Source organism: Flammeovirga sp. AWQ4_249 (genome assembly GCF_056161045.1).
The window spans coordinates 1-57671 of record NZ_JBSWYJ010000028.1; the positions used below are offsets into that span (position 1 = coordinate 1).

30 protein-coding genes and 2 tRNA genes are annotated in these 57671 nt (G+C 33.0%); 14 read left to right on the forward strand and 18 right to left on the reverse strand.

The genetic code is table 11. The annotated features are described in order from the left end of the window. Positions 1-12: 12 nt before the first annotated feature. The 14 genes from ACXAHM_RS18190 (at position 13) to ACXAHM_RS18255 (ending at position 35673) form a co-directional block, all read left to right on the forward strand. Positions 13-90: transfer RNA gene (locus ACXAHM_RS18190), tRNA-Val, on the forward strand. Positions 91-114: 24 nt separating this feature from the next. After that, positions 115-189: transfer RNA gene (locus tag ACXAHM_RS18195), tRNA-Val, on the forward strand. A 153-nt stretch (positions 190-342) separates the two neighbouring features. Beyond that, positions 343-1818, forward strand: a complete 1476-nt coding sequence (guaB, locus tag ACXAHM_RS18200) for an IMP dehydrogenase (RefSeq protein ID WP_474962790.1) — start codon at positions 343-345, stop codon at positions 1816-1818. Between the two features lie 102 nt (positions 1819-1920). Continuing rightward, a complete protein-coding gene (locus ACXAHM_RS18205; RefSeq protein WP_474962793.1) occupies positions 1921-3219 on the forward strand; it encodes a replication-associated recombination protein A in 1299 nt (432 codons plus the stop codon). 361 nt (positions 3220-3580) lie between these two features. Beyond that, entirely contained in the window at positions 3581-4930 is a 1350-nt protein-coding gene (locus tag ACXAHM_RS18210; protein ID WP_474962795.1) for a hypothetical protein, read from the forward strand. Between the two features lie 44 nt (positions 4931-4974). After that, positions 4975-8127: an nSTAND1 domain-containing NTPase gene (locus ACXAHM_RS18215; protein WP_474962797.1), complete on the forward strand. Its 3153-nt coding sequence runs from the start codon at positions 4975-4977 to the stop codon at positions 8125-8127. 113 nt (positions 8128-8240) lie between these two features. Further along, the gene (locus ACXAHM_RS18220; RefSeq protein ID WP_474962799.1) at positions 8241-9212 is read left to right on the forward strand and encodes an outer membrane beta-barrel protein; all 972 of its coding nucleotides are present in this window, start codon (positions 8241-8243) and stop codon (positions 9210-9212) included. Between the two features lie 19 nt (positions 9213-9231). Beyond that, positions 9232-10428: a hypothetical protein gene (locus ACXAHM_RS18225; protein ID WP_474962801.1), complete on the forward strand. Its 1197-nt coding sequence runs from the start codon at positions 9232-9234 to the stop codon at positions 10426-10428. A gap of 174 nt (positions 10429-10602) precedes the next feature. Next, complete coding sequence (locus tag ACXAHM_RS18230; RefSeq protein ID WP_474962804.1) at positions 10603-19329, forward strand: Ig-like domain-containing protein; 8727 nt, start codon at positions 10603-10605, stop codon at positions 19327-19329. A 283-nt stretch (positions 19330-19612) separates the two neighbouring features. Next, on the forward strand, positions 19613-27760 hold the full coding sequence (locus tag ACXAHM_RS18235) for an Ig-like domain-containing protein (RefSeq protein WP_474962806.1): 8148 nt from the start codon (positions 19613-19615) through the stop codon (positions 27758-27760). A 97-nt stretch (positions 27761-27857) separates the two neighbouring features. Next, complete coding sequence (gene ttcA, locus ACXAHM_RS18240; protein WP_474962809.1) at positions 27858-28664, forward strand: tRNA 2-thiocytidine(32) synthetase TtcA; 807 nt, start codon at positions 27858-27860, stop codon at positions 28662-28664. A gap of 85 nt (positions 28665-28749) precedes the next feature. Beyond that, positions 28750-29433: a Crp/Fnr family transcriptional regulator gene (locus ACXAHM_RS18245; protein WP_474962812.1), complete on the forward strand. Its 684-nt coding sequence runs from the start codon at positions 28750-28752 to the stop codon at positions 29431-29433. A gap of 331 nt (positions 29434-29764) precedes the next feature. Then, entirely contained in the window at positions 29765-34198 is a 4434-nt protein-coding gene (gene gltB / locus ACXAHM_RS18250; RefSeq protein WP_474962816.1) for a glutamate synthase large subunit, read from the forward strand. Between the two features lie 59 nt (positions 34199-34257). Beyond that, positions 34258-35673, forward strand: a complete 1416-nt coding sequence (locus ACXAHM_RS18255) for a glutamate synthase subunit beta (RefSeq protein WP_474962818.1) — start codon at positions 34258-34260, stop codon at positions 35671-35673. Positions 35674-35819: 146 nt separating this feature from the next. Here the strand turns inward: ACXAHM_RS18255 and ACXAHM_RS18260 are convergent, their stop codons facing one another. The 18 genes from ACXAHM_RS18260 to ACXAHM_RS18345 all read right to left on the reverse strand — a co-directional run bounded on the left by ACXAHM_RS18260 (position 35820) and on the right by ACXAHM_RS18345 (position 57521). Next, a complete protein-coding gene (locus tag ACXAHM_RS18260; RefSeq protein ID WP_474962820.1) occupies positions 35820-36857 on the reverse strand; it encodes a DUF3667 domain-containing protein in 1038 nt (345 codons plus the stop codon). 125 nt (positions 36858-36982) lie between these two features. Further along, on the reverse strand, positions 36983-38062 hold the full coding sequence (locus tag ACXAHM_RS18265; RefSeq protein WP_474962822.1) for an iron-containing alcohol dehydrogenase family protein: 1080 nt from the start codon (positions 38060-38062) through the stop codon (positions 36983-36985). Further along, positions 38055-39251, reverse strand: a complete 1197-nt coding sequence (locus ACXAHM_RS18270; RefSeq protein ID WP_474962824.1) for a DegT/DnrJ/EryC1/StrS family aminotransferase — start codon at positions 39249-39251, stop codon at positions 38055-38057. The genes ACXAHM_RS18265 and ACXAHM_RS18270 overlap by 8 nt, the downstream gene beginning before the upstream one ends. A 173-nt stretch (positions 39252-39424) precedes the next feature. After that, on the reverse strand, positions 39425-41338 hold the full coding sequence (locus tag ACXAHM_RS18275) for a LysM peptidoglycan-binding domain-containing protein (RefSeq protein ID WP_474962826.1): 1914 nt from the start codon (positions 41336-41338) through the stop codon (positions 39425-39427). Between the two features lie 88 nt (positions 41339-41426). After that, positions 41427-42068, reverse strand: coding sequence for an O-methyltransferase (locus ACXAHM_RS18280; RefSeq protein WP_474962828.1), 642 nt, complete (start codon positions 42066-42068; stop codon positions 41427-41429). Positions 42069-42080: 12 nt separating this feature from the next. After that, a complete protein-coding gene (locus ACXAHM_RS18285; protein WP_474962830.1) occupies positions 42081-42566 on the reverse strand; it encodes a PaaI family thioesterase in 486 nt (161 codons plus the stop codon). Between the two features lie 3 nt (positions 42567-42569). After that, positions 42570-43286, reverse strand: coding sequence for an RluA family pseudouridine synthase (locus ACXAHM_RS18290; protein ID WP_474962832.1), 717 nt, complete (start codon positions 43284-43286; stop codon positions 42570-42572). Beyond that, positions 43267-44334 (reverse strand): sensor histidine kinase, encoded by a 1068-nt coding sequence (locus ACXAHM_RS18295; protein ID WP_474962834.1) that lies wholly within the window; start codon positions 44332-44334, stop codon positions 43267-43269. Before ACXAHM_RS18295 ends, ACXAHM_RS18290 begins: the two co-directional genes overlap by 20 nt. A 76-nt stretch (positions 44335-44410) precedes the next feature. After that, a complete protein-coding gene (locus tag ACXAHM_RS18300) occupies positions 44411-45100 on the reverse strand; it encodes a response regulator transcription factor (protein ID WP_474962838.1) in 690 nt (229 codons plus the stop codon). Between the two features lie 150 nt (positions 45101-45250). Further along, positions 45251-47548 carry a peptidylprolyl isomerase gene (locus tag ACXAHM_RS18305; RefSeq protein WP_474962841.1) on the reverse strand — a complete coding sequence of 766 codons (2298 nt, stop codon included), beginning with the start codon at positions 47546-47548 and terminating at the stop codon, positions 45251-45253. A 174-nt stretch (positions 47549-47722) separates the two neighbouring features. Next, on the reverse strand, positions 47723-51568 hold the full coding sequence (locus tag ACXAHM_RS18310) for a PKD domain-containing protein (RefSeq protein WP_474962844.1): 3846 nt from the start codon (positions 51566-51568) through the stop codon (positions 47723-47725). A gap of 175 nt (positions 51569-51743) precedes the next feature. Next, the gene (locus ACXAHM_RS18315; protein ID WP_474962846.1) at positions 51744-52724 is read right to left on the reverse strand and encodes an outer membrane protein assembly factor BamD; all 981 of its coding nucleotides are present in this window, start codon (positions 52722-52724) and stop codon (positions 51744-51746) included. 259 nt (positions 52725-52983) lie between these two features. Then, complete coding sequence (locus ACXAHM_RS18320) at positions 52984-54000, reverse strand: DUF4097 family beta strand repeat-containing protein (RefSeq protein WP_474962848.1); 1017 nt, start codon at positions 53998-54000, stop codon at positions 52984-52986. Continuing rightward, the gene (locus tag ACXAHM_RS18325) at positions 53972-54757 is read right to left on the reverse strand and encodes a hypothetical protein (RefSeq protein WP_474962852.1); all 786 of its coding nucleotides are present in this window, start codon (positions 54755-54757) and stop codon (positions 53972-53974) included. The genes ACXAHM_RS18320 and ACXAHM_RS18325 overlap by 29 nt, the downstream gene beginning before the upstream one ends. Positions 54758-54769: 12 nt before the next feature. Continuing rightward, positions 54770-55294 carry an RNA polymerase sigma factor gene (locus tag ACXAHM_RS18330; RefSeq protein WP_474962855.1) on the reverse strand — a complete coding sequence of 175 codons (525 nt, stop codon included), beginning with the start codon at positions 55292-55294 and terminating at the stop codon, positions 54770-54772. Between the two features lie 68 nt (positions 55295-55362). Next, positions 55363-55785 carry a Fur family transcriptional regulator gene (locus ACXAHM_RS18335; RefSeq protein WP_474962858.1) on the reverse strand — a complete coding sequence of 141 codons (423 nt, stop codon included), beginning with the start codon at positions 55783-55785 and terminating at the stop codon, positions 55363-55365. A gap of 128 nt (positions 55786-55913) precedes the next feature. Then, on the reverse strand, positions 55914-56543 hold the full coding sequence (locus ACXAHM_RS18340; protein ID WP_474962861.1) for a hypothetical protein: 630 nt from the start codon (positions 56541-56543) through the stop codon (positions 55914-55916). Positions 56544-56573: 30 nt separating this feature from the next. Next, the gene (locus ACXAHM_RS18345) at positions 56574-57521 is read right to left on the reverse strand and encodes an MlaD family protein (RefSeq protein WP_474962863.1); all 948 of its coding nucleotides are present in this window, start codon (positions 57519-57521) and stop codon (positions 56574-56576) included. Between the last annotated feature and the right edge of the window lie 150 nt (positions 57522-57671).

Here is a 57671-nt window from a genome sequence, read left to right on the forward strand (position 1 = left end):
AATATTGAAAATGGGATGTTAGCTCAGTTGGTTTAGAGCACCTGCCTTACAAGCAGGGGGTCATTGGTTCGAATCCAATACGTCCCACCAAATTCACTTTAAATAGTGATATTTGGGATGTTAGCTCAGTTGGTTTAGAGCACCTGCCTTACAAGCAGGGGGTCACTGGTTCGAATCCAGTACGTCCCACGAAAAGGACATATCGATAAGATGTGTCCTTTTTTTTGTTTCAAAATTTTATTAATTGTTATTTCTAAAAAAAATAGTCCATTTTTTGTTGAATAATCAGTAATAGTTATAACTTTGCTCGGCAAATAATAACAGTTAAATTATTTGCTTCAAATGGCTATCGATCCAAGTAAAGTTTTGTATGAAGCACTCACATATGATGATGTGCTATTAAGACCAGGTTTCTCAGAAATCCTTCCAAGAGAAACTACTACAAAAACCATGTTAACAAAAAACATTGCGTTGAACATTCCTTTAGTTTCAGCAGCAATGGATACTGTGACAGAAGCTGATTTAGCAATTGCAATGGCACTTGAAGGAGGCTTAGGCTTCATTCATAAAAACATGACCATTCAACAGCAAGCTTCCCAAGTACGAAAAGTCAAGCGTTCGCAATCAGGAATGATTTTGGACCCAGTTACCTTAACTGCGAACAAAACATTATTTGAAGCAAACGAGTTAATGAGAGAGTACAGAATTGGTGGTATTCCCGTTGTTGACGAAGAAGGGTTATTAATTGGTATTTTAACCAACAGAGACCTTCGCTTCCAGAAAGACTTAAGCATCGCTGTAAAAGATGTAATGACAAAAGAAAATCTTATTACAGCTGATGATGGTATCACATTAGATGAAGCTCAAGATATCCTTCAAGAGCATAAAATCGAAAAACTTCCAATCGTAAGTAAATCAAATAAACTAGTAGGTTTAGTTACGTATCGTGATATCTTAAAAAACAAGAATAGACCAAACGCTTGTAAGGACCAGTATGGTCGTTTAAGAGTAGGAGCAGCTGTAGGTGTTACAGCTGATCTTATGGAAAGAGTATCTGAATTGAAAGCAGCAGGAGTGGATGTTGTTGGTTTAGATACGGCACATGGTCATTCAAAAGGTGTTATTGATGCCTTAAAGAAAATCAAAAAAGAATTTCCTGACTTAGATGTTATCGTTGGTAATATTGCTACTGCTGAAGCTGCAGAAGCTTTGGCGGACGCTGGTGCTGACGGTATTAAAGTAGGTGTGGGTCCTGGTTCGATCTGTACAACTCGTATTATTGCGGGTGTTGGGGTGCCTCAATTGTCTGCAGTATTCGAAGCAGCTTCAGTATTAAGAGAAAGAGGTATTCCTTTCATTGCTGATGGTGGTATTCGTTTCTCAGGTGATTTAGTGAAAGCACTTGCAGGTGGAGCTGATGTTGTAATGATTGGTTCACTTTTAGCAGGTACTGATGAAGCTCCTGGTGATATGATTATCTTTGAAGGCCGTAAATTCAAAGCCTATAGAGGTATGGGTTCTGTTGAAGCTATGAATAAAGGTTCAAAAGATCGTTATTTTCAAGATGCTGAAGATGATGTGAAAAAGTTAGTTCCAGAAGGAATTGCAGGTAGAGTTCCTTATAAAGGACGTGTAGAAGAAGTATTATATCAATTAGTTGGTGGATTAAAAGCAGGTATGGGTTACTGTGGTGCTGGCTCTATTGAACAATTGAAAAATGCTAAATTCGTGAAAATTACAGGTGCAGGTGTGAAAGAATCTCATCCTCATGATGTAACAATTACTAGAGAAGCTCCAAACTACTCTTCTAAAGGGTAAGTTTTGTTTGCATGATATTTTAAGAGGTTAAGTTTATTCTTAACCTCTTTTTTTTATCTTTGTTTTATTATTGAGCATTTATTGTTTAATAATTATACTTTAATGTTAATTGCTAAAATATATTTAGTTATGATGGGAGCGGCACCTTTATCGGAAAGAATGAGACCAAAAACTATTTTTGATGTAGTGGGTCAAAAACACCTTTTAGGTAATGACGGTGTATTTAAAAGGATGGTTGAAAGTAAGACTATTCCTTCAATGATCTTATGGGGTCCTCCTGGCGTAGGAAAAACAACTTTAGCAAGATTATTAGCAGAAGCAACAGGAAGACCTTTTAAGACACTAAGTGCAGTTAGTGCAGGTGTCAAAGAAGTAAGAGAGGTAATTAAGGAAGCTGGATATTCATATGGGACTATTCTATTTATTGATGAAATACATAGATTTAGTAAATCCCAACAAGACGCTTTATTAAATGCTGTAGAAAAAGGCATCATTGTTTTAGTCGGAGCGACAACTGAAAACCCATCTTTTGAAGTTAATTCAGCTTTAATTTCAAGAAGTCAAGTATATGTACTTGAGTCTTTGTCTAAAGAAGACCTTTTGCAATTAGTAGATAAAGCTTTAAAGGAAGATACATATCTAAAAAAGAAAAATATTTCTTTAAAAGATACTTATAACCTATTAAGATATTCTGGAGGTGACGCTCGAAGATTATTAAATCTATTAGAGCTTTCTGTTAATGCTGGAAAAGAAGAAGAGGGAAAGATTGTTATTACTGATGAACAAGTAGCATTAGTTGCTCAACAAAGAGCAGCAAGATATGACAAAAAAGGGGAGGCTCATTATGATATAATTTCTGCATTCATAAAGTCAATTAGAGGGTCAGACCCAAATGCAGCAGTTTATTGGTTAGCAAGAATGATTGAAGGAGGTGAAGATCCTAAGTTTATTGCCAGACGATTAATAATTTCTGCAGCGGAAGATGTTGGTAACGCTAATCCAACTGCTTTAGTTATAGCAAATAACTGTATGCAGTCGATTCAATACATTGGTATGCCTGAAGGTAGGATAGTTCTCGCACAAGCAACAACCTATTTAGCCTGTTCTCCTAAGAGTAATGCAGCATACTTGTCAATCAAAGAAGCTCAAAAAGTAGTCAAAAAAACAGGAGATTTACCTGTTCCATTACATTTAAGAAATGCTTCTACTATGTTAAGGAAAGAATTAGGTTATGCTGATTCTTATATATATCCACATGATGATCCCCAAGGTTTCATTCCTCAAGAATATATGCCTGAAGGACTAGAGGGGCAAACTTTATATACTCCTAAGGTCAATAGTAGAGAAAAGGAGATGATGAATCGTTTGCAACTTATGTGGAATAAGAAATACAAATACTAATCAATTATATTAGTGAAATATCAAAATATAAATTGTATTAATATGAATATTACAATAGGGGATGATTACTCTGTCATCGGATGAATTTAAGCGAACATTAAATTCGTATTTCTACTCCATTATTTTTTTGAATTAAAAGAATATAAAATTGATATAAATGATAATTTTAATGAAACAGAGGCGGTGTAAAATGTAACTTATCTAATATTCTGTATAAAAAAGCAATTGAATTTTAAATTTGATTGCTTTTTTGTTTTTATTCATGGAATGTTAATGTATGTTAGTGGACATTTTATAACTTTTTATAGAAGAAAGGAAGTCTAATACTCTACTTTTTAATTACAAACTTTTAAGCTAACCTATGCATATTCATATCATCTGTGTGATTGCTGAACAAGATAATTTGGATGAATTTCAAGAACTTGGTTACATGGTGTCTGACGCACTTCAAGTGGCTCTTAAAGAAATGAAATCCCAAAGTGTTCAAATTCAAGTTTCTGTTGGAGATTCTTCAATTGATACTGCTGATGTTGTAATATGGTTAATTTGTGAAGAAATAGATGTAGATGTTCAATTAAATCCAATTCAGAAGAATTACAAATTGTTACTTTCTGAAATTCAAGAAGAGGCACAGCCTGAATCATTAAGACTTTTAAGAACATATCATCTATCAAGATTTGACAATAGAATAGGAAAAGAAACAACGTTATCTATCCCTATTGAAGAAGGTTATAGAGTATACTTTTGGCTTGTTATCTCTGATTTAGCATTAGATATTTTTGAAGATATAAATTTAACAACCTATTCTAAAAAGGTTTTCCTAGGAGATACGTCTGATGATCTTAGAATGGAAAGGTTATTGTTAAAGAGAGACCTTAAAGCTCATGGTTTTGATATACTTCCCAAAAAAGATTATCCAAGTCATACAGAATTAATGTCTCAATATCAATGGTCTGATCTGAATGATGTAGAGATTGCAATTCATTTGGCTGGAGGAAGAGAAGGTTTGGAAATTGATCATGATGCTTATTCATATTTAGAATGGCAAGAGAAAGTCACAGAGACATTCGTCTTACAAAATCAGAATGCAATAAAAAAGTATGTATGGGTGCCACCAGCAATACGCATTGCTTCTGATAAACGTAAGTTTTATATTGAAAAGCTTTTAAAAAATGTTGATGAACATGAAGCTACCTATACATTTAGGACTGATTTGGAGAAGTTTAAAACAATTCTTCACGGAGAATTAAGTGCTTACAATATTGGAGATGATTTAACGTTAGCGGATGAATTTGCTGCTAAAAAAGTATATATAATGACTGATGTTGTAGATTTGGAATCTTCTAAAGCTCTTGAAAATAGATTGTCAACATTAGGGTTTGGTATATTAAAACTAGGGACCGGTCAAGGGGCAAAACTCATGAGAAGACAACATCAAAGACATTTACAAGTTTGTAATAGTACTTTGATATTTGTAGATCAAGCTCCAGATGAATGGGTATTTGCCAAACTCCAAGATAATTTGAGAGCTTCTGGATTAGGCCGAAAAGAACCATTGAATACAAAAGCTCTCGTTGTTTCAAATTATGGTACAGCGTCAAGACTTTCTAATATTTTGGATGAAAATCCTCTCTATAAATCTGTTGGTATATTCGTCTTTGATGATGTAATGATTTCAGATGAATTACTCAGTTTTTTATCAGCATTTTAAAATTTATATCGTAATTTAACGTTTACTATACAGATACTTTTTACATGAATTCATTCTCATCTACAAATACGGACGCACAGAAGCTGATTTTAGGAAGTCAGTTTAACCCTTTTCCAGGGTTAAGACCATTCCGTACTGATGAGACTTTCTTATTTTTTGGACGAGACGGTCAAACTGAAGAAGTCTTATGGAGGCTTGAAAAAAATAGATTTGTTGCAGCGTTAGGGGCTTCTGGCTCAGGTAAATCATCCTTAATTTATTGTGGATTAATTCCTGCCCTTCAAGGTGGTTTTATGGAGAAACAAGGCTCATCTTGGAATGTGTCTTCTTCAAGACCAGGAACTGATCCTATTAAAAATTTAGCACTTGCTGTTTTACAATCAACGAATACATATAAAAATAAATCTGAAGAGGATCAAGAACTATTACTTAATGTAGCAATTACAATGCTGTTAAGTAGTTCTAAAGGATTAGTCAATCTAATTGAAAGACTCCAAAAGGATGAAGGAAATAATTTCTTAATTTTAATTGATCAATTTGAAGAACTTTTTAGATTCTCTAGATTAGAATCAGAAGATTTATCTATGGGTATGGCTTCCGCTTTTGTTAAACTTTTGGTAGAAGCAACAAAGCAAAAGGATGTGCCAATTTATGTAGTAATGACAATGCGTTCCGACTATATTGGAGATTGTGCTAGATTTCCAGAGTTGACGTATCTTATTAATGAGAGTCATTACTTGATTCCTCAAATGACGAGGGAACAAAAGAAAGAAGCTGTTCTAGGGCCTATTTCAGTTGGTGGAGCCAAAATTACACCTCGATTATTACAAAGATTACTTAATGATTTAGGAGATACTCAAGATCAGTTGCCTATTATGCAACATGCCCTTATGAGGACATGGGAATATTGGAGTTCACATTCAGATGATAATGATGAAGTAGATGTTTATCATTATGAGGCTATTGGTGGTATGGGAGAGGCTTTGTCTCAACATGCAGATGAAGCCTACAGAGATTTATCAGAAGAAGAAAAAGTAATCTGTGAAAAAGTATTTAAAGCTTTAACAGAGAAAGGTGATGATGGCCGTGGAATTAGACGACCAACAAAATTAAAAAACTTAGCCGAAATTGCTGAGACAACTGAAGGTCTAGTAACTAATGTAGTTGATAGTTTTAGAACATCAGGTAGGACCTTATTAATGCCCGACCAAAGCGTAGAAGTAATTGGTGAGACGGTGGTTGATATTTCTCATGAATCTCTAATGCGTGTTTGGATTAGATGTAGAGATTGGGTAGACGAAGAATATGAAGCTGTGAAAATCTATAAAAGATTGGCAGAAGCAGCATTAATGTATCAACAAGGCAAAGCGAGTTTATGGCGTCCACCTGATTTATATATCGCTATACAATGGAAAGAAAGATTTAGTCCAAACTTAGCGTGGGCTGTTCAATATGAACCTTCTTATGAAAGAGCTGTTACTTTCTTGAAATCAAGTCAAGAAGAGTACGAGGAAGAACAAAGAGTAAAAGAAAGGTTACAAAAAAGAATTGTTAAACGTACAAAAGTAATTGCTTTAGTTCTTGCAGGAGCAACTATAGGAGCAATTATGCTTGTAATTTATGCCAACTTAAAGGCTGAAGATGCAAAAAGGGCAGCAGCAGAAGCTCTTGATGCTGGAAAAAAAGCAGAACAAAGTGCATTAGTAGCTGAAGAACAAAGAAAGAAAGCAGAGGCTCAAACAGAATTAGCTCAAAAAGCTGCTGATGAAGCTCGTAAGCAAACAGAAATTGCACAAGCTGCAAAAGACTCAGCTGATTATCAGAAGAATGAAGCATTAAAACAATCTGAAAGAGCACGATTAGCATTAGTGGAAGCAGAGCGTCAAAAACAATTGGCCAATATTGAAAAAGATAAAGCTACTAAGAATGCAAATATTGCCAACGAAAAAACAAAAGAAGCTCAATTACAAGAAGAAGCCGCAACTTTAGCAAAAGCAAATGCAGATACATTACGTTTTTTATCTATTGCTCAAGCTTTAGCCGTGAAATCTTTACAATTAAAAGACCCTGAGCAAAAAGCATTGTTAGCTTCACAAGCCCATTCTTTTAATCAACAATACAAAGGACTTGATCCAAATCCAGATGTATATCAAGGTTTATATCAGGCTGTTAAAGGATTTAAAGGTGATGATTTCAACTTAATGAAAGGTCATAATGATTACGTTAGAACATTATATTTTGATGTGGATCAAAATGTTTTGTATTCAGCAGGATCAGATGGATCAATAAGAGTTTGGGGGAATGGAGACTTAGAGTCTGAATTAGTTTCCGATAAACATGGGGTTATTAGAGGTTTATTGATTTCAAAAGAAAAACAAAAAGCTGCAATATATACTGAAGATGGTGTTGTTACAATCTTTAGTTATCCTGAGTTTAAAACTTTGAAAAAAGTCAAAGTATCTAAAGGACAAATTTGGACGGGATCTTTTGATAAACTTGGTGATAGAATTTTTATAGCTGGACAAAGCAAGAAGATTTATACCGTTGATGTTGAGAGTTTTGCAGTTTCTCAATTAGTTGAAACTTCAGCAAGAATAACTAATCTTAAAGTATCTAATTTAGATGGTAGTATTTGGGGTATGTTAGAATCAGGATCTGTATTAAAATGGTGTCCTGATAATAATTGTTCTGAAACTTTAATTTATGGAGAACAAAAAGTGACCGGAACATCATTGGCATTTTCAGACGATGGAAAAACTGTAGCTCTCGGCTTTGAAGATGGTAAATTAATTTTATGGGATAGATTAACTGGGACAGAAATAGATAATCTTCAAGGTCATGATGCAAGAGTTACATCTCTAAAATTTGATAATGAAAGAAAACGACTTGTAAGTACTAGTTTAGATGGTTCCGCACGTATTTGGAATATTGAGGAAGGTAGAACAAATGAATCGCCAATCGTGTTGAATGATTTAGGTGCTTGGGCCTCTGAAGCAGCTTTTGCTGATCATGGTAGAACTTTGTTTGTAGGTACTTCCGGCCACGATCTAAAACGTTATGAGCTAGATATTCCTACTTTATCTGATAAGGTTTGTCAACTGATGCCTAGAAATGAAATGACTCAAAAAGAGTGGGACCGATATGTAGGAGAAGGAATTGATAATCGAAATGTTTGTAGTAATACAGATATTAATTAAAAGAAAATACTTTGTTTAATACTAAATCTTCAATCAAATTTTTTTTACTACTGCCTTTTATAATTATTTTTTTAAACTTCAGTAGTTTTGCACAAAGTTGTGAAGAATCCTTTGTGCGTGCAAATTCAATATATGCAGAAGGAAAACTTCTTCAGGTATCAATTGAGTTGGAAAGTTGTATTCAATCCGGTTTTGAAACTGAAGCAAAACAAACTGCAGCTAGAAGATTAGTAATTCTTTCATATGTTTATTCTGATAAGCAATCTGAAGCAGAGGAAGAAATGCTTGCCTTATTAAAAGAGTACCCAGAATATAAACCTTCAACTTCTGATCCTGCGGAATTAAAAACTTTATATAAAAAGTTTAGAACACGACCTATAATGTCTTTTGGTATAATAGCAGGGGTTACTTATAACCAGGCTTTTGTAAATCAAACATATGGTGTTGGTCCTCAGACGTTACATGAAAAAGTAGAATATCTTCCTAAAGTAAATTTTAAAGTAGGTGTATCCTATTCCTATTTAATTAGTAAGAGCTTCCAAATAAATCTTAGCCCAACTTATGAAAATATTTCTTTCGAAACATCTGAAAAACCTTTAGAATTCTCAAATTCTGTAATGCGTGAAAATCAATCATGGTTGCATATTCCATTACATTTAAGGTGGGTTATTGCTCCTAGTTCAAAATTAAAACCATTTTTAGGTATTGGTGGAGCAATGCGTTTTTTATTAACATCTACAATTGAAGGTACACAAACTTTTAGTACGGAAGGAGAAGGAATTGCACCGATTGAACCGTCACCAATTGAAATTAAAGAACAAAGAAAAGAAACTTTATATGAGGCATCAGCTCAGCTAGGTTTTCAAATTAAGTCCAGAATGACTCATTGGGAGATATTTGCTTCTTATACCTATGCCCTTGATACATTTAATAAACCTAATACTAGATTTGATAATCGTGAATTAATATTTAATTATGGTTTTATTGACAATGATACTAAGCTGAATATTATTGCTTTAAATATCTCATTTTCATATGATTTTTATAAGCCTAAATTATTCAGAAAATATAAAAAGTTAGACTAACTCTGATCTATCACACAAAATGCGAAATATATTTATTCTTTTATTTTTTTGGTTAATTACTGGTTGTGAACAAGTTGAAACTTACGAACCAGGAGAAACCTTTATAAAATTTTTTGGTACAGAATACAAAGAAACTGGAGTTGACCTAATAGTCTTAGAAGATAGTTATATGTTGTTAGGTAATACTGAAGCCTCTCAAACGCAATCATCAATTATGCTTGTGAAAACCGATAAGAAAGGGAATGAATTATGGCAAAAAGAATATCCAACTAGTGATATAGATAGAGCGGTGGGAATGATTCAGTTAGAAAATAATGAAATTGTAATTCTAGGTAATAGAAATGATACAACTGGCATATTATGTTATACTAATGTTGATGGTGATGAATTTGAAAATACAACTCCCATTATTTTAACGCCTCAAGAAGAAAACTCTGCAGTTAGATATAATTCAATAGAAAATTTAGATGAAGGAGGCTTTCTCATTGTTGGTGAGATTAGAAGTACTCAGAATCAAAGTGAGGAATGGGACATGATAAGTTTAAAATTAAATGATGATGGTACTATTATATGGGAGAAAGTAGAAGGTTACCAAGGTGGTGGTGATGATTTAGGTAATTCTTCTTCAGAAGATTTAAGTCAAAATTATTATCTATTTGGATCTGTAGATATTACAAAAGTAAACTCTGATAATAATGAAGTTACAGTTTCAGATATGAGAACTGTTAGAGTTAACTTTCTAGGTAATATTGTATGGGATAAACAAATATCTACTTTTGAAAATGATTTTGGTGTGAAAATTTACAACTATAATAACGATTTTTATGTTATTGGTCGGAGAGAGACATCTAATTCACAACAAAGTATCATTTTCTCTAAACTTTCCGATAATGGTGATTTTGAAGCATTAGTAGAATATGGAACTGGAATTACTGTCGGTAATGATATGGTTGCTGATCAATCTGGTATTTATATTACTGGAACCACAAATACAGGCGAGGGAGCCACAGATCGAGATATATTAATCTTAAAATTAGATTTCCAAGGTAATAAGTTGTGGGAAACTATAGTAGGTTATGAAGGTGTTGATTATGGAAGTAAAATTTACATCGAAAATGATAACTCGATTCTAATTGTAGGTACAGGTTTCTTTGGGAATAATGAAAAAATAAGTCTAATAAAAGTAGATTCTCAAGGAAATTTATCAAAAGAATAACCTTTTAATCTTAACAAACGTTTACATTATAGTCTAAATTATTTAACTTGGGGTGATAATTGGATTATTTCCATGTCAAATTGCTGTTTATATTCCTAATAACATACTTACTATAAAGGTCTATTTAGAATTTTATCTACCCTGACTAGTACAGACTTAACTTAAGCTACTACTATGAATAAAACATTACTTTTTTTATGTAAAATAGTACTTTTAAATGTCTTTTTACTTTTTACTTATTCTGTAAACGCTCAAATTACAATCACACATAATAACAGTGGTTATATAAATTCAGAACAAGTTATAGAATGGAGAATTAATGGGGGAACAATTGATCCTACTGATAGTAATTTTGATCTTTTAAGAGATGGTAGTTCCAAAGGGCATAATGATTTAGAAATTATTGAAATTACTCCAAATCAAGATTATATCGTTAGAGTTGATTTAAATGATATTGGAGGGAATAATGAAGGTGATGTTTTCACCTTAGAGTATGATAATGGCTCTACTTACTTGTCTGTTAAAAGTTATATATTGGATTATACAGATCCTAACTTTACCTCATTAGAACTATCAAGTTCATCTGAATCTGGATTAGATCTTAATGATAGGATAACAAATATAGAAAATGTTTCTTTTGATTTAGTAGCAGAAGTAGGAGTTACTTATCTTTTGAAAGATGCATTTGATAACGAGATAGCATCAGGTGTTAGTACAGGTTCAAATACAATTGTAACATCGTTAACTGAAGGAGTTCATGATCTAACTTTAGTATTATCAGATTTAGCTGAGAATACTTTTACTCAAGCTATTTCAATTACTATAGATACTACTGATCCATTATTAATACCAAATGAACCTGTAATTGAACTTGTTGATAAATCAGGGGTTTATACCACAATTTTTACGAATATTGGTGACCCTACTTTTAATATAAGTAACCTTGATTTAACAGCAGGAAATAGATTAATTCTTGTGAGTGATTTGGAGGGTGGTGAAATTGGATCTATTGATTTAACATCAAATGACCCTGAACAAGTAACGTCAAACTTAACAGTTGAAGGAAAGCATTTGATTACTGCAATTGTGACAGATATAGCTGGTAATGAAGTTTCATCAACAGCATTAGAAGTTAATTTTGATAACACTGCGCCTGATACACCGATAATCTCATTACAAAGTGCTTCGAATAGTGGAAGAGATGATACAGATATTTATTCTAATGTAGATCAACCTATTTTTGATATATCTAACATCGAAACAGGGGTAAAATTAGAATTGTTAAAAGAAAGTGGTACGAATCCACCAACAGTCGTAGACTTTACATCTGAAATAATGACAATGACTGATACATCAATAATATCTTCATTACTAACTGTAGATGATATTTTTTATTATCAGATTAAATTGACTGATAAAGCAGGAAATAGTGATGTTACAAGTTTGTCTAATATTATCGAATATGATTATAAACAATCTCATACTTTAACACAAACTGTTAGCAACTTATCGATTAATAATAATCCATCAAGCCCAACATCAAATTATATTTCAAATAAAGATGTTGATTTATTATTTGAAGGTTTGATTGATAATGTGAATAACGAATTAATAATTACAGACAATTTAGATAATGAGATAACAAGAATTGTTGTTGATGAAACTGAAGAATTAATAACTTTAGTTGATTTAGTAGATGATAACTACACTATAAAATATTACATAGAGGATATTTATGGAAATCAAAATGCAACAGCTTCTTTTAACTTTACTGTAGATACTGAAGCTCCTGTAATCTCTAATTTATCTTTTTCTTCAAATAACATAACAAATACTAAGTTATTAACAGAATCATTTAATGAATTTACAATTCAATTTGAGGTAAATGAAACCCTAATTGATACTGAAGACCCAAGTGTTAAAGTTGATAATAATACTCAAATTGTTAATGAAGATTCTCCAAATTCATATTCAAGTACTGATAATTTTACAGTTGTAAATTTCAAAGAAGTAATTTTAGAAGTTATTGTAAAAGATTTTGCAGGTAACTCAACTACCATTACTTCTCCTAATGATGTCGAATCATTATTTACATATCCAGAATTAGTAAATACAATAAAACCACAAACTGATATAGAGTTTTGTGATACAAATAACCAAATAGAATTGGTAAGTGATCAAACAGTTCAAGGAGGAAATGGATCTTATGAATATAATTGGTATTTAGATAATGTTGAATTAGGAATAGTAAATGAAAATTTAAGTTATTATCAAAATCTTTCAATTGGGACACATGAATTTAAGAGAGTTATTACTTCTTTTGGTGAAGAAGTGTCTTCAAATGTAATTCAAGTAGAGATAAATCCTCCGTATGTTAATACAATAGACAATTTAAGCACAGACGTCTACTTTGGACAGATTGATAACAGTGATATTTCTTTTAGTTCTAATCCTTCAACTGGAGGTGATGGTACTTTTAAATATCAATGGCAATTTTATAATGGATCTATTTGGATAGATAAAGATGCAACTGATGCTTATATTCATGATGAGATAATTAATGTTCCAGGTAATTATAAGTTTAGAAGAATTGTTACTTCATTAACTGATAAATGTGAAACAATTTCTAATGAGGTTTCAGTTACATTATTGCCTCAAGTAATTAATAATATAACTGTTACAGCAAGCCCTAATCCTGAAAGTTTTTGTATAGGAGATACTAATTTTGAAATTGAATCAGTAGCATTGTCTGGAGGAGATGATGTTTACAATATTACATGGGAAAGAGAAAGAAATAATGAAGGATTCATTGAAATAACAGGGGAAACGAATCCAAATTATATCGAAACAGAAGAATTATTAAGCGGGACATATAAATATAAACGATTAGTTACCTCGGGTGGAAGTAATGTTGTTCAATCCAATATTTATACTATTCAAGTAAATGACAATATTTCCGGTAATGAGATTGAATTAGCTTCAACATCTGAATATTTTGGTTCTATTTCAATTTCTGATATTACTATTAATGAAAAAACTTCTCCATCCGGAGGTGGTGGAAATTATTCTTATAAGTGGGAAATGTTTGATGGTACAAATTGGGTAAATACCTCCGTGACTAATAGTAATTTTTCTAACTTATCATCAATAACAACAAAAGGGACTTATTTATTCAGAAGAGTTGTCACATCAACGACATGCTCTAATCATATTTCTAATGAAATTACAATTAATTTATATGAAGAAATAAATAATAATAATTTGAGCTTAATTGATGGTAATGAGTTCTGTATCAATAATGATTTATTTATTTTAGGATCAAACCCTACTGGTGGAACAGGAAGTTATACATATCAGTGGTTTAGAAAACTTTCTTCTGAAACTGATGTTGATTACATAAATATTGGAGAAACTGATCCTTATTTATATATTTCAAATTTATCGACTGCTGGCAATTACGATTTCAAACGAAAAGTTATATCCGGGAGTTCTTTCAACGAAGAAGTGATATCAATTAAAGTTATACCAAAGCCATCTGTAAGTTTATCTCCAACTACAGGTTCCAACTTTAGTAATTCTTCTTCAATTGGAATCACATTAGATATTGGTTTATCAAATGACTTTTATTGTACGGGAACAGGAGTTGTCAGTAATGGGTCTGGATCTGTCAATAACAAGTTTTATCCAAATTTAGCAGGTATTGGTACTCATGAAATAGAATATCATGTTACTACTGGATCTTGTGAATATACTTTCACAAATTCAATAATTGTATACGACGGTCAAAAGCCTTTTATTAGTATAAATGAAACATATTGTGAAGAATCATCTAATATTAATGTGAAGTTTGACCCATTAAACAAAGCTTCGGATGATATTAATGAACCAACTACTTATATGAATTCATATACTTTTGATAGGTTTGAAGTGTATGATTCTAAGAATAATTTTATAAGTGGATTCTTAGATAAAAATTTAAGTTTAGATTTATCTACTGTTTTACAAAGAACTGGAACAACTTCTGAAAATTTAATATTTAAGGCAAGATATATTTCTCAAGTTAGCCCTTTGAAGTATGCATATTTACAGCAAGAGCTAACAATCACATATACTCCAGAAATACCAGAGGTTATAAATGAAAATCCAAATTATTGTAATGATTTGAATGGTCTTAGTCCTTTGAGAGTTACAAATAATATAGGTACAGTAAAATGGTATGATTCAAACAATGATTTAGTGTATACTGGTAGGGATTATCAACCGATAATTGATCCAATAGATGTGCTTACAGATTCGGATAATAAATTTATTTACTATGTAACACAAACAGTAAACGGTTGCGAAAGTGATACTAAAGAAGTAGTTATTGATGTTTTTAAAGAAACACCTATTCCAACATTCGATAATAACTTAGTGACCTTATGTGAAGGTGATGAAATTCCTGAATTATCTGTATTAACAGGAAGTAATGTTATCTGGTACGATAAGGATGGAAATGAGCTTTCTAACTCTGATACTTTTAAACCCAATATTTCTACTACTGGTTTTGCATTGAATGAAAATATTAAAAAATATACATTCAAAGTGACGTCAACCGAAAATTTTTGTGAAAGTGATTTTGCAACTATAGAAATTGAAGTTTTAAAGAGACCAAATATTCCTGAACAGTTAGGGTCAAATTTATTGTATTGTAATGGAGAAACTAATTTTCAACCTTTAAAAATAAAGCCTGCCGCTCCTGGAAATACTTTTGAGTGGTATAGTGATGTTAATTTAACTTCTAGTCTTAGTGAGACATCAGATGAATTTGAAATAACATCAATACCTGAAGCTACAACAAATGAAGTTGTGGTTAATTATTGGGTAGTACAAATTAATTCTAATGGTTGTACAAGTGAACCTTTACAAATAAATTATACTGTATATCCATTGCCTTCTGAGCCAGAACTTTCGACATCTGATAATTTATCTATCTGTTCTGGTGATAATGAGTTATGGATGACAGCAATTAATTTTGATGGAAGTATTTTTTGGTACAATGACCGACCAGAAGATAACGGGTATACTCAAGTAGATATGTATGAAGGTGCAAGTTATCAACCTACTTATAATACTAATGTCGCTGTAGATACTGAAATAGATTTTTATGTTGCTGAAAAAAGTATAAACAATTGTTTTGGTCCTTCAAAAAAGGTTACAATTAAAATAAATGCTCTTCCAGAAATCCCAACTTTGGTGACTGATAATTCAAACTTAACGATATGTTCTGGAGAAATATTTCCTGAAGTTGAAGTATCAGGACTGAATGTGAAATGGTATGAAGATAGTAATCTGACATCTCTTTTGTTTACGGGTAATATTTATGATCCTAAAGTGAATTATGATGTAGCTAATGATTCCATGGTAACTTATTATGCAGTTGCAACAACGATTGAAGGTTGCGTCAGTGAAAAATTAGAAGTAAACATTAATATCAAAGCTCTACCAGATTTACCTATTGCAGAGACAGTTCCAGATTATTGTGAAGATGCACCAATTTCACCTTTAGTTGTAAATGGTGAAGCAGGATCTACTTTTACATGGTATTCCAATGAGCAACTTACAAAAGTAGTAAGTAGTCAACAAACATTTGATCCTGGTATTAATGCCCCTTCTTTTGCTCAAATTGATTCTCTATTTTATTGGGTAACTCAAACAAGTATAGACGGCTGTATTAGTGATCCTCAGAAAGTAAGTATTCCTGTTCATCCTACACCAGTAGGTCCAGATTTAACGCAAACAGTTTTTGAATATTGTAATGGTCAAACAATTATGCCTATAGATGCTATTGGAAATAAAGTTGAATGGTATCTTGATAGTGATTTAAAGAATCAGTTCTCAACAGGTAAAACGTTAAACCCAGTACAGCCAAATAATACGAATGAAGATTATCATGCAACATATTATGTTATTCAAAAAAACAGTATTGATTGTTTTAGTGATCCTGTTGAGGTAAATATTACCGTGTATAAAAAAACCTTAGCTCCAATTATTCCTCAAACTCAATTTGAATATTGTAAAAATGATGTTTTACAACCTATATCAGTAGTGGGTGGTAAGCAGATTACATGGTATTCAGATAGTGGTTTACAAGATACTGTTGCAACAGGTAATAGTTTTTTACCTACTGATAATACGGATGTAGATAGTGATGTAATTATTAATTATTATTATACTGAGAATGTCAATAATTGTCCAAGTGATCCAGTTACAATTTCAATTATAATAAATAAAACACCATCACAACCTCTAATAAATGGAGGTACAGAATTAGATTTGTGTTCAGGTGAAGAGATACAGACCTTAATTGTAGTTAATCAAACAGAAAACCTTAGATGGTACAGTGATGAGCGTTTAACGGATTTGATATATGAAGGGAATAATTTTACACCTAATATTAATACCAATACGACTTCAGAAATAAATATAGATTACTATGTAACAAGTACTCATAATGATTGTGAAAGTGAGGCAACTAATTTTACTATTAGATTACATGCATTACCAATTATTGAATTGGTTGGTATTGAAGAAAATGAAATTTTTTGTAAAAGTGAATTAATCAATCCAAGAGTCGTTGTGAATCAAACTAATGGAACATTAGTTTCACCTACTGGAGCAATTTTGAACGGTGAAAATCAGATTTTACTTGGAACTTCACCTGTCGGTGATCATTTACTAAAGTATACTTATACTAATGAATATGGTTGTGTAGATTCTGTATCTAGAGCATTTACGATTGTAGATGTTCCTAAGGTTGGCTTTACACATAGTGTAAATTGTAATGAAAAAATTATAACTGTTAATGACACGACTAAGATCTTAGATACAGATAATTTTACAGAGATCTTGGAATGGAGATATGACTTTGGAGATGGAACGCTTGTGACATTATATTCTGCGGCAGAAGCTGTATCCTATAGTCACACTTACGAAACAAGAGGGTTTAAAACTATAAAACTTACTATTGTAACTAATCAAAATTGTAATGAAATTGATTTTGAAAAAACAATTTTCATTAACAACCCTCCAGAAGCTGATTTTAATTGGAAAATATCAGAATTAGGAAAAGCAATGATCTTTGAATCTATTACAGAAGAAGAAGATGGAGATATGATCGTAGGGCATTATTGGGATTTTGGAGATGGAACCAATTCAACAGAATTAAATCCACAAAAAATATTTGATAATGTAGGTGAAAAAACGGTGACATATAAAATAATAACTGATAAAGGGTGCGAAAGCTCAATAGTGAAAAAAGTATTTGTCATTCCACACCCAGTTATAACAGAGTTCAACCCTTATCAAGAAAATTTTGACATTTCAGGTGGGGATTGGATAGCAACATCAATAGATTCAACAAAAAATAGTTGGGAAAGAGGTATTGCTACCACAAGTAATTTTAATGTAAATAATAATGCTTGGGTAACAAGATTAGATTCGATGTATTTTGAAAGTGAAGAATCTTATTTAAACCTTCCTTCTTTTGATATCTCAAATTTGAGTAAACCAATGCTATCTTTTGATATGTTAATTGATTTAGAAGAAGGTATTGATGGATTAATCCTTCAGTATACAACTGACTATGGAGAAACATGGAAATTATTAGGAACAGTTAATGATCCAATTAACTGGTATAACAATCGTAATATTCTTTCTGATCCTGGAACTCAAATTGTTGGTAATGTCACTGAATCTCTAGGATGGACAGGTACATTTAAAACTTTTGAAAGTGATTCTCTTGAATATATCTCTGTTCGACATCAATTAGATGAATTTATAGGTGAGGAACATTTTAGGTTAAGGTTTGCCTTTAAGTCAAATTCAGCTATTGAAAGAGAGGGAGTATTGATAGATAATTTCTTTATAGGTAATCGAGAAAAAGTGGTTTTGATTGAATCTATGACTAATACTGATATTGAAGGGAGTAATAGATCAATGTCAACTCTCGATGATCATTTATTAACAATGACTTCAGATGTATTAGCGATTAATTATCATATTCAATTAGAAGGAGTTTTTGATCCTTTTAATTCTGACAATCCAGAACCTGCGTCTGGAAGAAAGTTTTACTATGGCATAACTAATGCTCCTAGAACTGTTATTGATGGAAATTCATTTCAAGGTCATACTGATGATTTTGTTGATGATTTTCAAAACAATGTTTACAGTAGAACATTACTAGATTCGAAATTTGATATTGACATAGATTTATCTGAAACAATTGAAACCGGGATGTTAGGGGTAACCATTACTTCTAATGATATATTTAATAGAGATAGTTCTGAAATTGTAATTCATGCGGTGACCATTGAAAAAGAAATTAATGATATGGTAACAAATGAATTTATTTCTCGACACATTAATGTAATGAAATCTATGAGTCCTGCTCCAGGATCTGAGGGGACAAGTTATTTTGGAAGATCTTGGTCAGTAAATAGTTCTGAGACTGCATTTATTGAATGGGCTAATACCAGTGTTTATGATATGAATGAAGTTGAATTGATTGTCTTTGTTCAGGATAATGTTTCAAAAGAAATATATCAGGCAAAAAGTATAAATGTTACACCAGAATTGTTACAAAGAGATATAGTTAATTCTATTGAGAATGAAGATGTAAGGTCTTGGAATTTATATCCGAATCCTGCTACTAATAATATAAATATTACAACCAATTTTTATATATTAAATGGTAGTTATGAGATTTCAAATATCAATGGTCAAAAATTAAAAGAAGGGAAATTTATAGGAAATAAATATTCAATTGACACTAGTAATCTTCCTTCAGGTGTTTATATATTAAGAAATGCTGAAAATGGAAAATATTTTAATGAAATTATCCGATTTGTAGTTGCAAAGTAATATATCATTTTATTTACCGATAGAAAGTCAGTCAAGCAGTTTTGTTTGACTGACTTTTTTATATAACCCTATTAATTAATTTACGTATATTAACATAAATCCAAAAACTACTTATTACTAAATATAATTAAGTCATATAACATTAAACACATAATAGTAATCTTTTAATATTTTTCATTTATATTCCTTTTATTGTCCTGATATTAAGAGTGTTATATGTTGATTTTCTTTTTGACTATCTAATTTTTTTGTTTATTGATAGTATGACTGTTGAACCTGAGTTATGAATAAACACAAAAACCCATTACAACTATACTTTTGTATTTTATTATTATCATTAATAGTTAATAATATTAATGCTCAATCTATTACAACATTCACAAGAGTTGGAAATGCATCAACTCAGAGTGTAGTGTTAGCTTGGGATTTTGAGGGTACTACATTATCACCCCTAAATACTCAATTTACAGTTGAGGAAGTTGGTTCTAGTACCGATATTACGAGTTCTGTGGAGATCACTGTTATTGAAAATACAGCAGGTACTGATTATTCTATTTATGTAAACTTAGGAGATAATTATAATCATACTGATGAGTTTTCATTGACTTATACTCCTTTGACAACTACATCAGCAGATACCTATACTATAGATACGAGTGCTTCTTTAGAAAGTAATGTTACAAGATTATCCTTAAATACAATATCTGATACTGGAGAATCAGACAGTGATGGTGTGACCAGTTCAGATGTTTTATTATTTACTACTAATTCAACAGCATCTAATGTTATTTATTTAAAGTCAGGGTTTACAACATTAGGCACTACTGTAGGGACAGGTTCTAACAGTCTAATAGTTTCATCAAGTTTAACTGATGGAGATTATTCAATTTATGCATATGGAGTTGATGTAAATGGTCATATAACATTTACCACTCTTCCAGTTGATGTTACAATCGATACAACTGACCCAACAAATCCAGGCACTCCAACATTTAAGGCAACTGCTATAAATGATACAGGTTCATCTTCTTCAGATAGAATTACTTCTAATACAACGCCCATTGTTTCGATTTCCTCACTTCCTTTAGAGATTGGTAATGAAATAGTTATAGAAAGTGATATTGATGGTGAAGTAGGTAGAGCTAATTATTCTACAGCAACAACAGAATTTACTTTAAGTACGTTGTCAGAGGGTGTTCATAATTTGATATGTTTTATTGAGGATTCAGCTGGTAATGAAAGTGGGAATTCATCAGCATTACAATTTACGATTGATACAACTTCTCCATCTGCTCCAACGTTATCTTTAAAATCTACTTCTGATACAGGTAGAAGTGATTCAGATTTAAAAACTAATGATACAACACCAACTTTTAATATTATTTCTGAGTCAGGAACTTCACTTGAATTATCAGAAGGAGGAAATTCAAAAGGAACAGCAACAAGTACAGGTGATGATGACATTACTTCATCTTTGGTTTCATCAGGTAGTATTTATGGTTATAGTGTTAAAGCAACAGATGTAGCAGGTAATATTTCATCTATCTCAAACACGGTCAATGTTAATGTAAAAGTAAATACAATTTCTGCTTTAACATCTCCAACTTTAACGTCTGGATCAGATTCAGGAGATTCTGGTGATAATAAAACAAATGATATTACACCTACTTATTCATTTACAAGTTTAAATACTTCAGATTCAAAAGAATTAATCATCTCTAGTAGTATTGATGGAGAAGTCGCTAGGGTTGCCATAAGTTCATCCAATCAAAATGTAACCCTAGGTACTTTATCAGAAGGTAATCATACATTGACTTATAATGCTGAAGATATTTATGGTAATGTTGGAACAACAGCTACAAAATCTTTAGTGATAGATACGACAGCACCTACCTTAACTTCTGTAACTATTACATCTAATAATGGATCAAATTCTTCAATGATAGCTAATGGTAATCAAAGTACAATTACTTTTGTTGCTAGTGAGACATTAAAATCATCATTTAATGTTACATTTAATGGATCATCTGTAACACCATCGAAATCAGGGTTAACTTACACTGCTAATAGAACTTTTACATCACCAGGTTCATTTTCTCAAATTACCTTTTCTATTCCAGTAGAAGATCAAGCTGGTAATAGTTCTTCAGCTGTAACTTATACTACAAATAGCTCTTCTAATTACTTATTCCCTGCATTATCAAATGCTATAACCGCTCCAGGTACAGTGAATTATTGTGCATCTGGATCTAAGAATTTCACTGTAAATGGATCTTCAGCTACCGGAGGTTCTGGTGTATATACTTACTCATGGGAAAGAAAGAAAAATTCTGGTTCGTTTTCAAGTTTAGGAAGTTATGGAGAAGATTTTGTAGAAACATCTAGCTTAACAAATGGTACTTATAAATACAGAAGAATTACTACTAGTGAAGGAATAAATCATACTTCAAATGAAGTAACAGTATATATTAATTCAGATATCTCATCAAATACTATCAGTTCTTCTAGTGCTTCGGGTTATTGTGGATCGATTGCAGCAAATTCATTAATTTTTACTGCTTCAACACCAACAGGAGGTAATTCTTCCTACACTTACCAATGGCAGAAAAGTACAGATGGTGGAGTTTCATGGTCCAATACTTCTGGTACATCAGCCACATATACACATAATGTCACAGAATCTACAGCTGGAACATTTATGTTTAGAAGAAGGGTTACTTCAGGAGGTTGTACTTCTTTTTCTAATACTCTTTCATATACATTGACAAACTCAATTTCAAGTAATACTGTAACAAATACATCTGGTACTTTGGTCTGTATTAATGATGGAATTGTCTTAGTTGGTTCAACACCGTCTGGCGGTAATTCTACTTACAGTTACCAATGGCAACAGAGTTTTAATAGTGGATCTTACACAAATATTGGAGGTGCGACATCTCAGACTTATATAATAAGTAGTGTTTCAACAGCTGGTACTTATCGATTTAGAAGAGTTGTGACTTCAGGTAACTGTACCTCAACTTCGACTGCTACAGCTTTAATTACAGTTCCTGCTCATGCAACAGGTTATAGCTTATCTCCTACAACGACTAACTATAGTGATCAACAAATGACAGGTGTTGCATTAAATGTTACTGGTTTAGGAGCAGGTGAAGATTTTTATTGTTCAGGAACAGGAGTTGTAAGCACAGATGATGGTGCAGGAAATAATACTTTTTATCCAAATTTAGCTGGACAAGGAACTCACATTGTAAATTATCATATTACAAAAGGAGGGTGTGAAAAAGTTGAGCAAGTTTCTTTTACCGTATATGATGGTGCTAGTGTAATTAACTTAAATCCTTTGTATTGCGAAGATGATGCAGCGGTATCTTTATCAATCCCAGGAGGTACTCCTTCTTTTGTTGGAGGAACGCCACCATACACTTTAGTACGATTTGAAGGTACAGGTACATCTGGGTCTGGTGTCCCTTCAGGAGCTACTTTTACACCATCTACAGTTGTGACTTCAACTTCTGATGGTCAAAATGAAACAGTAACAATTACAGCTGTTTATGAGGATTCTAACCCAACTCCTGTTGAATTTAGCGTTTCACAAGCAGTAACTGTTACTAAAAATCATGTTGTAGATATCAATTTGACGCAATTAAATTATTGTACAGATGATGGTGATTTTAATGTAACAGCAAATCTAAATGGTAGTTTAACTACGGATGGTACATTTACATTAAATTCGGATCCACCAACAACAAACCCAATTACAATTTCTCCAACAAGTTTAACAGTAGGTAATCATACTTTAACTTATAATTATACTGATGGTAATGGTTGTGCAGCTTCTGACATTGTTACAATCTCTATTAATTCATTACCAACAGTCAGTTTTGATTATGTTGACAGTGGTGATGATGGAGATTTCTGTTTTGATGCAGATACTGTTTTTCTCCAAGGAAAGTCAGGTGGGTCAAATGTGTCTTCTGGAACATTCTCTTCTTCAGATGCTTTATCAGGAGCGATAATTAGTTATGGAGATGGTACAGGAGCTTTTATTCCAGCTTTGGCCAATATGGATGAGTTCGAATTGAATGAAGATTTTACTATTACATTTACATATACAGATGGAAATTCTTGTTTAAACTCAGTTGATTCTACTGTAACAGTTTTTGGATATGATGAAGTAACTTTAGCGAGAAGTTCAGCTTCTGACTCTGTTTGTTATAGTGAAGGAGATGTTACAATAACGCCAATGGAAGGAGGTGCGGCATACACAGGAACGGGTGTAACTTGGTCAATTGATACAGGTAGTTCAGGTATTACAACCCAAATGGATGGAACTATATTATTTCATCCTTCGGTTGCAGCAACTAATGCAGGAGAAACAAGTACAAGTGACTATTCCATGCATATTATTACATATTCATATGAAAATACTGAAGGATGTACTAGAGAAGTTCATGATACATTATATGTAAAACCACTTCCTGTGGCTCCTACATTAGTATCTACAGTGCCAGATTATTGTTCACAAGATACTGGTTTGCAAGATTTAGAAGTGTCAGGTGTTACAGGGGCTCAATTTGCATGGTCTTCTGATGCAACTTTTACGACTATCTTAAGTACTTCAAATACATTGACACCAAATGACGCTCCAACAGTTTCTGTAGTGACAACTGTAAGTTATTGGGTAAGACAAACGAATACAGAATCGTGTACTTCAGCTCCTTTACAAGTAGATATTACTGTTTATCCAAAGGCAGTAGCGCCTACTTTGTCATTGAGTAACCAAACTTCTTATTGTAGTGGTGAAACTGTATCTGCATTATCCGTTGCAACGCCTGGTAATAGCATAAAATGGTATTCTGATTCTGGACTTTCTTCACAAGTTGGTTTTGGTGATTCTTATACTCCAGCAATAAATACAAATGTATCAGCTGATTCAACAGTAACTTATTATGTGACTGAAACTAAGAATGGTTGTGAGGGCTTGCCTACTCCAATTACTATTACCATCTATAAAACACCAGATGCACCTACATTTAATCCTGTAGCTTTGGTTTGTTCAGGTGGAGCTCTTTCTAGTATTAGTATTGCAAGTGGTTCCAATGTCAAATGGTATTCTGATGCAGCAGGTACAATGTTATTAGGTAGTGGTAATAACTATCTACCTTCTTTTAGTACTAATGTACTCAATGATTCTGTTGTTTCTATTTATGCAACTAGTATGTTGAGTGGTTGTGAAAGTAATACTAGTCAAGTTGATATTAATATAAATGCCTTACCGACATCATTGTCTGTAAATGCAATATCTCCATATTGTGAGGGGGAGGTATTACAATCCATAACTGCAACAGGTGAGGTTGGTGCATCTTTTGAATGGTTTTCTGATGCAGCTTTAACAATGAGAGTAGGAACGTCTGATGTTTTTGACCCTATGATGAATGCACCAAGTTATCCAACACTAGATACATTAAATTATTGGGTGGTTCAAACGGCGGCAGATGGCTGTGTTGGACCTGCATTAAAAGTAGATATTCCTGTTTATCCAACACCGAGTAAGCCAACAGTTGATTCAACGAACCCTTTATATTGTTCTGGAGATGTTATTAATGCCATTAATGTAACTTCAGGTAGTAATATTAAATGGTATGATGATGCTTTATTATCAAGTATTGTATCTACAAATACCTCATTTACGCCTCCAGACCCAAATAGTTTGACGGATTATACCCAAACGTATTATGTGACACAAACGGTAAATGGTTGTGAAAGTGATACTACACAAGTAACAATAACTATTAATAAAAGGTCTGAGATTCCAACCGTAGCAGCTACTTTAAGTTATTGTTCCGGGGATATGTTACAACCAATGATTGTATCTAGTATAGTGGAAAATGTGAGATGGTATAATGATGCTTCTCTTACGACACTAGTAGGAACTGGTAATACTTTTACACCAACAGATCCAACAATTGTTACAGCAACAACTACATATACTTATTATGTAACCGATACTCACCTAGGTTGTGAAGGGCAGGCATTACAATTAGATATTAATGTCCATCCATTACCTCAATTTGATTTGTTCGGTATAACTGAAGGTCAAATTTTCTGTCAAAGTGATGATAATCCATTAATTATTACTACAGTTACTGGTGGTGTTCTAACTTCATCAACTGGAGCATTAATTCGTACTAATAATGAAATTGTATTAGAAAATTCCCCATTGGGAGACCATACAATTCGATATACATACACAAATGTTAATGGTTGTGTAAACTTTGTTGAAAGAAATTTTACAATTGTAGATGTGCCTGAAGTAGAATTTGAATATGATATTTTTTGTGATACAAAAACAGTTCAATTTAGAGATTTAACCACATTAGATGACTCCACACAAATAGTGAGTTGGTTCTATAATTTTGGAGTAGGAGAAGGTTCAAAATTTATTACTGATGTTGATTCAGCTGCTTCTTATGAGCATACTTTTACTTCCAGTGGTTTTAAAAATGTAACCTTAACTGTTCAGACAGATCAAGGTTGTACCAATATTTCAACAACAAAAAGTATTTTTATTGGGGACCCACCAGATATTGACTTTGATTGGTTTATATCTGAACATGGTGCTGAAATGCAATTTACAGAAATGTCTACTCCAGATGCCTTAGATACTTTAGATACTTGGCAATGGGATTTTGGAGATGGAACTGTAATGACTTTAGATGCAGATTTATTACCTAATGGAGCAATATCTCACGAATATCAGAATATTGGTGTCTATGATGTAACATTAATGGTGACAACCAAAAGGGGCTGTTCTAGAAGATTAGTCAAGTCAGTATATGTTATACCGAGAGTTTACCTTACAAATGAGGAAGATGAATATTTTGAAGATTTTAATTCTTCTGATGGAGGATGGGTACATAGAGGTATTTCATCAAGTTGGGAACATGGTATTGCACAAGGAGAAAACATTATAAGTAATACAAATGTATGGGTGACAAATCTGACCACAGATTATAATGTCAGTGAAGATTCTTATTTAAATACACCTTCTTTTGATTTATCAGGATTAAGTAGGCCAATGATCATCTTTGATATGCAATTGGATGCTGAGGCCCATATTGATGGTGTGACATTACAGTATTCTTTGGATTCTGGGCAGAATTGGTATGCTTTAGGCGATGTTCAAGATCCAATTAATTGGTTCAATAGCTCGGATATTCTTGCCGACCCAGGACATCAAGTAAAAGAAAGTATTACGGAATCAAAAGGTTGGACAGGTAACACTGAAGAGTCAGGAGGTATTTTCAGAGAATTTAGATCAATTCGACATAACTTAGACCAGTTTATTGGTGAAGAACATCTTCGATTACGATTTGCTTTTAAATCTAATTCAGATCTTGAAGATGAAGGGGTTGCCATTGATAATATTTTTATTGGTAACCGTAAAAAAGTAGTTGTTGTTGAAACGATGACTAATGCAGGGCAATTGGATGATAGTAGAGAATTACCTGATTTAGATTCTGTTTTAAATCATATTGATTTAGATGTATTTGCCATAAATTATCATATTCGAGTAGATGGCAAAAGTGATTCTTTAAATTTAGATAACCCAGAACCTTCTAGTGGTCGACAATTTTATTATGGAATTAATTATGCACCTAGTACAATTGTAGATGGTAATCGATTTAAAGATCATACTGAAGATTTCATCAATAATTATGAAAATATTGTAGCTTCAAGAGCATTATTAGATCCAAAATTTGATATAGATATTTCATTACCAAATCCAGGAGACCCTGATTCTATTCAAGTTACTTTAACTTCTAATGATACCTTCTTACCGGATTCATCAGAAATAGTTGTACATATAGTAACAGTGGAGAAAGAGATTTTTGGCGTTGAAGTTAGTATGGGACAACAAAGGCATTATGATGTAATGAAATCAATGAGTCCAGCTCCAGGTTCTGAAGGTACAAGTTTCTTTGGTAGAACATGGTCAAATGGTAGTCAAGAAGTATTTACGGTAGCTTGGGATAATCCTCAAGTATATGATACTGACCACGCAGAAGTAATTGTTTTTGTTCAGGATAATGTCACTAAAGAGATTTATCAAGCTATAAAAAAAGATGTTTCAGCATTGGTTTCTACAGAACCTAGAAATGTAACGAGTATAGAAGATAATTACTTACAGTGGGAGATTTATCCTAATCCTACCTCTGATATTGTAAATATAGAGAGCCCAAATTTCTTCTATGATTGTACTTGGATACTTTCATCAACTTCTGGTCAAGAAGTATTAAGAGGAGAATTTACAGGCAATACCTATTCTATCAGTTTAAAGGATCTGCCAATGGGTATTTATTATATCAGACATTTTAATGAGGGTGAACAAGTAGGGAAACCTCAGAAAATTGTGGTTGTCAAGTAGTTTATCTTTGTCTATTTAAATTGATTAATAATTTTCTAGTGTTGATTAAGATTAGTTTAAGAATCTTTATTTTAACTTTGTGGAAAATTTGAATTAAATGACAGCAGAATTTACTCCAGAACAGGTTAAGCTTCAAAAGCGCCTGCATAGAAATGTTTGGAAAGCCATTGATGATTATAACTTGATCGAAGATGGTGATAAAGTGATGGTATGTTTATCTGGAGGAAAGGATAGCTATACAATGTTGGATATTTTAATGCATATTCAAAGTACTAAAAAATATAACTTTGAGATTATTGCCGTTAATTTAGATCAAAAACAGCCAGGTTTTCCAGAACATATATTACCTGAATACCTTGATAAAGTAGGTGTGAATTATAAAATTTTGAATAAAGATACTTACTCTATTGTAACAGAAAAATTAGGAGAGGGGAAAACCATGTGTAGTCTTTGTTCACGATTAAGAAGAGGAACATTGTATACTGCAGCAGAGGAATTAGGTGTTACTAAAATTGCATTAGGTCATCATAGGGATGATATCGTTGAAACATTTTTATTAAATATGTTTTTTAGCGGTAAGTTAGAAGCAATGCCTCCAATTTATAAAACAGATGATCAGAAGCATATTGTCATTCGTCCATTGGCATATTGTAAAGAAAAAGACATTGAAGTTTTTTCAGAAATTAGACAATATCCAATTATACCTTGTAATCTTTGTGGTTCACAACCAAAGTTACAACGTAAGATGGTGAAGAGTATGTTGAGAGATTGGGAAGAGAATTACCCAGATAGAACCGAAATTATCTTTAATTCTATTAAAAATGTATCCCCTTCACATCTTATGGATAAAGATTTGTATGATTATAGTTTGTTCAAAATGTTAGAACCACCTATCAAAACATAATATATAAAAGTAGCATATTAAAAGGTAGTCAGTTAAATTTGAAACGGACTACCTTTTTTTGTACTTTAATAAATAAATTAACACTATGGAGGAATTTTGGGAAATGCATAACTTTGACCTCTATTCAATTTTATGCCCAACAAAAATTGATAACTATTTCAAGAAAAATGGATTACTCTTTAAAAAAGGTGAAGTTATCTATTTCCCTGAGGATGATGAGCAAAAACTATTTCTTGTAAGCAAAGGCAAAGTCAAGCTTTGCAAGTACAATGCTGATGGAGAAGAGGTAGTTAAACTAATCCTATCCAAAGGAGAAATTTTTGGGGAGAAAGTATTACTCGGTCAAACCAAAAGAGAGGAATATGCAATTGCAGAAGGAAACGAAACGGCTTTATGTCTCTTATCAATTGATAAAATGAGGACGTTGATGAGAGAAAACGAACGTTTTGGTCTGTATATCTATAAATTAATCGGTCTTCGTGTTAAAAAAATTGAGCGAAGGTTAGAAATATTAGTATGTAAAGATGCTGAATTACGTTTACTAGAATTTATTAAAGATCTTTTTGAAGATGATTTTGATAATTCTCAAACAGTCAAGCACCATTATTCTCAAAATGATATCGCTAAACTTATTGGTACTTCTAGAGAAACAGTATCAAAGTCTATGAGTAAATACAAAAAGATGAATATTTTGGATTATACAAGATCGTCAATTACGTTGTTAGATAAAGAGCATTTTACATCAATTCTAGAAGAAGAGGCAAAATAGTAAAGCAATTAATTTTGTAATATAGCGTAAAAAGTACAATTTTTTCTAAGGAAAAAACTATGTTATATATATAACGCTAATGAGTATTTTTGTGAAAGAATAGTCAATTAATGACAAATTTTCATAGAAATGCTCATTTTTTTGATGATTTAATAAAATATACTCTTATATTTGAAAGTGTTGTGAACGGGATTCTTTGAAGACATTGTCGGACATGTAATATAACCCTAAGATTTTTTAGTCTTTTCTAATATTACAATAATTATTACTACAGCTAACAAACCGACTTCTCAAGGAACAACAATTATCGAAAATCGGAAGACGCTTTATTATGGAACACAGATTAACCGCCTTTAAGGACAATTGTGGATTTGGTATGATCGCCAACTACAAAGGAAATCCTTCAAGGCAAATGACTTTAGACGCTATTGAGGCCTTGTCACGTATGATTCACCGTGGTGCGATTGCAGCAGATGGAGTGAGTGGTGACGGTAGTGGATTCTTATTTTCAATGCCTGATCGTTTTATGCGAAAAGAGGCTGAGTTAAATGGAATTGATTTGCCACAACGTTATGCCGTGGCGATGATGTTTTTAACAGATGCAGAAAAACAAAAAGAAGTTTTCTCTGAATACTGTGAAAGAAATGATTTAAAAGTGCTTTTCTTTAGAACGGTACCTTTAAATACAGAAGTGTTAGGTAAACAAGCATTCGAATTACTACCTGAAATTGTACAGGCTTTTGTAGTTCCAAATGCATTAATGTCTACTAAAAGGTTCTCTGCACTTCTTTATCTTACTAGAAAAGAGGTAGAGCACGCCTTAAAAGAGGATGAAGGTTTTTACATTCCTTCTTTCTCAGAAAAAGTAATCTCTTACAAAGGTTTGGTAATGCCTACGCATATTAAAGAATTATTTATTGACCTTAGTCAAGAAGAATTCGAAGTGTCGTTTGCGGTATTCCACCAACGTTTCTCAACAAATACATTACCTCAGTGGAGATTGGCTCAGCCATTCAGATGCTTAGCTCATAATGGTGAGATTAATTCTATTCAAGCCAACCGTTTTAACTTCTCTATCAAGCAAGAAGTATTAAAATCTGAGGTATTCACAGAAGAAGAATTAGATAGAATTTTCCCTATCCTTGTACCAGGAGGTTCAGATAGTGCATCATTAGATAATGCGTTTGAATTCTTAGTAACGGCAGGAATGGACTTTTTTCAAGCAGCACGTTCATTAGTGCCTGCACCTTGGCAAAATGTTCCCAATTTAGATGCTAAATTAAGATCGTTCTATGAGTATGCTGCAAGTAATTTTGAGGCATGGGATGGTCCAGCTGCATTAAATTTATGTGATGGTCGTCACTTAGCCTGTATCTTGGATAGAAATGGTCTTAGACCAGCAAAATATATTGTGACGAATGACGATAGAATTGTTATCAGTTCTGAGTATGGTGTAATCGATTTAGAGGAGCCTAACATTAAAGAACAAGGTAAACTTCAGTCAGGTCAGATGATTGGTATTGATTTACGTTATGGAACTATTTTAAAGCATGGCGAAATAAATACCTACTTAAAAGAAGCTCGCCCTTGGGGTAAGTGGATTCATGAAAACAGTGCGTATCTAATGGAACACGTTGACAAAAATTTCTTGTCAATGGAAGACTATAGATATGATGATATTATAGATAAGCAACGTTACCATAATTATACAAATGAGGTATTGGAGCAAGTAATTCGTCCAATGATTGAAACTGGTAAAGAAGATACTGGTTCTATGGGTGATGATACTCCACTTGCTTGTTTTAGTAAAGTGCAAAGAAACTTTACAGATTATTTCCGTCAAAAATTCGCACAAGTAACTAACCCTCCGATTGATCCACTTCGTGAGAAGATGGTAATGTCAACATCAGTTACTTTTGGTAGAAATAATAACGTACTGATTGATGGGCCAATGAATGCTCATCGTTTGAAATCAATGTCTCCAATTTTAAGTTATGAACACTTTGATGTACTAAGAAGATTTGGTACTGAAGGAGATCCATTATATGATTATCAATACAATTCTAAAACATTCAGTACCTGTTTCAAAAGTGATTTAGAAACTTCACTTCATAAACTAGGAGAGCAAGTAGAACAGTCAGTGAGAGACGAAGATACTGCAATCGTAATGTTAGACGATCGTAATTTGGGTAAAGATAAATTCTTAATTCCTATGCCAATGGCAATAGGTTATGTAAGTAATTATCTTGCTAAAAAAGGATTAAGATCAAAAGTATCAATTGTTGCAATTACAGGTGAAGTACATGATTCACACTCTGCAGCAGTATTATTATCGATGGGTGCGACAGGTATCTATCCTTACTTATTATTTGGTACAGCATTACAAATCTCTGAAAACTTAGGTGCAGACTCATACATGTCTCGTAAGAAGTCATTAATTAAAGTACAAAAAGCTTTAAATGCTGGTCTTCTTAAAATTATGTCTAAAATGGGTATTGCAACAGTAGAATCTTACCAAAACTCATCATTGTTTGATGCTATCGGTTTAAGCCGTGATATTGTTGAGCAATGTTTTGTAAGATCTGAAGCTTTAATTCCTGGTTTAGGTTTCTCAGATATTGAAGAAAGAATCAAATCTTACCATAAAGCTGCATTCAAAACAAGATACATTAAAAAGATGTATCCTTTGGAAGTAGGTTCATTCTACAAATATGCTGAAAACGGTGAATACCACGATTTTGCTCCAACAGTAGCGAAACAACTTCGTAAATTTGCTGTAACAGGTAGATCTGAAGATTATAATGATCTTAAGAATCAGATTAATAATAGAGGTCTTCGAATGATTCGTGACTTCTTTGAATTCCAATCTGATCGTAAGCCAATAGATATTTCTGAAGTAGAGCCAATTGAGGCAATTACTAAAAGATTTACATCTGCAGCAATGTCTTTAGGTTCAATTTCGCCTGAAGCACACGAAGCACTAGCTCAAGCAATGAACCAAATCGGTGGTCAATCAAACTCTGGAGAGGGTGGAGAAGATCCAAAACGTTTTGGTACAATCAAAAACTCTAAGATTAAGCAAGTTGCTTCTGGTCGTTTTGGTGTCACTCCTCATTACCTAAGAAATGCTGAAGAAATTCAGATTAAAGTAGCACAAGGAGCGAAGCCAGGTGAAGGTGGTCAGTTACCAGGTTCAAAGGTAACTCCATTGATTGCGACATTAAGATGTACGATTCCAGGTGTAACACTTATTTCACCACCTCCACATCACGATATTTACTCGATTGAAGATTTAGCACAATTAATCTTTGATTTAAAGCAAGTAAATCCAAAAGCACGTATTTGTGTGAAATTGGTGTCTACTGCAGGTGTAGGTACAATTGCAGTAGGTGTTGCGAAAGCATATGCAGATAAAATCATTATCTCAGGTGCTGATGGCGGTACTGGTGCAGCTCAGTTAGGTTCAATCAAATTCGCAGGTAACCCTTGGGAACTTGGTTTAGCAGAGGCTCACAATGCATTAAAAGTAAATGGTCTTCGTGATTTTGTAGAAGTACAAACTGACGGTGGTCTTAAGACAGGTCTTGACCTTGTGAAAGGGGCAATGATCGGTGCTGAAAGCTTTGCATTTGGTACTTCATTATTGACAACTATTGGTTGTAAAATCTTAAGAGTTTGTCACTTGAATAAATGTTCTGTAGGTATTGCTACACAATCTGAACAATTGAGAGCATACTACATGGGTACTGTAAAAGGTGTGGTTTCATACCTACAAGCAATGGCCCAAGAAGTAAGAGAAATCTTAGCAGAATTAGGATATACTTCAATGGATCAAATCATCGGTCATACACACTTATTAAAAGTAGTTGATGATGAGTTTGCTCAAAAATTCGATTTCAAAGATGTTTTATACTATGCTGAAGGTAAAAACATCAGAGAAAAAGATTCGAATGATCCATTTGATCCAAACGAATTTGAACAAGATATTTTAGAGGAATTAATGCCAGTCATTAAAGGACCTCATTATAGAACTGTCTTGAACAAAGAGATTGTGAATACTAACCGTTCTTTTGGAGCAAGAATTTCAGGACAAATTGCTGAATTCCACGGAAAGAAAGGTTTACCAAAAGAGTTAATTACAATCAATTTAAAAGGTACTGCAGGACAATCATTTGGTTGTTTATTAAGTCATGGTATGTTGCTTTCATTAAGAGGTACAGGTAATGACTATGTAGGTAAAGGTATGAGTGGTGGACACATTATCATCACTCCAAGAGACGGTCAGTCTGAAGGTCGTTCACTTGCTGGTAACACTTGTTTATACGGTGCTACTGGGGGTAAATTATTCGTAAGAGGTAAAGTAGGTGAGAGATTTGCCGTAAGAAACTCTGGAGCTTTAGCAGTTGTTGAAGGTACAGGTGATCACCCTTGTGAATATATGACTGGAGGTACAGTGGTTATTCTTGGTGAAACAGGTAATAACTTCGGTGCTGGTATGACAGGCGGTGTGGCATTTGTTTATGACAAAACAAATAGTTTTATCGACAAAATGAACCAGGAATTGATCAAGGCAAGACGTATAGATACAGATGAGGGAGACGAAGGGCGTTTCTACTTACAACGTATCTTACGTAGCTACTTGTTCCGTACAGGTTCTACAAAAGCAAAACATATCTTAGATCACTTCCGTGAAGAAGTTCGTTACTTCTACATGGTAACTTCAAAAGATATGAAGTCTCCATTAAACCCAATGGAGGGCAACTAAATGGTTAAGGTGGTCTAAATGACCACCACATTTTATACCTTTTAAAAAAGATTAAGATAATGTACGAATTCACTAAAATAGAAAGAATTACACCTACACTTCGCCCTGCAGACGAAAGAGTAGGAAACTTTAATGAAATCAGTGAGGTGTACTCTACATCAGAAACTGCTTCCCAAGCAAGTAGATGTGTACAATGTGGTAACCCATATTGTTCATCAGTAGGTTGCCCTCTTAGCAATTATATTCCTCAATGGCTTCGCTTTATTGCTGAAAAAGATTTAGAGCAAGCTTTTAAAATTTCAAATGAAAGCTCACCTTTCCCAGAAATCTTAGGACGTATTTGTCCACAAGATCGTTTATGTGAAGGTGCTTGTACATTGAATGATGGTAATGATGAAGAAACAATTGGAGCAATCACAATTGGATCTATAGAAGTTGCTATCTCAGAAAAAGGTTTTAAGAAAGGATTTAAACCTGAGTTTGCTGAAAAAATGACAGGTAAGAAAGTAGCTATTGTAGGATCAGGTCCTGCAGGTCTTTCTTGTGCAACATTCTTGTTAAGAGCAGGAGTGAAGCCCGTAGTTTTTGATAAAGCAGATAGAGCAGGTGGTCTTTTAACATATGGTATCCCAGGTTTCAAATTAGAAAAAGAAGCAGTTGAACGTAGAGTTGAATTGTTGAAAGAGGCAGGGATGGATCTTAGATTAGGCGTTGACATCGGAAATGATGTAACTCTTGAACAATTAAATAAAGAATATGATGCTGTATTCTTAGGAATTGGAGCAATGGCAGGTCGTCAATTAGATGATGAGGCTTATAACTCTGATAATATTTATATGGCTGTACCTTTCCTTACTAATATTCAGAAAAAAATTGATGAGCAAACATTCGATAAGAAATATGATGTAAAAGGAAAGCGTGTAGTAGTGATTGGTGGTGGTGATACAGCAATGGACTGTGTAAGATCGTCAATCCGTGAAAAAGCATCAAAAGTGACTTGTCTTTACCGTCGTGATGAGGAAAATATGCCAGGTTCGCGAAAAGAAGTTAGAGCTGCTAAGGATGAAGGTGTAGAATTTAAATTCTTAAAATCACCAAAAAACTTTGTAGCTGATGATAAAGGAAATGTTTACGGAGCAAAATTCGTAGATATGGAACTTTCTGCACCAGATGCATCAGGACGTCAAGCGGTGTCTGAAATTGCAGGTTCAGAAGAAATTATTGAAGCTGATGTATTTATTCTTGCATTAGGTTTTAGTAATGAAAAATTAGGTTGGATTACTGAAGCAGGAGTGAAAACAAACCAATGGGGTGCGATTGAAACTGCTGCAAATGGTGAGACTTCTCTAAAAGGTGTATTTGCAGGTGGAGATTCTGTTCGTGGTGCTGACCTTGTAGTAACAGCAGCATTGGATGGAAGGGAAGCCGCCATGTCAATTTTAGAATCGATTTTCGAGGAAGAACCAGTGTCATAATAGTTCCTTATATTATCTGGTTCTTATATATTCCCACTGAGAAAAGCGTCTCTCAGTGGGTTTTTTATTTTATATTCCTAATGAAATACAGCTATTGGAGTAATCAATTTTGACTTTATCAAACCTAACGGAATTAGTATACTGTGTTAGAATAATAACAAACTGATTAATAATTCAAAGACTATTACCATGCTGATAACAATACTATGTAAAACTCCAGAAAGGAAGAATTTTATAATAGTTTTGCTCCATTTTTGTTTATAAAATTTTTTCAACATTAATAGAATTATTACAAACCAATAACACAGTAGAATAGAGTTGATGTAATTCAATCCATCCCATTTAAATAGACCGAAAATTAAAATTAATCCAAAAATAAATAACGTAAAAGAATGAAGGTGTACGGAAAAAATGAGATGTTGAATATATAGGTTTTCTTTACTTCTTATGTATAGGAGTTTTAAATAAAAAGCAAAAATTGGGACTAGTAGCATTATGGCAATAGGAATATTTTCAACTGCTGCTTGAAAGAAAGTTACTCCCTTTTCATCATAGAAATATTTTGCTTGTTTGATTAACTTCTTTCCATACCACGTTTTTATTCCCAATGAATCTTCAATAGATAGATCTGTTATATTTTTATTATTTCGAATAAATGTGACAATTCTATCGTATTTGTCATTGTCTTTTTTATCGTAATAATGATTGTCATAATATGGGTTTTTCGATTTTGTTGAAGTACTATCTATATTTACGCTATCATAGTATATATTATTATCAATACCAATATTAATCTTGATATCACTTAACTCTTCTTTTTCAAGTTTATCTTTTACATTCAAAAATTTATCAATATCTATTTTAAAAGAATGCTTGTCAATGATGAAGTTATTAAAGATGAAGAGAAAAAATAGAGAACAAATTAGATAGAGACGAATAGGATGCACATAATGTTGACGTCTTCCTCTTAAAAATTCTTCTGTTAGAAACTCAGGTTTATAGAAGAAGTATTTATAAGTGTGCTTAATTTTTGAATCAATACCGAATGCTTCATTAATATAATCTTTTAGAAGTGTGATGAAGTTAGTGTTGTAATTTGCTCTGCTTTGTCCACATGATGCACAAAATTCACCTTCTTGTTCGAATTGATTTCCGCAGTTTGTACAGTTTTTTTGCAAATTCATTGATTAAAAAATTAAGCCCAAAAAATAATGTTTGAAAGATAATAGGATAAAATTTAATATGAAATACAGGAAAATAAAAAAGCCTGAGATTTCTCCCAGGCTTCAATATTAATAGAAAGATTAAATTATAATCTTCTGTATAACTTTTTGATATCCTCTTTTGTCCATTTGTCTTTCCAATCAAGACCAATAGCGTGATTCCACATATGAGGTAAGTTGTAAGCTACTTCTGCCATTGCATCGATTGTCTCTTCAGACCATTCTTTAGAAAGACCTTGAGGAAGATCGATATTATGCTTTTCAATCATAGATTTGAATTCATTTACAGCATCGCCATAGAATTCTTCTAAATGATAGAAAGCAAGGCAGTTAGCATAACCATGTCTTGTTCCTAAGATTTTAGATAAACCATAAGAAAGCGCATGACATGCACCAACTTCAGAATAAGTTAAGCTTAGTCCACCGAATAATGATGCGATCATTAATTTCTCATCATTTTCAAGGTTTTGACCAGCATTTTCACCTAAGTAAACTTCACGACAAAGGGCTAATGCTTGATCTCCATAAGCTTTAGAATAAGCATTGAAGTATAAACCACTTTCAGCTTCGATACAGTGAATATAGCAATCCATACCTGTATAGAACCATTGATTTCTTTCTACAGTGCTTAATAATTCTGGATCAAGAACTGCTTGGTTGAAAACAGTCCAATCACACTTAAGACCTAGCTTTTTAACTGGACCTGTTAGTACTGCAGTCATAGAACATTCAGCCCCAGTACCAGCAACAGTAGGTACACCCATATGGTAGATACCTGCTTTTTTCACTAAGTTAAGACCTTGGTATAACTGAGATGATCCTTCGTTAGTTACCATTAAAGATAAAGCTTTCGCGATATCCATGATAGAACCACCACCAATACCAATGATACCGGCAGGAACACCTTTTTCAGCTAAAATTTTATCACGAAGGTTATCAACTTGATCCGTAGTAGGTTCATATTGATCAATGTCCTCAAAGAAAACCATATCTTCTTCGTGAGCAGGAATACGATCAGCTAGTTCCTTACCTTCGAAATATTTATCAACGATAAATACCATGAATTTATCGTTTTCAACACGTTTAGGAGCAAGGATTTCATCAATTTGATTGAATGCACCTTTACCATATACGATTTTATCTATATTTTTGAAATTCTTATGCATGACTAGTTTCAACTACCTTTTTTAATTGAGAAATTAATTGATCAGCAAAAGCGTTGATTTCTTCCTCAGTCCATGTAGCACGGATACCGATAGAAAGTAATCTACCAATAATGTTTTGTGATTTTGGTAGCTCAATGTTATTCCAGTCTTGACGGTGTTCATAGTCATGAATCGCCAATTTATATGGAGATTTTAATGCCTTTAAATGATCCCACTGATTGATGAAGTGATACATGTTAGTGTACCAGTAAGCAACACCTTGAACTTCTTTAGAAGCTTTTTCAGCTAATTCAGGAGTTTCCATGAAGAAGTTTAAGAATGTAGCCGAATCACCTTCTTCGTCAGGAAGACAACGGAAAGTAATGAAAGGTACTTCATTCTTTAATCTTTCTTTAAGGATTGCTTTGTTCTTTTTGTTGTTTGCTCTGATCATTTCAAGCTTGCGCATTTGAGCAACGGCAACAGCAGCATTTAATTCACCTAATCTATAGTTAAAACCTAAGATTGGGTGTGGTTCCATACCTCTGTTGTCACCAACGTGAGAGTGGCCATGGTCAGAGAACTGAGCCATAACTTCATATTTATCTTTGTCGTTTGTGAAACAAACACCACCTTCACCTGCAGTAGTGATTTTGAAGAAGTCAAAAGAAACAGCACCCGCTTCTCCGAATAAACCTACGTGTTTTCCTTTATAGAAAGCACCTAAAGCTTGTCCAGCATCTTCTAAAAGTTTGATGTTGTGTTTTTTACAAACTGCTTGAATTCCATCCATATCCGCTGCAGCACCACACATGTGGATTAATAATACAGCTTTTGTTCTTGGTGTAATTGCAGCTTCGATTGATTCAGCACTTAAGTTTAGTGTTTCGTCAACTTCAGCAAAAACAGGAATACCACCAGCAAATAATACTGCTTCGATAGGAGCAATAAAAGTGAAAGGAGTACAGATTACTTCATCTCCGTGACCAATACCAGCAGCAGCCATCATACAAGCTACAGCAGCAGAACCACTAGAAACAGCATGCGCGTGATTAGCACCAGTGTATTGTTCAAATAACTGTTCAAATTCACGTGCCTTCCAATGATCGTTACGTTGATCATCGTGATTGTATCTGAAAAGCATGCCTGACTCTAAAACGTCCATCACTTCTTTTCTCTCCTCAGCACCAAAATATTCCGTTCCTGGCATAATTATATAATTATATTACTAAAATTTTTCAATATCAATAGTCCGGCAAAGGTACAAAATACTTAGTTTTTTCCTTATTTTATTTTCTAAAAATTTATGAATTAAGAAATATTGATTAATAAAAAAGGGAAGTACACCACTGTACTTCCCTTTCAAAAATTGTGAATATCAACTTATTTTACTTGAATTCGTTGTCCCACTTTAATTTCATTTGTAGTCATACCGTTTAATTCTTTAATAGAGCTCACAGTCACACCATATTTTCTAGAAACAGAAAATAGAGTATCGCCTTTTTCTACAACATGATATTGAGTCAATTGTTCAGATGTACCTGTTGATTCATCTACCTGCCAATCAGAACTTGTTTCCGGCTCTGTTAATCGAATTACTTGACCTTCATTGATGGCACCACTTTCAGGTAAGTTATTCCATTTTATCAAATCTTTATGATAGATGCTGTATTTTCTTGAGATTGCAAATAAAGTTTCCCCTTTCTGTACTTTATGTGTTTCTGCTAAACCAAGCATTTCTTCTTCAGAAGAACTTGTAATCACTGTAGTAGATACAACTGTTTCTTCAGCTGGAGTTTCAACAGCAGCTACATCATAATTATTCTCGTTTGATGCAGTTGCTACTTGATTATACGGGTCTTGAGCACCTTTTGCATTATCTATAGGAATTTGGATAAACATACCATTTTTAGGTTGTTCTCCTGGGTTTAACCTTCCTTTATTTTGAGCGTAAATATCATTTTCTGTTACTCCATAGGTTGCTGCAATTGAAGTTACAGTTTCACCTCTTGAAGCAGTATGTGTAATAATTTCACCTGTATATTTTCCTTCAGCATCAATATTACTATTTCCTCTTACAGAATATACCCCCGTAAGTTTTGAAGAGCCGGAAGGATTAGAAACAAAGATTTTATCACCAGGATTCAATGCTTTATTATCATTCCAACGTTGTAGATCTTGTGGTGAAACATCAAATTTTCTTGCAATTCCGTAGTAAAATTCACCAGTTTGAACAACGTATGTTTCAGGAGAGTCTGGAACAGTGTCTTCAGATTCAATTGTAGTTTCTTGTGCAGGTTTCTCAGAAGCAGGAACATTATATTCACCTACAGTGATAGGTTGATAAGATTGCCCTTCAGTTGTTTCTGCCGCAGGAGGGATAATAGCAAATGAAGCTTCTTCAATAGGCGCTGTTTCTGTTGCTTGTGCTTCAGTAGCGACATCATCAGTTATAACAACTTCCTCTTTTGCTTTTTCATCCATGCCAACAATTAATACTTGACCTTCAGTTAATGATAAATCACTACCAATGCTATTCCATGTTTTTAAGTCAAGCATAGTTACATTATACATTCTCGAAATAGTGAATACACTTTCTCCGTCTTGTACAACGTGTGTTTTGGCATTAGGATCAAGCGTTTCAACTGTTTTTTCAGCGTCAATTTCTACAACTGTTTTTGCATCTTCTTGTTCTTGTAAAACTGGAATTTCTTCTACCACTTCTTCTTCTTCAGGTGGAAGATCAATGACAGTAGGAGCCACTGATTTAGGCCTAGTTTTCTGTAAGAATAAAACACGGCCTCTAGCTAAAGGCTCATCTGTTTTCATTCTATTTTTCTTAGCTAACTTTTTCAATTTGATACCATACTTCTGAGAAACTTCCCAAAGGTTCTTCTCGTCAATTGTGGTATGCATTGCTGTTGTAGCCTTACCTTTCTTTGATTTTAGATAATATACATGCCCTTCCATGAGATCATCATAGGCATCCATATCATTATATTTATAGATTTTTTTTACATCAATATTTAAAGAAGTAGCAATCAGCAGTAGATTTTGGTTTTTACCTGCGATAAAAGCAGAAATACCATTAGCATCTACTAGTGTGATTTCTTCACCATTTACCACTTTTGAATGCACATTCGTGATGATTGGATAAGGATTATCTTCTTGTAACGGAGTTTGATAAATCGTTTTTTGTGGGCTACTGTTAGTATTATGTTCAGTGGTAATTCCATTAAACGAGCTCAATGCGGTACCCACGCTCAAAAGGATTCCTACTGTATATATTTTTTTCATAATGAGGTATTAAATTCACCTTTAAATAGACAGAGTAATAGATTAATTTGTATTACCCTAAGTAAAAAATAAGTATAATCTTACAAATCTACAATTTTTGAGCCATTAAAATCCCATCTCTTAATGGTAAAATTAGACTTTGTACACGATTATCTGAAGTTACCTTCTCATTGAAGGCCTTAATAGCAGTGGTCATTTTGTCGTTTGCAGTAGTTGAGGAAACTTTACCTCTCCATAAGACATTGTCAATCAATAATAAACCGCCTTCTCTTAAAAGGGGAAGACAAAGTTCATAATAAGCATCGTTATTCATCTTATCAGCATCAATAAAAACGATATCAAACTGAGTGTTAAGCGTTGGAATAATTTCTAATGCTTTACCAATATGAAGTTCGATGATATTGTCTAGGTCAGCTTTCTGTATATAACGACGAATAATGTTTTCTTTTTCATCATCCACTTCTATAGTATGCAATTTGCCATCGGGCTGCATTCCTTGTGCAAGAGCAATTGCAGCATAGCCTGTAAAAGTGCCAATTTCTAAAATATTTTTGGCATTCATACTTTTTGCAAGCATCGTAAGGAAAAGCCCTTGAGGATGTCCTGACACCATATGAGGCATATTTTCTTCTAGATGAGTTGCTCTGTCAAGCTCTTTTAAAATTGGATTTTCATCTGTAGAAACTTCCTCAATATATTTATCAATATCAGGGTGGGTGATATGCATCATATGTATTATTTATTAATCGATAAAAGGATTTCCTTTTTGTGCATCATCACTATTGAAAACACGAATTGCAACTACTTTAGCTTCAGCTGTTAGCGTATCACCTGACCATGATTCACAGTGCATGACAATTTTCTTTCCTTTTTGTTCCAATACTTTTGCGACCAATTTAATAGGTTGAGCAATAGGTGTTGGTTTTAAAAATTTGACATTTAAAGTACCTGTAGCATAACGGTACCAAGGTTTTGAATTCAATTCTCTTCCCTCAGATTTGTATGCATACGCCATTGCTGTACCCATGCAATGACAATCAATGATTGTAGATAGAATGCCTCCACTTAATAGATTTGCCCATCCGTGGTATTTTTCTTCGGCATTCCAGATACAATGTGCCTCTTCACCTTCCCAATAACTTTTGATGTGTAAACCGTCATCATTTTTTTTGCCACAACCGAAGCAAACATTGCCTTCCATGTGGTCTTGGAAATATTTCGAAGCCATTTGTTATTTATATTTTCTTAGTTGAGTAATTACAGCTCTCATATCTTTCGGATATTCTGCTTCGATTGCAATTTCACTACCGTCAACATCTTTGAATTTTAATGAACGGGCGTGCAATGCAACACGAGACATTAGAGGCTGTTCTTCTGTATTGTTTTTTAAGTTAAATTTTCTTCCTTTGATCTCAGATAGGAAGGGAGCTTTTCCTCCATAAACTTCATCAGAAATGATAGGAGCACCAATGTAAGCCAAGTGAATTCTAATTTGGTGCATTCTACCCGTCAAAGGTTTACAAGCTACCAAAGAGTGGAATTTATACGTTTCTTCTGTTTTGACGATAGTTTGAGAAGGTTTTCCTTCAATATCGATACGAACATTTCCACGCCCTGAAACAAGAATATTTCTATCGATTAAAACACCATCAAAGTTTTCAGTTCCATCCACTACAGCATGATAAATTTTTTCAACTTCACGTTTTTCGAACTGAATCGCTAAATTTCTATAAGCTTCTGGATTTTTGGCAATGGCCATAACACCTGAAGTTTCTTTATCTAAACGGTGACATAATTGTGTGTCTCCACCATATTTTTTTGCCTCTTGATAGACTGTAGGAAGAGTTTTATCCCTATCTTCTAAAGAGGAAATATAAGGTGGTTTGTTGACTAATATATAATTGTCATTTTCGAATATGATCCATTTCTTAAAATTCGGAATCTTCATGCTCAGCTTCTTTGGATAACTTTAAATCAAATGAGAAAGTTGATCCTTTCTCTTCTTCACTTTCTAATGTGATCACAGTGTTATGGCGTTCAAGAATGTGTTTACAAATGGCTAAACCAAGTCCAGAACCTCCTTGTTTTTTAGTACGACTTTTTTCTACTCTATAGAATCGTTCAAATAAACGGTTATGATCTTCTTTTGGAATCCCAATACCATTGTCTTTGATATGTACTGTCACCGTATCTTCATTGACCTGCAAAATTACTTTAACCCAGCCATTTTTGTTATTATACTTAATACCATTAACAACTAAGTTGATTACAACCTGTTTTAATCGGTTATAATCTGCTTCAACATAGATTGGATCATCATTTGGTGCCTCTAAAGTAACAAGAATATTTTTCTTTTCTGCTTTATTTTCTACTTGTTCTAGTACATCGACCATCATTACTTGAAGGTCAAATTCCTCAAATTCCATAGAAATTTCTCCTGCTTCTATTTTTGAAACAGTCAAAAGGTCTTCCACAAGTATATTTAATGAATTTAGTGACTTTGCCGCTTTTTTTAAGAAACGATCTCTTACTTTTTTATCATCAACAGCACCATCTAATAATGTTAGGATAAAACCTTGTGTAGCAAAAATAGGTGTTTTTAATTCATGAGAAATATTCGCTAAAAACTCCTTTCTATATTGCTCCATTTGTTTTAATTGGGCAATTTCTTCTTCTTTCATCTCAGCATAGTTTTTTATCTGAGATTTAATTCCAGAGATAGGGTTTTTTTCTTTTTGAATAAAATTAATCCTTTCTGATGAATTAATTTGTTTGTCCCTTAATCCTTGGATTTGATTATGGATGTTACCTACTTCTTTGAAGAAAATAAATTCTAACACGAAATATGTAAGTAGAAAAGAAGAAGAGAAGGACATGATTAATCCCACTACAATCCCTGTAGCATCTACACCATTTGTGATAGATAAAAAAGCCGCTGTGATTCCACTAATACATAGGGCTAAAAGTAAGGAAACAGATCTAGCGTTGAAAAACATAATTTGATTTTTGACAAGAAAACCTCATCACCAAAAAGAGTAGGAGATGAGGTTTCAAATTTAGGAAAAACTAATGTTATATTTCGAATTTATATCCAACACCTTTTACAGTTTTGATATATCCTTCACCGATTTTCTCACGAACTCGACGAATGTGAACGTCTACCGTTCTTGCTAAAACATAGACATCAGTACCCCAGATATTTCTTAATAAATCATCACGGTTAAATACTTTATTAGGACTTTCAGCTAAGAAATAAAGTAATTCAAACTCTTTCTTAGGAAGCGTTTTAGCTTCTCCATCTATGTATAAAGTATAACTTGATTTGTCGATTGAGAATTTATCTATATTGATAACATCTTTCTTTTTTGAAGATGACTTGCTTTTTCTTTTAAATATAGATTCTATACGTTTCATTAAAGCTCTCGGTTTAACGGGCTTTACGATATAGTCATCTGCTCCAACATCAAAAGCGGCAACTTCAGAATATTCTTCTGCTCTAGCCGTTAAAAAGATAACATGAGCGTCTGATAATTCTGGATTTTCTTTTATTTGTCGACATGCTTCTACACCATCCATTACTGGCATCATAATGTCTAAGATGATAAGTTCCGGATGAAATTCTTTTGCAGTCTCGACAGCCTGTTTACCATCATTTGCCGTTTTTACATTATAACCTTCTTTTTGTAAGTTATAACTTAATATTTCTACAATATCCGGCTCGTCGTCTACTACAAGAATTTTACGTTCTAGATCTGCTGCCATTTTATTTTTTGAAAGTGATGTTAAGTTTATTTCTGAATAACTATTCAAAGTTAAAATTCAATTACTAATCTTCAAAGAAAAGTTATAAAGCGTAAAGATATACTTGCAATCTGTTCACTTTTAGTTAACATAACCTATCCTAAAATTAAATTAAATGCTTTTATCAACCTTGTATAGTGAGTTTAATTGGATAGAATCAATTACAACTTCGTGTTTCTTATGTAAATGTTGAATCCATTCTTTTTCAAGATACTCTTGATAATCTGCAATAACACTTCCCTTACACTCGTTAAGCGTTTTTACAGTAGGAGGCAATACCTTTGTTACTTCTTCAACGATAAAACGGTTGTTGTTTTCAAAAGTATATCTACCCACTTCCATTTTTACATTGGAAGCGAAAGGTAATTCTTCTTGATTAAATAATCCATCTTTGAAAGATACCGAAAGATTATTTTCAGTGTTTTTGACTTTGATAAAATCATTGGTGTTTGTAGTATAATACTTAATATCAACCACACCACTTTCACCTTCTTCAAAAGCAGGTTTTATGCGTTCTTCAGCAACACCATTTGCAATGTATTGCTTCTTAATATTTTGATATCTTTTTTCTCTTAGAGTAGCAGCTTCGTTTTTAAGATATTCCACATTTAATTTAATAAACAAGCTTGGGTCGTTAATTAGACTCTGAGCACTCGTTTTGATATCTTTAATTCTGCTTTTATATAAATACGAGCTGTTTTTCTTGAAATTAATAGCTGAAACTTCTGAAGGGTAGACTTGATAATAATTCGAATCAAGCATTTCAATTGTTTCGTCCATTAATGCTTTGCTACCGGTATTGTAAATTTTTACTTCAGCACGCTTTTCCCAAACATAATTGTTTTTATTTGCTTCGTAATAATTTTCTAAGCCTTGAGCATCCTTCGTTGCTTTATTCCAAACACAATCTTCCATTACTCTAAATAATAATAAGCCATCCTTGTATTCTTGAGCTAAATGTTTGTACTCAGGATACTTATTTGGAAGGTTTTTCTTCTCTTCTTCTAAGAGTATGATTTCTGAGAAACTATTAAAATGATCCTCTAAAACGACATCTAATTCTTTTCCTTTTGTCTTCTTTTGACGTTCCTCAACAAAAACTAAGAAATCATTTACAGTTACATTTCTTGAGTTTAATGTGAATACTTCTTTTTTCAATACTTTAACAGAAGTTTCCTCATTTCTTTTCCAAGAATTGTTTAAATAAGCACTGTCAACTAATGAAAAAGCAAGCGCTTTATTTTCAGTATTTACTTCGTATTTATTGTCAACTTTAAGTTTTTTGATAAAATCCTTTCGACTTGTTTGTGATCTGCTGTCACGTTTTACTTTCTTGACAAGTGTAGGGTACATGCTTTCATACGAACCTACAGGCTCTTTTTTATAAAGACGTATGATGTGCCATCCAAAATCAGTTTTAACAGGCTTAGAAATATCACCCACTTTATCGAGGTGATTTACGCCATTCATAAACTCTTTTGGTAAACGTAATTGGTTTACTGGAGGAATTAACCCCATTTTACTACTTGATCGTTTGTCATCAGAGAAACTAACACATAGTTCATTCCAATCACCACCATTTTTTAAGCTGTCGTAAATAGAGAAAGCTTTGTTTTTAGCCGCTTCTTGCACTTCATTGGGTTGAGCTGCAGTAGTATTGATCATGATATGTTGTACTTGTACAGTACCATATCTTTCTCTTTTATCAATGACTTTAAGAATATGATATCCGAATCTTGTTTTGATTGGATCGGAAATACTATCGATAGGAGTATAATATGCAGCTTCTTCAAATGGATAAACCATCTGTAAAGAAGTAAAATAACCTAAGTTACCATGATTCTGTCTTGCAGAAGGGTCTTCAGAATATCTAGCCGCTAAATCAGTGAAATTTTTACCATGATAAGCCTCCTCTCTGAGTTCTAAAATTCTATTATATGCTTTTAATGTATCTTCAGGAGTTGCATCTTCAGCTACTTTAATTAAAATATGAGCAGCATTTACTTCCATTTTCTGACGATCATATGCTTGTTTTACAAGACTGTCATTGAAAACAGATTCGGTAAGATAAGGCTCTTCTAATTGGCTTAAATACATTTTATATTCTGATTTAAAATCATCTAATGTGTCATATCCAATATCTACAGCTTCAGCTACTTTTAGCTTGAAATTGATGAAAAGCTCTAAGTAATTGTCAATGCTTTCTTTAGAGTAATAAGCTGAGTCGTTAACATAGTTTTTTTCATATAAATAGATAAAATTTTCTTTCGAAATATTTTGTCCATCAATACTTATAATTTTTTCTTGTTTATCTAAAGATGATTTCTTTCCGAAAGGCATATTTGAGCATGCACTAAAAAGAGTAGAAAGAATTACTGTAATTGTTAGAAGTGTTGTGTTCTTAAGCATAACTGATTAAAAAATAATCCAATTTCGTTTCGTTGGCGTAGTATTAAAGAATGAAATTAGCCTACTAAATACTAAATATGTCCTATTTCTCCTTAAAAATCAAACTATGTATTATAAAAAATGCCTCAAACCAATAGGTATGGAATGAGGCAGAATTGAAATCGTTCTATTTTGCTATTTTTTAATGAATTTTAGTGACTTTACATTCTTTTCATCTTTAAGCTGAATAATATAGAGACCGCTTTGTAATGATGTTACATCAATAGGTTGATTACCTTCTGTATTTCCTTGAATTTGTTGTCCATTTTGACTAAAAATCTTAAATGAAATTCCTCTTTTTTCTAATCCTCCAATTGATATAATTTGTTGTGAAGGATTAGGATAAATGTAAACCTTATCTGTCCATAAATCCTCTTCTAATGAGGTGATTGTAAAATCAAAACATGCCGAAGTCAATGTACAAGATGAATTTGCAATAATTACAACTTTATAACTTCCTGATGCAGTTGGTGTAAAATTTCTATTTGTTGCCTCTGAAATAGATTGATCTCCTTCGTCATTACATGAATACCACTGGAAACTTAAATTACTTCCCGTAATAGAAGCTTCAAGAGTACCAGAGGCTTGAGTAATAGTAACTGTATCAAAGAGATTAATTTGTTGAGTTTGTGTAAACGTTATATTTTCAGAAGAGAAATTCCATGTTACATTCGTACTACTTGTCAAAGGAATGGTGTTGGAGAGCATTGCTTGAAGGGTATCCCCACAATTGGTTACTGCTTTTGGTGCAGTGAGTTGATCAACTTGACAGAAATAAGTTAATGTATCTAGATTACTTACCAATGGAGTAATTGAAGTAGTAGAACATGGCATTGTAAAAGAATGACAATTACTATAAATCTCACAAGTCCCATTACTGATCTTGACTTTATAGTCTCCATCAGCGGTAGGTGTGAAATCTCTCATCGTAGCACCACTAATCATGGAATTATCTGAGCAATCATACCATTGATAGGTAATATTACTTCCAAACAAATTAGCTGTTAAGGTATTTGTTGAGACACTAACGGCGCTGTCTAAATCTAAAATAGTTACATCTTGAGTTTGGGTAAAATAATGACCATTTCCATCAGTGAAATTCCAAGTAATAGTTGTTGCTGAAGTAATAGGGAAAGTGGTAGTCGTTGTTCCAGAAATACTTTGTCCACAATTTGTAGTGGCGGTAGGAGCTGTGATAGCAGTAACTTGACAAGTATCATTTACTGTTGGAAGAGATGCCAGGTCTGGCATTAAACTATTAGGTATACAATTGCTGTTTGATATGATTACTTGAATGTCTGTGGCTCCACCGTATCCAGTTCCACCACAGCCTGTTAAATTGGGAACGTTGTATCTTGTACTTATCCTTAAAGTGTATATACCAGCAGGAACTTGATCCGATATATTTATAGAAAATGTTTGAGAAGTATTGCCTTGTTGACTTGATGTATCAAAAACTTCTTCATTATCATCAAAGTTACCATCTTGATCAAAATCAATATATCCTTTTGTAATAAAGTTTGCTGTAATACTATAGGAACCATTATAAGTTGTGTCAACTTTAAGGAATGCTGCTCCGTCACCAAATTTATTAATGACAGGCGTCGTAATACTTCCATTTGAACCAAAACTTAATGTTGATAAACTAAAATTGTACGGATGTCCTTGTCCGCCGGCATAATCAATCTGTGACATGTCACATGAAGTAGAAAAAGCTTTAATGCTTTCAGTACCTACATTCGTATTGTAATCTGTTCCGGTATAATCAAATGCTCTTACAAAATAGGTTTGTTCAGGGCTAAGTCCATTTATTACAATAGAATCTTCGTTGGTTAACCACCATGTTTTTCCTGTTCCTGCAGAAGAATTATTGGTATATGTTGATCCATCAGATGGTAAAGTAAATTCATAAGGTGTATCAGAGATTTGAAGGATGGTATTGCTATTACTGCCTTCTGTCCATCGGATTAGCGCTTCAGTAGAAGAGGTGGCTATGGAAATATGTTGTACTTGATTGCTATCATATTGTTGTACTGTTTTTACTTTTTTAGAAGAAGAATAAACTTCATAATTATTATCTGATGCATATTTTGCAATCAATCTAAAATAATAAGTAGCACCCGTTTTTAAATTAGCTAAAGTATGTAGATTATTTCCATTCGTCACTTCAAGTTTATCGAATCCACTAACTTTTGCAGAGAAATCTTCATCATAAGCAACATCAAGGTAATAATTGGAAGGTGTTAAAGTTGTACCACTTGGAGCGGACCAACCTACGTTAAAGCCAGTGTCAGAAATGTTAGTAGGGTGTCCTGCAAAATCAGAAGAAGTTGTACCTCCATAAATAATTGCAGACATATCCAATGTCAGTGTAGCTGTTCCTTCTGTAGGGCTTGTTGTACGAACATCATTAGAAGCGTCACCCATTAAAATTCTGACTCTTACTTTTGTATTAGAAAGGGCAGTTTGTGGGATTGTATATGAAAAATCATCTTTATAGGCTCCTGAACTACTTTTAATACCACTCCCTAATTTTTCATTTAACCCATCAAATTTTCCATCATGGTTTAAATCGGCATAGATAGCATAAGTAGAATTGGCATCAGACGGACTACTAAAAGCAAAAGTCCCATTATATGTGGATCCAGCATTCAATATGAAGGTTTCGCACGTTGTGTCATGGTATCCATTGGTTTGACCACCTTCTGTAATGATGTGGTTTCCAAAATTTATTGCTTCAATCAAATCATACCCTAACCAACCATTCGTACTAGGATTAGGGTAGCTTTGCGAATTATTTTTTACTTCAACTACCTTCGTTTTAGTAGCTGTCCCAAATGAATTTTGAACAGTTAATGTTACAGAATAGGTGCCTTCATTGGCAAAAGTGTGAGATGGGTTCTTTAAAGTAGAAGATGTATTGTCTCCAAAATCCCATGACCAAGATGTAGGGCCATTTTCTGATAATTCTAAAAAGGAAATGGATTGTGAAGAACAAGAATTATTGAAATGGAAATCAGCTGTTGGAGTACCAATCGCTATAGATTTTTGATTTAGAATGAGATTTTGTTTATCTGTGTTATTTTGAATATGACCTCTCATTTTATCTACCTGTCCCTGTGTGAATAGGATAGGAGATTGAAAGTAATTCATGAAGTTAAATTTTAAAGCAGTAGAGAATGTACTATTTGTACAATCTTGAGTGCCAATAGTTGTCGTTGTTGGGTAGCTTTGTGGAGGAGTATCACAAACACCATCACCATCTACCGTACAATCTGCATTACTTGGACACGCAGGTGAACTGTTTGTTCCTCCTCCTTGGAAAGTATGAGGAAGAGAAAGGTAATGCCCTGTTTCATGTGCGAATGTAGCTCCATGTAAACTATATGTTGGCATAAAAGCATAGCCAGTTGATGCAAAAGCATATGCACCATTTATATGATTAACGATATATACTCTATAATAATCACTTGCATTATAGGTACCATGATCAGTATCAAATTTTTGAACAATAGCACTTGCAGTTGTACCACTACCAGAGCCACTATTAAAATTAACACCATTGTTATAATTAGTGACAGCAGAACAATCTGACCTTAATACTCCATCAAAAGCATTTCCATCCTTATCTACGGTTGCTAAAACGAATTCGATATTGGTGGTTCCTGCTGAAGCTGCACTATCCGTCAATGTGCCAGAAGTTTTAAACCAATCATTTAAAGCATGGATTCCTCTAAGTAAATTTGTTCTAGATAAATTTAAGCCTTCACCTTCATTTTGACCAGTATGAGCCACCATAAAAACTACTGGTATTTTATAGACTGTAGTAGTATTTAAATCCTGAAAAGAACTTGATTCATCCAAAGCATGAGGATGTTCTTTGATGTATTCTTTTTGATGATGATCGTATCCACAAGGATTTTGTGCATATAAAAAGGAGTAAGTAAAGAATGATAGAATAAATAGTAATATTTTTTTCATGTTGATGGGTAGAATAGTAGTTTTTGTAGTGTATAATTCATTCTATAATTTAAAGAATAGGGAGGAGAAATGCTGATATTCTAAGTTGATTATTTAATAAGTCCAATTAATACTCAGATATGAAAAAAGCCCATTAGGAAAAATACCTAATGGGCTTCTAGTAGTTCAAAGGAACTTATTTATCTTCTCTCTCTTGCTCTTGCGTTTGCTCAAGATTACGAGATCTACGTCTTCTTTCTTTCTTAGACTCTTTAGGTCCTTGTTCTTCTAATTTCTGAGCTTCTTCTTGTGAGATTTTACCAGCAGCAGCTTCTGCTTCGATTTTGGCTTTTTCTTTCTCCCAAGCTTCTTTTTTCAACTGATGTTTCTTTAGATCTTTCTCAACATTCACTACTAGCTTCTCTGCATCAGAATAAGAACTTGTATCAGAATATCTTTCACCAAATTTCTTATAAGTTTTCATAGAAGCTAGATATCTTTCCTCTTGCTTACTAAAAACAGACATTTTAGCCAATTCATATTCAGCTTCCATTTTCTTATACATTACTTCAGGTTTGAAGTCTGAATCTGGATAATCCTTCATGAAGTTTTCATAAGCGACAGCTGCAGCTTTATAATAACGAAGGTGAGAATATTGCTTTGAAATTTCAAAAGCTTTTAATTCCAATCTAGCACGAAGTTCATCAATTAAATCATTACACTGTTGAGCATATTGACTTGTAGGATAACGGTTGATGAAGTTTTGTAACTCATCGATAGCTGTTTCAGTACCCGATTGATCTAGATTGTAATCCGGCGTGTCTTTGTATAAAGAATAGCCATTCATAAATAATGCTTCCTCTGCAAATGGGCTTCTGTTGTATGTTTCAAAGAAGCTTTTGAAATGGTGGGCAGCAATTAAATATTGTTTTTGCTCATATTGACTATAAGCATAGTAAAACTGAATTTTTTCATATTCAGCAGCACCTACAAAGGCTCCCATAATGTCTTCAAATAAAACAGAAGCTTTGTAAAAATCTTGATTGTCGTAGTAGTTTAGAGCAGCATCATATTTCTCATTGATGTCTCTACTTTTTGATATTTTGGAAAACTTAGAACAAGAGAAGGATAATGTTCCTGCAATTGCACAAGCTAATATGATATTCTTTCTTAACATAACTGCAAAGCTAGATTTGTGGACCCTTAAATAAAAAAGAATTAGTTGCTTTATCTTTTGAAATTTGCTAATTCACTGATATAAGGAGAATTAATTTTTGACCACAAATCAATGATTTTATAACCGACGCGAAATTTAGCGTAAAAATAATAATATACTAACACAAAGACCCCCAATTTCTAAAAAAGGAGGTCTTTAAACTAAAAAAAAATCTTAAATAAATAATATTGAATGAAATCTTGAGAATTTAGTAGTTTGATTAATTGAATTTAATACTACCGTAAGCTGATTTTACATAGATCTTTTTTGAAGAATCTTTATCTAATCTGTAGCCAGTATATTCGGCAGAAGTATTGTGTTCAATAGATTTCATGATCTCGATACCTTCTATATTATTTTTAAAGCTACCATATCGAACTTGTGCCTCAAATTTGAAATCTGTTTTGTCACTAAATCCAATTTTTATAGAGCCATAAGCGGAATCGGCATTTATTTGCTCAAAATCTTTACCTACTTCACCAACTTTTATGCTACCATAATCTGATTCATAATCTAATGCAGTTCTTAAAGTATTTATTTCTAAGTTTGAGTAGGCAGATTCACCTTGGATAAAACCAGCAGTTCCAATGTATACATTCCCGTATTTATCATCGATCTCTAAGTTATTTACTTGCCCAATATTCAACTTACTTAAATAACGCGTTCTTATCTCTCCATTTTCAATAAAGTCAATTTCACCACTACCGTAGCTTATTTTGATTTCATTTGAACTGCCATTAAGATCACCTGTTTTCAATGCACCATAGGCTAAGACAATATTGGTATCACCACCAATTGCTGAAGTATTAATTGACCCATACTTATTTTCTAAGTCAGCATTGATTTTTTCAGGAGCCTTAATGTTATACATAATCTTATATCCTTTCTTACTGTTGTTGTTTTTTAAGGAAGGAACATATGTAATAAGCGTAACATCATAACCACTTGATTGGTCTGAGACCTGTATTTGTTCTAGTAATTCTTTCGCATCTTTGACATTTTTGTGCCAAGCTTGAATAATAATTTCTACCTCTATTGTCTTTTGTTCTTTCGATGTCTCAATATTGATATCACCAAATTTATTTTCAATACTTAATAAAGTTGTTTCGTCAATTTTATCGTAATTTTTATTGATTACTTTTTCTTGTAAGTTAGGATTTTGCGTTCCAGCAATCGCGAAATTTGTTCCTAAAATGACGATAAATATATTAAATAGAATAATGTTTAACTTCTTCATAATCCATTTGTGGTTTTCTTGCGTTAATGATAATTTCCATTTGTTTGTTGAGTAGTTCAATTTGTAATTCTAAATTAATTACCATTTGTCTTCGAACTAACTCCGGTTCAGCACTCTTTTCTTCTTCTTTTTTTAATTTGACATACTCTCTTTGTAATTGTTTTAATTGATCATTGAAATCGTCTAACAGCTTTACATCTTCAAAATGGAGAGCATTAATCTGCGTTCTTTTATTGGAGATCATTGTCATATAATAACCTTCCGCTTGACTCCATTCATTTTTGACACTAGTAGAATTTGTATTTTGATTTGTGTTGAAATTCCCTTTTCCAAACCAGCCAATACCGATACCGATAACAAGCATTGCCGCAATAGAAGCCCACATTTTGTTGACTGTGAATCTTATTTCTTTGGTTGGCTTTTGTTCTGTGACTTTTTTATTGTCATCTTGATCTAGTTCAGCTTCTATTTTATCCCATAAACCAGAAGGGGTATCAAATTTATCAAAAGAAGTATTTTCTAAAGCTTTTTCTTCTTTGTGTACACTTGATAAATTATTGTTTAATTCTGATTCAATTCGTGACCATATTTTGTTAGAAGGTGTGTAAGTGTCATTCAATTCTGAACGTACACGGACAACTTCTTTTTCGATATTGTCATTAAGAATTTCTTTAAATCTTTGGTCGCATCCTTTTGAAGGCGAAAGTACATCTAACTTCGCTCTGTTCTCAAGGATGAATCTTTCTAATTTTTCCATCTTTAGAGAATTTTAAAGTGATACTTTGAGGATATCTTTTAATTTTTTCTTTGCTCTGCTGTATTGTGACTTTGAAGCGGACTCACTGATATTTAAAATCTGACTGATTTCTCTGTGATCATAGCCCTCCAATAAATAAAGAGAAAAGACGATACGGTAGCCGTCAGGTAATAGTTGGATTGCTTCTCGAATTCTATCAATATTAAGAATAAGGTCAATGTCAGCATCTTCTTCCTCTACAAGGTCAGGCATGCGTCCTTCTTCCATTTCTACTAATTCAAGTCTTCTTTTTTTGACATGATTAATAGAATGATTCACGACTATTTTTTTTAGCCAAGCCCCAAAAGAGGATGTTCCATTAAATTGATGGAGATTTCTAAATGCACTTAAAAATGCTTCTTGTAAAATATCTTCTGCTTCCTCAAGATTATTGATGATGCGTACGCAGATATTATACATTGCTTTTGAATACTGTTGATAGAGCTCAAATTGAGCTTTTCTATCACCCTCTTTACATCTTTCGATTATTGCTGTCATACCATTTTCTCTTATTTATCTTAAAAGACAAGGTAAGATACGGAGGGTTGCACGAACTCAAAAAAAAATTACTGATTACAATTTTTACAAGTACCTAGAATAAGATAGTTTGTTTCTTTAGAAGTGTAGCCTTCAGGTAAAGTAACAGGAGAGATCATCAATTCATCCATACATTCAGTATTGCCACATTGTTGACATTTGAAATGCACGTGATCATGACTATGGTGAGTACTAGAACAATGTTCACTATTACACATTGCATATTTTACAAGAGAGTTTTCATCAATCACTCTGTGTAGGATACCATTTTCAATAAATGTTTTTAGCGTTCTATAAATCGTAGCACGATCACATAACCCAATAAGCTTTTCTTCAATAACATTTTCACTCAATGCAATATTTGTATTCATGAAGATGTTTAAGATACTTATTCTTCCTGCAGTTCTTCGCAGTTTATAATCATTTAATATATCGATGGCTTTTGTACTCATACTGCAAAAATACTTGATTGAAGTCTAAATACATATAGTAAAGTATAAAAAAAATTAGAATATAGATTAATAAAAAAGCCTTATATCCACTTGAGATATAAGGCTGTAAACTATTTTTTATGCATTTCTTAATCAATCACAGTACCTGAACGGATAGTGAAAGAATCACAGAAAGCATTAAAAATTGGTACATTGTCAATTTCCAATGCTACACCAATTTCTCTAATTTTTTGTAATTCGACTTCAGTAATTGCTCTTTCATTTAACAAATCATCATCTTCTTCCATAAATAAGAAAGAAATAAATTTAACGAAGATAAATGGAGCATTAAGAATATCTCTTTTTAAATCCCCTGTTAATGAATCAGGGTTTTTAAGTGTTTTCAAAATAACATTATTTGCTTTCAATGAAGAATGCATTGTTAATTTGATTAACTCATAAAAACGGTTTTCCCACTCATTAAAATTATAAGCCAAGTATTTAAGGGCAGGGGCTAAAGGGTCATTTTTTTGGAAGAAACTTCTACGTGATAATTTTCTAGCTTTTCTTCTTAGCGTAATTTCTTCATAATGACTCACACTACCATTTGCAAGTGCAATACCAATAGAAGGAGTAATAAGAATGATGGAAATAAAATCATCATCACTTAAATCCATAAAAGCAGGATCTACCTTTAAGAAATCTTTTTTTAATGCTTGCATCACACTAAAAAACTCAACATCTCTAACCAGCGTAATTAATTCACTACCTGTAATCATTAATTTATTATTTAAATATTCGTATTTCTATTATTTCTTTTTCTTCTCTTTCGGGGCTTTATCAGACTTACCAAAAACAGAGAAGTGGATGTAACGCTTCGGATGTTCTTGGAAATCGATAAATAAAGAATCTAAATCAGCCATTGTTTTTACCATTTGATCGTGTAACTCTCTTTCCGTAAGTAAAGCACCGACTGTACCCTCAGGGTTGTTTACATTATCCAAAGTTGTATTGGCATTAGCTAATAAATCTTTGGCTTCTTTTACCATTTGTGCCAATGGAGCATCTTGTAATGAGTCAGCCACATGATCCAATTTGTCTAACATTGGTTCTAATTTCGCTGAAGCAGCAGAAAAATTAGTGGTCATTACTTCTAAGTTGGATAAAGACTTTTTTAAATCTCCATTATTAACAGTATTCAGTGTCAGTTGTGCTTTATGCAATAAAACATCTGCACTTTCACCAGCCTCTTTGAATTGAGACATCATTAGTTTAGCCGTGTCAAGTGTAGCTTCTAGATTGGCAAACAATGGGTCAGCCTTCTCCATTAAAGCAGCAAACATGCCATCCTCAACACCACCTTGAATTGTAGATTGAGGAGAAGCGACTTCACCTTGACCATCTGTTCTAAGGATTACTTGCTTATCACCTAACATACCTTTGTCAGCGATAACGGCAATAGTATTTTTGTAAACTTTAATTTCTTCATTGATTTCCAATGACACTCTGACCATATTATTTTGGTTTTGCAGAAGCTCCATATTAGAGACTCTTCCAACTATATAGCCATTTATAGTGACATTATTAGAAACCTGTAAGTCGGCAGCAGTAGGGTATTCGACGTAGTAGACATTTTGATCTGAAAAAATATCAATCCCTTTTAAAAAATTATAACCGATGTAAAGTACGATTGCTGTGATAGTTGCAAAGATACCTACTTTAACTTCGTGTGAAAATTCTACTTTGATCGTGGACACAATTATTAATTTTGTTTTGAAATCTTATTTGTTCTAATGTAGCTTGCAGCTTTATTATTACTACTCAAATTTATCAAAGAATATCATTTATTCTATATTTCTTTCCATTTTTGATAATGAAGACTCGAAATAATCACTTAAATTTGTCAT

Excerpts from the sequence above, each read along its gene's own strand:
- ACXAHM_RS18230 (WP_474962804.1), top strand. The coding sequence starts at position 10,603 with ATGAATAAAACATTACTTTTTTTATGTAAAATAGTACTTTTAAATGTC.
- ACXAHM_RS18255 (WP_474962818.1), top strand. The coding sequence starts at position 34,258 with ATGTACGAATTCACTAAAATAGAAAGAATTACACCTACACTTCGCCCT.
- ACXAHM_RS18300 (WP_474962838.1), bottom strand. The coding sequence starts at position 45,100 with ATGGCAGCAGATCTAGAACGTAAAATTCTTGTAGTAGACGACGAGCCG.
- ACXAHM_RS18275 (WP_474962826.1), bottom strand. The coding sequence starts at position 41,338 with ATGAAAAAAATATATACAGTAGGAATCCTTTTGAGCGTGGGTACCGCA.
- ACXAHM_RS18315 (WP_474962846.1), bottom strand. The coding sequence starts at position 52,724 with ATGTTAAGAAAGAATATCATATTAGCTTGTGCAATTGCAGGAACATTA.
- ACXAHM_RS18295 (WP_474962834.1), bottom strand. The coding sequence starts at position 44,334 with ATGTTTTTCAACGCTAGATCTGTTTCCTTACTTTTAGCCCTATGTATT.
- ACXAHM_RS18225 (WP_474962801.1), top strand. The coding sequence starts at position 9,232 with ATGCGAAATATATTTATTCTTTTATTTTTTTGGTTAATTACTGGTTGT.
- ACXAHM_RS18305 (WP_474962841.1), bottom strand. The coding sequence starts at position 47,548 with ATGCTTAAGAACACAACACTTCTAACAATTACAGTAATTCTTTCTACT.
- ACXAHM_RS18330 (WP_474962855.1), bottom strand. The coding sequence starts at position 55,294 with ATGACAGCAATAATCGAAAGATGTAAAGAGGGTGATAGAAAAGCTCAA.
- ACXAHM_RS18340 (WP_474962861.1), bottom strand. The coding sequence starts at position 56,543 with ATGATTACAGGTAGTGAATTAATTACGCTGGTTAGAGATGTTGAGTTT.
- ACXAHM_RS18335 (WP_474962858.1), bottom strand. The coding sequence starts at position 55,785 with ATGAGTACAAAAGCCATCGATATATTAAATGATTATAAACTGCGAAGA.
- ACXAHM_RS18245 (WP_474962812.1), top strand. The coding sequence starts at position 28,750 with ATGGAGGAATTTTGGGAAATGCATAACTTTGACCTCTATTCAATTTTA.
- ACXAHM_RS18260 (WP_474962820.1), bottom strand. The coding sequence starts at position 36,857 with ATGAATTTGCAAAAAAACTGTACAAACTGCGGAAATCAATTCGAACAA.
- ACXAHM_RS18235 (WP_474962806.1), top strand. The coding sequence starts at position 19,613 with ATGAATAAACACAAAAACCCATTACAACTATACTTTTGTATTTTATTA.
- ACXAHM_RS18320 (WP_474962848.1), bottom strand. The coding sequence starts at position 54,000 with ATGAAGAAGTTAAACATTATTCTATTTAATATATTTATCGTCATTTTA.
- gltB (WP_474962816.1), top strand. The coding sequence starts at position 29,765 with ATGGAACACAGATTAACCGCCTTTAAGGACAATTGTGGATTTGGTATG.
- ACXAHM_RS18325 (WP_474962852.1), bottom strand. The coding sequence starts at position 54,757 with ATGGAAAAATTAGAAAGATTCATCCTTGAGAACAGAGCGAAGTTAGAT.
- ACXAHM_RS18210 (WP_474962795.1), top strand. The coding sequence starts at position 3,581 with ATGCATATTCATATCATCTGTGTGATTGCTGAACAAGATAATTTGGAT.
- ACXAHM_RS18265 (WP_474962822.1), bottom strand. The coding sequence starts at position 38,062 with ATGCATAAGAATTTCAAAAATATAGATAAAATCGTATATGGTAAAGGT.
- ACXAHM_RS18270 (WP_474962824.1), bottom strand. The coding sequence starts at position 39,251 with ATGCCAGGAACGGAATATTTTGGTGCTGAGGAGAGAAAAGAAGTGATG.
- ttcA (WP_474962809.1), top strand. The coding sequence starts at position 27,858 with ATGACAGCAGAATTTACTCCAGAACAGGTTAAGCTTCAAAAGCGCCTG.
- ACXAHM_RS18285 (WP_474962830.1), bottom strand. The coding sequence starts at position 42,566 with ATGGCTTCGAAATATTTCCAAGACCACATGGAAGGCAATGTTTGCTTC.
- guaB (WP_474962790.1), top strand. The coding sequence starts at position 343 with ATGGCTATCGATCCAAGTAAAGTTTTGTATGAAGCACTCACATATGAT.
- ACXAHM_RS18310 (WP_474962844.1), bottom strand. The coding sequence starts at position 51,568 with ATGAAAAAAATATTACTATTTATTCTATCATTCTTTACTTACTCCTTT.
- ACXAHM_RS18215 (WP_474962797.1), top strand. The coding sequence starts at position 4,975 with ATGAATTCATTCTCATCTACAAATACGGACGCACAGAAGCTGATTTTA.
- ACXAHM_RS18290 (WP_474962832.1), bottom strand. The coding sequence starts at position 43,286 with ATGAAGATTCCGAATTTTAAGAAATGGATCATATTCGAAAATGACAAT.
- ACXAHM_RS18280 (WP_474962828.1), bottom strand. The coding sequence starts at position 42,068 with ATGATGCATATCACCCACCCTGATATTGATAAATATATTGAGGAAGTT.
- ACXAHM_RS18205 (WP_474962793.1), top strand. The coding sequence starts at position 1,921 with ATGTTAATTGCTAAAATATATTTAGTTATGATGGGAGCGGCACCTTTA.